This is a genomic window from Streptomyces actinomycinicus, assembly GCF_016741775.1.
GTDB classification, from domain to species: domain Bacteria; phylum Actinomycetota; class Actinomycetes; order Streptomycetales; family Streptomycetaceae; genus Streptomyces; species Streptomyces actinomycinicus.
In genome coordinates, this window is the sequence record NZ_JAERRK010000033.1 from 1 (window position 1) to 54,061 (window position 54,061).

General features: G+C 69.0%; 51 protein-coding genes and 7 pseudogenes. 30 read left to right on the forward strand and 28 right to left on the reverse strand.

Annotated features, from left to right (window positions below; all coding sequences use genetic code 11):
* Positions 1-700 precede the first annotated feature (700 nt).
* Complete coding sequence (locus JK359_RS36695; protein ID WP_201843974.1) at positions 701-1,306, forward strand: O-methyltransferase; 606 nt, start codon at positions 701-703, stop codon at positions 1,304-1,306.
* On the opposite strand, the gene JK359_RS36700 is transcribed toward JK359_RS36695, so the two are convergent.
* The 3 genes from JK359_RS36700 to JK359_RS36710 form a co-directional block, all read right to left on the reverse strand.
* Positions 1,269-1,985: an acyl carrier protein gene (locus JK359_RS36700; RefSeq protein WP_201843975.1), complete on the reverse strand. Its 717-nt coding sequence runs from the start codon at positions 1,983-1,985 to the stop codon at positions 1,269-1,271. The two genes, JK359_RS36695 and JK359_RS36700, sit on opposite strands and share 38 nt — an antisense overlap.
* A 32-nt stretch (positions 1,986-2,017) precedes the next feature.
* On the reverse strand, positions 2,018-2,323 hold the full coding sequence (locus JK359_RS36705; protein ID WP_201843976.1) for an acyl carrier protein: 306 nt from the start codon (positions 2,321-2,323) through the stop codon (positions 2,018-2,020).
* A 131-nt stretch (positions 2,324-2,454) separates the two neighbouring features.
* Positions 2,455-2,721 carry a hypothetical protein gene (locus JK359_RS36710; protein ID WP_201843977.1) on the reverse strand — a complete coding sequence of 89 codons (267 nt, stop codon included), beginning with the start codon at positions 2,719-2,721 and terminating at the stop codon, positions 2,455-2,457.
* Between the two features lie 177 nt (positions 2,722-2,898).
* On the opposite strand from JK359_RS36710, the gene JK359_RS36715 reads away from it, so the two are divergent.
* Complete coding sequence (locus tag JK359_RS36715; RefSeq protein WP_201844017.1) at positions 2,899-4,020, forward strand: hypothetical protein; 1,122 nt, start codon at positions 2,899-2,901, stop codon at positions 4,018-4,020.
* A 1,117-nt stretch (positions 4,021-5,137) separates the two neighbouring features.
* Here the strand turns inward: JK359_RS36715 and JK359_RS36720 are convergent.
* On the reverse strand, positions 5,138-5,284 hold the full coding sequence (locus JK359_RS36720; RefSeq protein ID WP_201843978.1) for a hypothetical protein: 147 nt from the start codon (positions 5,282-5,284) through the stop codon (positions 5,138-5,140).
* A 429-nt stretch (positions 5,285-5,713) separates the two neighbouring features.
* Here JK359_RS36720 and JK359_RS36725 point away from each other — a divergent pair, with 429 nt between their 5' ends.
* From JK359_RS36725 to JK359_RS40510, 4 genes and pseudogenes are all read left to right on the forward strand, one after another.
* A complete protein-coding gene (locus JK359_RS36725; protein WP_201843979.1) occupies positions 5,714-6,541 on the forward strand; it encodes an SDR family oxidoreductase in 828 nt (275 codons plus the stop codon).
* A 372-nt stretch (positions 6,542-6,913) separates the two neighbouring features.
* Positions 6,914-8,050 carry a hypothetical protein gene (locus JK359_RS36730; RefSeq protein WP_307788442.1) on the forward strand — a complete coding sequence of 379 codons (1,137 nt, stop codon included), beginning with the start codon at positions 6,914-6,916 and terminating at the stop codon, positions 8,048-8,050.
* 668 nt (positions 8,051-8,718) lie between these two features.
* Positions 8,719-8,988, forward strand: coding sequence for a hypothetical protein (locus JK359_RS36735; protein ID WP_201843981.1), 270 nt, complete (start codon positions 8,719-8,721; stop codon positions 8,986-8,988).
* A gap of 14 nt (positions 8,989-9,002) precedes the next feature.
* Positions 9,003-9,248 (forward strand): annotated as a pseudogene (locus JK359_RS40510) (helix-turn-helix domain-containing protein); the annotation flags it as partial.
* 605 nt (positions 9,249-9,853) lie between these two features.
* Here JK359_RS40510 and JK359_RS39615 read toward each other — a convergent pair.
* Positions 9,854-10,282, reverse strand: coding sequence for a DUF732 domain-containing protein (locus JK359_RS39615; RefSeq protein ID WP_236679028.1), 429 nt, complete (start codon positions 10,280-10,282; stop codon positions 9,854-9,856).
* A gap of 359 nt (positions 10,283-10,641) precedes the next feature.
* On the opposite strand from JK359_RS39615, the gene JK359_RS36745 reads away from it, so the two are divergent.
* Both JK359_RS36745 and JK359_RS36750 read left to right on the forward strand, forming a co-directional pair.
* The gene (locus JK359_RS36745) at positions 10,642-10,917 is read left to right on the forward strand and encodes a hypothetical protein (protein WP_201843983.1); all 276 of its coding nucleotides are present in this window, start codon (positions 10,642-10,644) and stop codon (positions 10,915-10,917) included.
* Entirely contained in the window at positions 10,917-11,315 is a 399-nt protein-coding gene (locus JK359_RS36750) for a PIN domain-containing protein (RefSeq protein ID WP_201843984.1), read from the forward strand. The genes JK359_RS36745 and JK359_RS36750 overlap by 1 nt, the downstream gene beginning before the upstream one ends.
* A gap of 435 nt (positions 11,316-11,750) precedes the next feature.
* Here JK359_RS36750 and JK359_RS36755 read toward each other — a convergent pair whose 3' ends face one another.
* Both JK359_RS36755 and JK359_RS36760 read right to left on the reverse strand, forming a co-directional pair.
* Entirely contained in the window at positions 11,751-13,409 is a 1,659-nt protein-coding gene (locus tag JK359_RS36755; RefSeq protein ID WP_201843985.1) for a hypothetical protein, read from the reverse strand.
* Between the two features lies 1 nt (position 13,410).
* Complete coding sequence (locus JK359_RS36760) at positions 13,411-14,274, reverse strand: hypothetical protein (protein WP_201843986.1); 864 nt, start codon at positions 14,272-14,274, stop codon at positions 13,411-13,413.
* Positions 14,275-14,443: 169 nt separating this feature from the next.
* Here JK359_RS36760 and JK359_RS36765 point away from each other — a divergent pair, with 169 nt between their 5' ends.
* The gene (locus JK359_RS36765; RefSeq protein ID WP_236679029.1) at positions 14,444-14,767 is read left to right on the forward strand and encodes a hypothetical protein; all 324 of its coding nucleotides are present in this window, start codon (positions 14,444-14,446) and stop codon (positions 14,765-14,767) included.
* Between the two features lie 224 nt (positions 14,768-14,991).
* Here JK359_RS36765 and JK359_RS36770 read toward each other — a convergent pair whose 3' ends face one another.
* A complete protein-coding gene (locus JK359_RS36770) occupies positions 14,992-16,248 on the reverse strand; it encodes a competence protein CoiA family protein (protein ID WP_201843987.1) in 1,257 nt (418 codons plus the stop codon).
* Between the two features lie 554 nt (positions 16,249-16,802).
* Positions 16,803-18,158 (reverse strand): FG-GAP and VCBS repeat-containing protein, encoded by a 1,356-nt coding sequence (locus JK359_RS36775; protein WP_201843988.1) that lies wholly within the window; start codon positions 18,156-18,158, stop codon positions 16,803-16,805.
* A 345-nt stretch (positions 18,159-18,503) separates the two neighbouring features.
* On the opposite strand from JK359_RS36775, the gene JK359_RS39620 reads away from it, so the two are divergent.
* The 6 genes and pseudogenes from JK359_RS39620 to JK359_RS39630 all read left to right on the forward strand — a co-directional run bounded on the left by JK359_RS39620 (position 18,504) and on the right by JK359_RS39630 (position 21,168).
* On the forward strand, positions 18,504-18,644 hold the full coding sequence (locus tag JK359_RS39620; RefSeq protein WP_236679031.1) for a hypothetical protein: 141 nt from the start codon (positions 18,504-18,506) through the stop codon (positions 18,642-18,644).
* Positions 18,645-18,737: 93 nt separating this feature from the next.
* A complete protein-coding gene (locus JK359_RS36785; protein ID WP_307788443.1) occupies positions 18,738-19,274 on the forward strand; it encodes a hypothetical protein in 537 nt (178 codons plus the stop codon).
* A pseudogene (locus tag JK359_RS39625) lies at positions 19,271-19,477 on the forward strand (IS21-like element helper ATPase IstB); the annotation flags it as partial. The gene JK359_RS36785 and the pseudogene JK359_RS39625, both read left to right, overlap by 4 nt.
* A 2-nt stretch (positions 19,478-19,479) precedes the next feature.
* A pseudogene (locus tag JK359_RS36790) lies at positions 19,480-19,839 on the forward strand (transposase); the annotation flags it as partial.
* A gap of 484 nt (positions 19,840-20,323) precedes the next feature.
* Positions 20,324-20,689, forward strand: coding sequence for a hypothetical protein (locus JK359_RS36795; protein ID WP_201843990.1), 366 nt, complete (start codon positions 20,324-20,326; stop codon positions 20,687-20,689).
* Complete coding sequence (locus tag JK359_RS39630) at positions 20,677-21,168, forward strand: hypothetical protein (RefSeq protein WP_236679032.1); 492 nt, start codon at positions 20,677-20,679, stop codon at positions 21,166-21,168. Before JK359_RS36795 ends, JK359_RS39630 begins: the two co-directional genes overlap by 13 nt.
* A gap of 760 nt (positions 21,169-21,928) precedes the next feature.
* On the opposite strand, the gene JK359_RS36805 is transcribed toward JK359_RS39630, so the two are convergent.
* The 3 genes from JK359_RS36805 to JK359_RS36815 form a co-directional block, all read right to left on the reverse strand.
* On the reverse strand, positions 21,929-22,360 hold the full coding sequence (locus JK359_RS36805) for a hypothetical protein (RefSeq protein WP_201843991.1): 432 nt from the start codon (positions 22,358-22,360) through the stop codon (positions 21,929-21,931).
* Positions 22,361-22,800: 440 nt separating this feature from the next.
* On the reverse strand, positions 22,801-24,213 hold the full coding sequence (locus JK359_RS36810; RefSeq protein ID WP_307788444.1) for a sensor histidine kinase: 1,413 nt from the start codon (positions 24,211-24,213) through the stop codon (positions 22,801-22,803).
* Positions 24,214-25,027: 814 nt separating this feature from the next.
* Positions 25,028-25,744, reverse strand: a complete 717-nt coding sequence (locus tag JK359_RS36815) for an XRE family transcriptional regulator (protein ID WP_236679033.1) — start codon at positions 25,742-25,744, stop codon at positions 25,028-25,030.
* A gap of 181 nt (positions 25,745-25,925) precedes the next feature.
* Between JK359_RS36815 and JK359_RS36820 the strand changes: the two genes are divergently transcribed.
* The 6 genes and pseudogenes from JK359_RS36820 to JK359_RS36845 all read left to right on the forward strand — a co-directional run.
* Positions 25,926-26,903 (forward strand): DUF4129 domain-containing protein, encoded by a 978-nt coding sequence (locus JK359_RS36820; RefSeq protein ID WP_201843993.1) that lies wholly within the window; start codon positions 25,926-25,928, stop codon positions 26,901-26,903.
* Entirely contained in the window at positions 26,900-27,436 is a 537-nt protein-coding gene (locus tag JK359_RS36825) for a hypothetical protein (RefSeq protein WP_201843994.1), read from the forward strand. The genes JK359_RS36820 and JK359_RS36825 overlap by 4 nt, the downstream gene beginning before the upstream one ends.
* A 64-nt stretch (positions 27,437-27,500) precedes the next feature.
* Complete coding sequence (locus tag JK359_RS36830; RefSeq protein WP_201843995.1) at positions 27,501-28,508, forward strand: AAA family ATPase; 1,008 nt, start codon at positions 27,501-27,503, stop codon at positions 28,506-28,508.
* Positions 28,505-29,851, forward strand: a complete 1,347-nt coding sequence (locus JK359_RS36835; protein WP_201843996.1) for a DUF58 domain-containing protein — start codon at positions 28,505-28,507, stop codon at positions 29,849-29,851. The genes JK359_RS36830 and JK359_RS36835 overlap by 4 nt, the downstream gene beginning before the upstream one ends.
* The gene (locus JK359_RS36840; protein ID WP_201843997.1) at positions 29,848-30,450 is read left to right on the forward strand and encodes a hypothetical protein; all 603 of its coding nucleotides are present in this window, start codon (positions 29,848-29,850) and stop codon (positions 30,448-30,450) included. The genes JK359_RS36835 and JK359_RS36840 overlap by 4 nt, the downstream gene beginning before the upstream one ends.
* 27 nt (positions 30,451-30,477) lie before the next feature.
* Positions 30,478-30,800 (forward strand): annotated as a pseudogene (locus JK359_RS36845) (transposase); the annotation flags it as partial.
* A gap of 111 nt (positions 30,801-30,911) precedes the next feature.
* On the opposite strand, the pseudogene JK359_RS36850 reads toward JK359_RS36845, so the two are convergent.
* The 8 genes and pseudogenes from JK359_RS36850 to JK359_RS36885 all read right to left on the reverse strand — a co-directional run.
* Positions 30,912-31,297, reverse strand: a pseudogene (locus tag JK359_RS36850) (transposase family protein); the annotation flags it as partial.
* A 469-nt stretch (positions 31,298-31,766) separates the two neighbouring features.
* Positions 31,767-32,678 (reverse strand): hypothetical protein, encoded by a 912-nt coding sequence (locus tag JK359_RS36855; protein WP_201843998.1) that lies wholly within the window; start codon positions 32,676-32,678, stop codon positions 31,767-31,769.
* A 188-nt stretch (positions 32,679-32,866) separates the two neighbouring features.
* Positions 32,867-33,916 (reverse strand): S1 family peptidase, encoded by a 1,050-nt coding sequence (locus JK359_RS36860; RefSeq protein ID WP_201843999.1) that lies wholly within the window; start codon positions 33,914-33,916, stop codon positions 32,867-32,869.
* A gap of 198 nt (positions 33,917-34,114) precedes the next feature.
* Entirely contained in the window at positions 34,115-34,606 is a 492-nt protein-coding gene (gene tpg / locus JK359_RS36865; protein ID WP_236679034.1) for a telomere-protecting terminal protein Tpg, read from the reverse strand.
* A gap of 158 nt (positions 34,607-34,764) precedes the next feature.
* Positions 34,765-36,974 (reverse strand): annotated as a pseudogene (tap, locus tag JK359_RS36870) (telomere-associated protein Tap).
* A 283-nt stretch (positions 36,975-37,257) separates the two neighbouring features.
* Positions 37,258-37,626: a PIN domain-containing protein gene (locus JK359_RS36875; protein WP_201844014.1), complete on the reverse strand. Its 369-nt coding sequence runs from the start codon at positions 37,624-37,626 to the stop codon at positions 37,258-37,260.
* An 8-nt stretch (positions 37,627-37,634) separates the two neighbouring features.
* Entirely contained in the window at positions 37,635-37,892 is a 258-nt protein-coding gene (locus JK359_RS36880) for a hypothetical protein (protein WP_201844000.1), read from the reverse strand.
* A 279-nt stretch (positions 37,893-38,171) separates the two neighbouring features.
* Complete coding sequence (locus JK359_RS36885) at positions 38,172-38,672, reverse strand: hypothetical protein (protein ID WP_201844001.1); 501 nt, start codon at positions 38,670-38,672, stop codon at positions 38,172-38,174.
* A gap of 592 nt (positions 38,673-39,264) precedes the next feature.
* Between JK359_RS36885 and JK359_RS36890 the strand changes: the two genes are divergently transcribed.
* The 3 genes from JK359_RS36890 (at position 39,265) to JK359_RS36900 (ending at position 41,932) form a co-directional block, all read left to right on the forward strand.
* The gene (locus JK359_RS36890) at positions 39,265-39,657 is read left to right on the forward strand and encodes a helix-turn-helix domain-containing protein (protein ID WP_201844002.1); all 393 of its coding nucleotides are present in this window, start codon (positions 39,265-39,267) and stop codon (positions 39,655-39,657) included.
* 644 nt (positions 39,658-40,301) lie between these two features.
* A complete protein-coding gene (locus JK359_RS39635; protein ID WP_236679035.1) occupies positions 40,302-41,120 on the forward strand; it encodes a TnsB C-terminal domain-containing protein in 819 nt (272 codons plus the stop codon).
* On the forward strand, positions 41,117-41,932 hold the full coding sequence (locus tag JK359_RS36900) for an ExeA family protein (RefSeq protein WP_201844003.1): 816 nt from the start codon (positions 41,117-41,119) through the stop codon (positions 41,930-41,932). Before JK359_RS39635 ends, JK359_RS36900 begins: the two co-directional genes overlap by 4 nt.
* Positions 41,933-41,949: 17 nt before the next feature.
* On the opposite strand, the gene pyrE is transcribed toward JK359_RS36900, so the two are convergent.
* Both pyrE and JK359_RS36910 read right to left on the reverse strand, forming a co-directional pair.
* Positions 41,950-42,495 carry an orotate phosphoribosyltransferase gene (pyrE, locus tag JK359_RS36905; RefSeq protein WP_236679036.1) on the reverse strand — a complete coding sequence of 182 codons (546 nt, stop codon included), beginning with the start codon at positions 42,493-42,495 and terminating at the stop codon, positions 41,950-41,952.
* Positions 42,496-42,816: 321 nt separating this feature from the next.
* Positions 42,817-43,641 carry a helix-turn-helix transcriptional regulator gene (locus JK359_RS36910; RefSeq protein ID WP_201844004.1) on the reverse strand — a complete coding sequence of 275 codons (825 nt, stop codon included), beginning with the start codon at positions 43,639-43,641 and terminating at the stop codon, positions 42,817-42,819.
* 217 nt (positions 43,642-43,858) lie between these two features.
* Between JK359_RS36910 and JK359_RS36915 the strand changes: the two genes are divergently transcribed.
* Positions 43,859-44,596: an SDR family oxidoreductase gene (locus JK359_RS36915; protein ID WP_201844005.1), complete on the forward strand. Its 738-nt coding sequence runs from the start codon at positions 43,859-43,861 to the stop codon at positions 44,594-44,596.
* Positions 44,597-45,494: 898 nt separating this feature from the next.
* Positions 45,495-45,833, forward strand: coding sequence for an STAS domain-containing protein (locus tag JK359_RS36920; protein WP_201844006.1), 339 nt, complete (start codon positions 45,495-45,497; stop codon positions 45,831-45,833).
* A 621-nt stretch (positions 45,834-46,454) separates the two neighbouring features.
* Here the strand turns inward: JK359_RS36920 and JK359_RS36930 are convergent.
* Positions 46,455-46,568, reverse strand: a complete 114-nt coding sequence (locus JK359_RS36930; RefSeq protein WP_307788445.1) for an ATP-binding protein — start codon at positions 46,566-46,568, stop codon at positions 46,455-46,457.
* A gap of 23 nt (positions 46,569-46,591) precedes the next feature.
* Positions 46,592-47,070, reverse strand: a pseudogene (locus JK359_RS36935) (helix-turn-helix domain-containing protein); the annotation flags it as partial.
* A 338-nt stretch (positions 47,071-47,408) separates the two neighbouring features.
* Here JK359_RS36935 and JK359_RS36940 point away from each other — a divergent pair.
* The 4 genes from JK359_RS36940 to JK359_RS36955 all read left to right on the forward strand — a co-directional run bounded on the left by JK359_RS36940 (position 47,409) and on the right by JK359_RS36955 (position 50,298).
* Positions 47,409-47,792, forward strand: coding sequence for an ANTAR domain-containing protein (locus JK359_RS36940; protein WP_201844007.1), 384 nt, complete (start codon positions 47,409-47,411; stop codon positions 47,790-47,792).
* A gap of 133 nt (positions 47,793-47,925) precedes the next feature.
* Positions 47,926-48,390 carry a hypothetical protein gene (locus JK359_RS36945; protein ID WP_236679044.1) on the forward strand — a complete coding sequence of 155 codons (465 nt, stop codon included), beginning with the start codon at positions 47,926-47,928 and terminating at the stop codon, positions 48,388-48,390.
* The gene (locus JK359_RS36950) at positions 48,387-48,902 is read left to right on the forward strand and encodes a DUF6233 domain-containing protein (RefSeq protein ID WP_307788446.1); all 516 of its coding nucleotides are present in this window, start codon (positions 48,387-48,389) and stop codon (positions 48,900-48,902) included. The genes JK359_RS36945 and JK359_RS36950 overlap by 4 nt, the downstream gene beginning before the upstream one ends.
* A gap of 16 nt (positions 48,903-48,918) precedes the next feature.
* Positions 48,919-50,298: a hypothetical protein gene (locus tag JK359_RS36955; RefSeq protein WP_201844009.1), complete on the forward strand. Its 1,380-nt coding sequence runs from the start codon at positions 48,919-48,921 to the stop codon at positions 50,296-50,298.
* Here the strand turns inward: JK359_RS36955 and JK359_RS36960 are convergent.
* From JK359_RS36960 to tap (JK359_RS36975), 4 genes are all read right to left on the reverse strand, one after another.
* Complete coding sequence (locus tag JK359_RS36960; protein ID WP_236679037.1) at positions 50,295-50,813, reverse strand: TIGR02391 family protein; 519 nt, start codon at positions 50,811-50,813, stop codon at positions 50,295-50,297. The genes JK359_RS36955 and JK359_RS36960 overlap by 4 nt on opposite strands.
* A gap of 552 nt (positions 50,814-51,365) precedes the next feature.
* Positions 51,366-52,037: a DUF8453 domain-containing protein gene (locus tag JK359_RS36965; RefSeq protein WP_201844010.1), complete on the reverse strand. Its 672-nt coding sequence runs from the start codon at positions 52,035-52,037 to the stop codon at positions 51,366-51,368.
* Positions 52,038-52,204: 167 nt separating this feature from the next.
* The gene (gene tpg / locus JK359_RS36970) at positions 52,205-52,762 is read right to left on the reverse strand and encodes a telomere-protecting terminal protein Tpg (protein ID WP_201844011.1); all 558 of its coding nucleotides are present in this window, start codon (positions 52,760-52,762) and stop codon (positions 52,205-52,207) included.
* Between the two features lie 9 nt (positions 52,763-52,771).
* The coding region (gene tap, locus JK359_RS36975) for a telomere-associated protein Tap (RefSeq protein ID WP_443729098.1) at positions 52,772-54,061 on the reverse strand (1,290 nt) is incomplete at its 5' end.

Genomic DNA, 54,061 nt, shown 5'->3' on the forward strand with positions numbered 1-54,061 from the left:
CGCGCGGGGGTTGCGCTCCCGCTCCGCGTGAGCGCTGGTGGCTCGCTTCGCTCCCCACTCAATGAGCCTGCTTCGCAGGCTCATTGACGCTCCCTTCGCTGCGCTTCGGGAGCGGGCGTCCCGCGTTGCGGGACGCGGCCGGCCTTCGGCTGTCCTGGTGGCCTCCGCTGCGCTCCAGCCACCGTGACGCTTCGCGCCATCAGGCGTGCCGCGCTCCGCGCGGCCCGGGCGACGGCAGGGCGGGTGGTGGGGTGCTCTCTTCGATTGGCTTCTGCGGGTTTGATGGCTTGATGCCGCGTCGGCGAGATGACAGGCCCTCAGGTGGATGAGGGGCATGGACGCGGGGAAGGCAACTCGGCCTGCTTCAAAATTAATCCTGGATCTAAACTGGATCTAGGGCTCCTCGCCCCCACCGATGACATCCGCGCCGCGTCACTGGAACGTCATCACGATCGCGTCATCTACGACAGTGCACGGTTCGCCATGGCCGGTCGTATGCGTGGCGCCCCGCCGCAGGCGGCGCGGAGGGAACGCCACGAACACGTCGCCAGGCTACCCCGGCAGCCGGACGAGGAACCGCAGAACAGGCGTACGGGGCACGGTGGTCGGCCAACGCTCGCCAGCCGAACTGCGGATGACATCGCCGCGAAGCCAGGCGGATCCGGCCCCGGCGGTTCCCGGTCGGCTCATACTGAGGCGTATGTCGATCGACGGAACCGCGGCCCACCGCACCCGTGCCGGAACACTTCCTCCGCTCGTCGAGCGCGCTGTCTCGGCCGCGCGAGGGCACGGCTTCGCCCACTCCTGCCGACCCGAGCAAGGCCGACTGCTGCAGTTGCTGGCAGGCGGAGCCCGCCGGCGCATCGCCGAAACCGGCACAGAATGCGGGGTGGGCCTCGCCTGGCTGGCCGACGGGGCAGGACCCGGCGTCGAACTCCTCAGCGTGGAGCAGGATCCCGCGCGGGCGAAGGTGGCGGCCGACGTCTTCGCCGATGTGCCGCAGGTGCGGGTGCTGTGCGCGGACTGGACCGAGATCTACGCCCACGCGCCCTACGATCTACTCGTCCTCGACGGCGGCGGTCAGGCCAAGGGGAACGGCGCGGCCGACCCCGAACGGCTGCTGGAGCCCGGCGGCGTCCTCGTCGTCGACGACTTCACACCCTCTCGCACGTGGCCGCCCTCATACGCCGGACGCACCGACACCGCCCGGTTGCACTGGCTGGCACATCCGGCCCTGCACACCGTAGACCTGCCGCTGGCGGCCGACCTCAGCGCGGTGGTCGCCGTCCGGCGCACCAACCTGTGAAACGTCGAATCGCCCTACTCATCGCCGAGTTGGTCACTATCGTGGTTCCCGCTCCGAGTACCGCCACGGCACCGGTCCGCTGAGCAGAGGCAAGCATGGCGTGCACCATCTGAGACCTCGTGCACGAACAGGCCGACCGGACTCCGCGGGTGCTGCCGCCATCGGTGAACGCGTCTGCTCCGACCAGCAGTTCGCCGAGCCGGCCGCCGTACTGTCGGAGTCGATCAGCGGGCACGCACCCCCGGGTTCCCTGGTCGCCGTCGACACGGACGACCCGTTGAGCGCCCATGGTGCCGTCGTGGTGCCCGGAGCCGAACTGCTCGGCGAGCCAGAGCCGCTCCTGCGCGTGGGACAGCGGTGCCGATCCCCTTGCGGACGGCGAGAACTCCACTGCGGCGGCGCGCTGGGGCGTCTGTGCGGCGGACGCTCCGTGCAGCGCGAGCAGCCCGGCCACGGTCGGGTGCTCGGCCAGCTCGCACATCGGGAACCGGACGCCGAATTCCCTCGCCAGTTCCCGCTGCAATACCACGAGCAGGATGAAGTTGCGGCCCGCCTCGAAAAAGCTCTCCTTGTCGGAGGACGGACCGATCTCCGGCACCGCCCGCACTGCCCGCCACGCCTGTACGATCCCGTACCCGCCGGCCGCGGAGGCGCTGTCCGCCCGGCTGCTCATCGTCATGGTCCTTCTCCCCGCCCGGTCCCCGGCCCTGCTCACCCCTGGCCCGGGGGCGCCGTCGCCGGCCAGGGCGCCAGCAGCCCCCGGGCGAGCCCGGTCGGCGGTGCGCCGTCCCGCCGTTCCGTCGCCGCGCGTACGGCGGCGCGTGCCGCAGCTTCCACGCCGGGCAGTGCCGCCAGCCGGCCCGCCAGCTCACGGACGCTGGGCGCGGCCACGAAGTCGGACATGTCCACGGGGACGTCGAGCGCCTTCCGCAGCAGCGCCAGTACACGGGCCGCGCCGAGGGAGTCGCCGCCCTGGTCGTAGAAGGAGGTTCCGGGTGCCACCGGCCGCCGCAGCACCGCGGTGTCCTTGAAGCAGCGGGCCTGCCGCCGCTCCCGGGTCGAGGCGGGGGTAGGACCTGCCCGGCCTCTGGCCAGGAGCGGGGCCCTGGCGCCAGGAGTCGCCGATCTGCGCAGACAGCGCTCAAGTGTCAGCTCTTCGGGGTGTACCAGGGCACCAGGCGCAGCAGGAGGTCGAGGGTAGTGCGGGCGGCCGTGCGGGTGGTGGCGGTGGGGGCGAAGACCGCGGCAAGGGCGAGCGTGGCGGTGAGAGCGCCCAGTACGGCCGCGAGGATGACCAGGAGGCGCACCAGGTGGCCGGGGTGGTGCAGGCCGGCCGTGATGGCGCCGGTCAGGAGCACGGTGGTGAGGGCGGTGGCCGCTTGGGTGCGGACGCGGGAAGGGTGACGTGAGGTCATTGTCGGTTTGGTTCCTCGGAGTTGACGTGCTGCCGGTGCTGTCGCAGACCAGTGAGCCAGAGACGGAACCCCGCAAAAAAGGCACTTCTCGGGGTTCTAATGGCGGGCATGACACGAGGAACTGCGAGCCCTGCGGATCAACGGGTGATCCGTGCACTTGCCGCGCGGGATCTGACGGTGACGGCAAGCCAGCTGGAGAGCTGGCGGCGGACGGGGCTGCTGCCCCGGCACCGGCGCCGGGGGCTCGGGCGGGGCCGGGGATCGGTCGTCGACGCGGTCGATCCGCTGGTGGTCGAGAGCGCGGCGGCGCTGGCCCGGCATCTACGGCAGGGACGTGACCGGCGGCTGGCCGTGCTGGAGTGGTTCGCCGAGGCCGGCACACCGCAGACGGCGCCGGGGACGGTCCCGATGCCGGAGCCGCCGGTGGCAGCCGTGCGCGAGGCCCTGGTGTGGGTGCTACAACGCTCGGCGTCGCAGCGGCTGGTGGAGTTCGTGCGCAGCGCGGCCGGAGCGGGCGAGGAAGGACAGGACGCACTGTACGCGGCCGCCGGCCGGCTCATGGGGCCATACCGCGGGCGGGCAAACCCCGCCCTGGTGCGCGCAGCACTCGAAGCCGGCGGGGACGTGCCGGCCGAGGCCGAGGGGCCGGATGGCAGGAGCATGTTGCATGTAGCCGCCGCGATCGGCCTGGGAGCGCAGGAGGTCGGGGCGGACGCCCTGGCCGAAGCGTTCGCCGCGTTCGGCATGTTCGGGCTGACAGCTGACGACTGGGCGCAGATGCTGGGTGCCGCGGAGCGCGGCGAGGGACCCGAGGTGGACTGGGGCCTGCTCCAGCAGAACGCGGACATGGTGGCTCAGGTGCAGCGGGCGAGTGACGAGGAGCTGGTGCGCGCACGAGAGGTGCTGGTCGGCCTGCGTGTGTTCTACGCGCTGTACGTGCTGCACGGACTGCTCCTGCCGGACACCCCGGCCCAGGCCGCGCTGCGGCAGCGGATCGACGAGTGGGGCATGTTCCCGTTCCTGGACCACGTCATCGTCATCAACCCCTCCCCCAGGCAGTTCGCCGAGTCCCTCACGGTCTTCCTCGAGCCGTTCTTCGACAACCTGTACGAGACGCTGATGGACCAGTTCGCGCGGGACCCGGACATCTTCAGCATCCCCGGCGACGACACGGGGGCCGTCGGCTTCGGGGAGAGGTGGATGCGCTCCATGGAGGAGCTGACCAACGGTCGCCGGCAGGCGGCGAGCGGCGGCGCAGACCACGACCCTGTTGAAGGGGCGTGGGTGCAGACCGGATGACCTGACCCTGCCGCAGCCTCTGTGATAGCGGCTGCGTGCCTTCTCGTGGATGGGTGCAGCACGACTGGTGGGCGCGATCCGGGCGGGTGATTCCTCCCGCCGGGGAGGGTCCGCAACGCGGCGGCCGGCTTCGGGTGCCGGGTGCCGGGCGCCGGGATGGAGACCACGAGGTGCTGCCGTGATCACCTGCGTGGCTACCGCCGCATGTACGTGAAGTCAGCTGGCGTCGGCTTCAGAGTGGTGGCGCGGTGCTCGGGTACCGGCGGCGAGACGGCCGTTCGGGCGCTGGGCGTTGCCCACGGGCTGCCTCCCTCATCCCTGCCGGCGCGTTCGTCCTCCGTCTGTCACCGTGCCGGCAACGCGCTGCGACTTGTGTACCGCCGCTCCACTCTAGGGCAACGGGTGTTGCGCGTCTGTGCAGGTCAGAGGGGGTTTAACGCATTTTCGGGCAGCACGAAATCATGGGAACCAGTGGCCGTTGCTGCCTCGGAGAACGACTCGGGAGGCGTTTTCGGGTCCGCCGACACATGGTCCCGACGGACGCTCAGGAGCGTGGTTCACACGACGGGGGCGCTTCACCGCCAGTCAGACATGGGCAGTTGACGGTCATCTCATGGAGGTGCTTGGCGCGCCTGCGACAGGCATCCCGTCGAGGCGGGTGTCCCCATGGCTTGCGGTACCCGTCCCGCGACCTGCCTGCGTCTGAGCAGGCGATACGTCGGGCACCACCGGCTGCAGCGAAGTGGCCGGCAGCGCGCGCAATGGTTGCGGGGCGACAGCTGTCGTAAAGCTGTCTGCCTAATGATGATTGCCCGGTAATGATTTCGCGGCGGCAGGCGCGCGGCAAATCGCCGACTAATGCTGATTTGGATTGCCGAGTCAACATGCAGCCGGATCGGTTTTGCATCATTGGGTAAATCAATGACTGCGGGCCGCAAAGTCGGGGAGTCAGCTTTGGTCGCCAATTCGTTTTGGAGACGTGCTAACGTATCGGTTAGCAGTCCACACATGGGTGTGGGCCTCGCACCTTGGAATCCGTCGAGGCCCACAATGGCACGACGTGGACTGAGGGCCCCTCCCGTTGCCGCGGGATGGGCCCTCCCCACTTCTCCGCAGCTCAGTCCGTCAGTTCGTCCACCACGCGCAGCGCGTAGTAGACGACCCGCAGGACAGTGGCCACGGGCCGCATGCGGGCGATGACCCGCCGGATGCGGCGAAGCAGCTTGGTCCTCGCCGGCCTGCCCTGGGGAGCAGGCTCGGACATGCGTCATTACCTCCCTTCTGGTATCCGGACCGCCAATCGGCGGTGATCCGTCAGGGAAGGATCACGTTACCGCAGTCCCGCAGTCGAGTTGTTCGCTCGGTGACAGCGCGGGCGGTCTCACTCCAACAATCCTTCGTAATTTTCCAGGGGCCCCGGGTCGTGGAGCGCCTATTCGAGGTCCTCATTCTCTAGAGGGTTATCTATAGAGTTGCTGGTCAGCGGGTCGGGGTAATCGGCGGCCCCAGGGTGATCCGGAAGCCGTCCGCGATCGCGAGTGATGTGGGTCACAGTTCTTCCGGTGCTGCTGCGGAGCGGTCCGGTCCGCGCGGACGCGGTGCTCCGAAGGGCGCCAGCGCTCCGACGCGGGTTGCCCTCCCCCTGTGTGGTGCCGTGTCCGACATCAGCCGAGACGGTCTACCGTGTCACGCCATGACGGTCTTGATCATCGGCGGAAGCGGCTTCTTGGGCACCGAGTTGATCCGCAAGGCAGCCATGGCCGGGCGCGCAACGGCCGCGACCTACGCGACCAGGCCGGGCACCGCTTCCAACGCCGCCTGGTACCCACTCGACCTGCGGGATCCTGGCGGCGTGGACGCCGTCATGGCAGAAGTCGGCGCGGATCTCGTCATCAACGCATCGAGCGGCGACGCCGACTGGGCGGTGACGGCGCAGGGGCCTGTCCGGCTGGCGATGGCGGCGGCGAGGTACGGGAGCCGCCTGGTCCACGTGTCCAGCGACGCGGTGTTCTCCGGCGCCCGAGTTCATTACGACGAGTCGTGCCTGCCTGACCCCGTCACCCCGTACGGTGCGGCAAAGGCGGCAGCGGAGACCGGAATCCTCCTCGTGCATCCGCAGGCCGTCGTCGCCCGCACGTCGCTGATCGTCGGCGACGGCGGTTCCGTGCACGAGCGCCTCGTGCACGAACTGGCCGCCGGCACCCGCGAGGGCGTCCTGTTCACCGACGACATCCGCTGCCCGGTGCACGTCGCCGACCTGGCCGCCGCCCTCCTGGAACTGGCGTCCGGCGACGCGGCCGGCGTCCACCACCTCGCAGGGCCCGACCCTGTGAGCCGTCACGAACTCGGCATCCTCATCGCCAGACGAGACGGCCTGGACGCCTCCCGGCTGCCCACGGGCCTGCGCTCCCACAGCACCCTTCCCGGCGCCCTCGACGTACGCCTCGACAGCCGAGCCACCCAGCGGAACCTCCGCACCACACTGCGCGGCGCCCACCAGTTCTGCACCACAACAACTTGACCGCCCAGCCTGACACCGAGTTGCGGGCCCGGGCCGGGGCGCAGGTGGAGGTAGCCGGGCAAGGTGGCCGCGTGGACAGGGGGATCCGCCAGGCCTCGGCCTGCGCGCCGGTGAGCTGCGGCCCGAGTTGGGCGCAGGAGGAGCGGTCCGCGGCTGACTCCGCCGGCCGTGGCTGAGATGCCCGTCGAGGGGCGCGACGAGACACCCGCCACGTGCCAGATCTCCCGGCGCCCGGCGTAGCCGGGTTGAGCACGGCGCAGCGCTGAGCCGGTATCCGCGCTACGCCTGGAGGCACGGCGCCGGTACGCCATCTGGTGGCCGTGCGGGCTGCGGTCGACGATGTCTGGGAGGAACCACAGACGGGGGTGGAGCGTGGAACTCGGGGCGTTCTTCAGCAGCGGTGACGGTTGGGCCGAGTCGTGGGTGCTCGACGTCGGGCTGATGGAGTCGCTGCGGTTCGGGCCTCCGGACGGTCACACCGACCTGGACGTCGCGATCGCGCTGACCCGGCTGCTGTACAACGACTTCGTCTCCTACGGGACCGACGGCCGGGACAGGCGTTTGAACAACGACACCGTGCCTGTCGTCATCAAGGCCCACCGCGCCGTGATCGAGCGTCTCGCTCTCAGGCCGCCAGCGTGGCCGTTCAGGACATTCGACGGCCCGCGCGGTTTCGGTTCGTACTGGCGCGACCACGATATGAGCGGCAGCTGGAAAGCCCGCCGGGACTGCGTGGAGGAGATCCTCGGCCCGACCAGGGACGCGCTGGAGGAACTGCAGGAGGTGGAGTACGAGAGCCGGTTCCGCAACGGTCCGGCGGGCAGCTTCAAGAACCTGATCTTCGCCGCCGACGGTGAGAAGCCCGAGATGGTGCTGCGGGACGCGGTGAACAACGACGTGGAGATCGTCCGCAACGCGCACACGTGCCTGGTGTTCACCGATCCGCTGCCCCCGCAGGGCCTTACCTGGCGGCAGATGGTCGCCTGGTGGAAGAAGAACCACCAGCCGGACACCGATGATAAGACCGCCGCGAGCGGTCTGTATCGGCGTCTGTACCGGTCGCTGGACTCCGTGCCCGAACAGCTGGTGATGCGCACGTACTGCGCCCGCTACGCCGAGGACGGCGGCTTCGACCTGCCCGCGCTGATCCCGCAGGTCTACCTCCACTACGACCCCTACACCCGCCGCAGCGGCAAGCAGTCCGGCGCGCTGCCCCGCCAGCGCATGGACTTCCTGCTCCTGGCCCCGGACCGGGCCCGCGTCGTCATCGAGGTCGACGGCGTCCAGCACTACGGCCGCCCCAACCCGCCCGACGACAAGGGGCGGATCACGCACACCGCCGCACCGCGGCTGTACGCGGAGATGGTCGCCGAAGACCGCCGGCTGCGGCTGGCCGGATACGAGATCTACCGCTTCGGCGGCTGGGAACTCACCAAGCCCCACGCCGGACAGCTGGTGCAGGACTTCTTCACCGAACTCCTCGCCCGGCACCAGAAACCGGCCTTGTAGATCGGTGTCATCTCGCTGTGGGGCTGTGCCGTGGAGGCGAAGCTCATTCACCCGCTGAGCGGGACCACTGCTGTTCACGGACAGCCGGTGAGAACCGTCGTGCCAGCAGCCCAGGCGCCGGGAGAGGGTATGCGGCGGGACCGGTCCGCTGGGGACCGGTCCCGACCGGTACAGGCCCGGTGTCAACGGGTCTGGGGTGTCCCTGCGTTGCTTCGGTTTGCGGCCAGTAGCGTGTCAGGGAGGCCCGAGGGCCGGGGCGGTGTGGGGGGGGAACCAAGCGGCACGCTTGGTTCCCCCCACACCGCCCCGACGCTCGGGGCTGGTTGTTGGCCAGCTTTCCCTCTTTGACTACGCCCTGGCAAGGCAACCTTGAACACCCGTGAGCCGGGGCCCCGCCGTCTGGCTCCATGGCGCGGGCAACAAGCATGGCCGGCGGCGTAGGACTGCTCGAAGCAGACTGTTCTTGGTCCCTCAGCGGTTCCTGGAACGCGGGTGAGCCGAGGGCCCGCACGGGGGGTGTGGACCGTGGCATGCTGCTCGTCACCGGGCACGGAAGCCGTCAACTTCCGTGCACCCACCGGTTTTTGCGGCCAGTAGCACATCACCGTGCGGGCTGCCGGCGTCTCCGTGGCCGGCGGTCCGCCCGTATGCCAGGGAGGTACTTCGTCATGTCCAGCATCCGTGAGGGCGCGCTGGCGCCCGTCCCCGACCGCGCCCGGCCCGGCCGGGCACCGGTCAGCGCCGCGCAGGCATGCGGCGTCAGTGTCTTCCCGCTGCTCGGCGCGGGGCTCGCCCTCGCCGGTATGCCGGTGCGCGAGGTGCTCGTCCTCCTCGCCGGGTGCGGAGCGATCGGTGCCGCCGTGTACGCGGTCGGCGGGGGTGGCCGGCGGCTGCTGGAGGCCTTCGCGGCCGCCGTGACCGCCGCCGCCCGCAAGTGAGAGGGGCTGGTGAGATGCGTCCGGTGAAGACCGCCCCCGCTGGCCCGCACCACGCCGCGCTGGCGCACCGCCTTCACGAGTTCCGGCAGCGGGCCGGGCTCACCTTTGCCGAACTCGCCGAGCGCACCACGGCGCTCGGCGACCCGGCCTTGGCCGTCTCGGCCGCGACGCTCAAGCGTGCGGCCGGCTGCCGCACCCTGCCGAAGCAGACCACCGTCGTGGCCTACGCACGCGGCTGCGGCGCCACGCCGGAGGAGGAGCGCAGGGCATTGCGTCTGTGGGCGCGAGCGAGGGCCAAGGACCGCGGGATCCTGCGCCAGCTCCACCCGCCCGCGGTACACAACATCCGCTCCCGCCGGGAGTTCACCGCCGCGCTCGCGGCCGTCTACGAGAGCGCCGGTGCCCCGCCGCTGCGCACCGTCCAGCAGCGCGCCGGGACTGTCCCGCAGCCCGCGGGGGTTGCCTATGAGAGCGAGGTGTTCCTGCTTCCCCTCGGGACCTGCTGGCGCATCGCCAACCGGCGGATCAAACTGCCCGCCTGGAAGCACTGCCAAGCTCGCCGACCTGCACAAGAACCTGTTCGGCTCCGCACGGCGCAACGGTCTCGCCCCCGACACCGGGCTCGACGGGATCCTCGTGTCCGGCGACGGCTCCGTACAGCTCGTGCAGATGACGTTTGCCTACCCCGAGCCGTCTTCCCGGTCCCTGAAGGTCCGCGGGTCCCGGCGCAGCAAACGACGCGGGCGCGGCTGAACCGTCGTGGCGAGCGGAATCGACATTGCCCACGCCCTCCTCAATCCGGCTACGGGCCCAAGGTCCTGACGCCCCGCCGCGCGGGAGCGTGGCGGGGCGTTGACGGTGGACGCTATGCGGTCTTGCAGTACGCGCCGATGGCGGCGTTGATCTGCTTGGCCTCGGCCGGGCTCACAGTGTGCGCGCTGTTGCTGAACCGGGCCTGCGCGACGTCGTCAACCTTCGGCGACTTGCCGTTGAGGGCGGAGCACTGGTTACGGGTGTTATCGATGGCCTTGTCGGGGTCAGCGACCAGGGCGGGGTTCACCTTGCGCAGTGCGGCCAGCAGGTCGGTACGGGCCTGGCCGGTGGGCGCGGCCGGAATGCCGGCGACGGCGACCGGGTCGGACGCCTTGGACGCGGTGGGCGAGGCCTTGGACGCGGTGGCCGAAGGGGTCGGCGTCTTGGCGGGCTTGGTGCTGCCGTCGTCGCTGCTGCCGCACGCGGTGAGCGTGGCGGCCAGGGCGAGGGCGGCGAGCGTGGTCATGGTGGCGCGGTTCATGTGGTCCCCAGGTGGTGCTGATAGTTCGCGTGATGCGACTCGCGAGGGGCCCAAATGGTTGCACGGTACATGCGCATGCCGTCGAAGGTGTGCCTCGGTTTTCCGTCAGGGAAGGCCCTCGGACTTGCCAACCTCGCCGACGGGACTGGTTTCGTGCCCTTCCGCCCCGGCCAGGGCCCGCGACCCCGACCGCGGCTTCCGCCACTCCACGTTGAGGCGCACATTTCGCGTACCGATTGCAAGCAGGCGGCGTGCCCTCGCCTGGCATGGGCGTGCGCGCACGCGGGGCGCGCCTAACGGGAACATGCCGCCAGCTCAGATCCTCTACCCCCGGTAGAGGGGGGCGGTAGAGTGGGGGTATGGCAGCAGACGAGACGAGCATCAAGGTGAGCACGGCAGCTCGGGACCGGCTCGCCCAGCTGGCGGCCGAGCACGGCACCACGATCCGCAGCCTGGTGGAAGACCTCGCGCAGAGCACGCCGACGCAGGCCGAGTACGCCGAGCGTGCCGAGCTGGCCCGCGCCGAGCTCGCCTCCGCCCTCGGCAGCGCGCCGAGCCCTGAGGCGGAGGAGAAGGCTCGGGCGCTGCTGGAGCGCCTGGGCGGCGCCGCGCACGGCCCGCGGGCGGCCGCGTAGTGGCGGGCATCGCCGTCGTCCTGGACCACACGACCGCGGGGGCGCTGTACGACCCGAAGGACCCGTTCAACGAGGCCGTCGCCGCCTTCTACGTTCAGGCCTCCGGCGGACTCGGTGACCTGTACGCACCGGTGCTGTCGTTGACGGCCGGCGACACGGAGCGGCCCGGGCTGCTCGGCTACATCAAGGGGCTGCGGTTCATCCGGATCGAGGCCTTCGACACCGACGCCGCGGTCACCGCCACCGAACTCCTGCGCTTCGGGCACTCGTGGGCCGCCGTCCACGCCATCCACGCCGCCCGCCCCTCCCCCGCCCACCCCACCGGCCGGTACCTCCTCACCCTCACACCCAAGGCCTACGCCGGCACCGGCGTCGAAGTCGTCCACCCCGACCAGTAACCGCCAGCCGCCCCGGCGGCAAATCGATCGTCGCGTTGCTCCGGCGGCGGTACCCGCTCCTGACTGTCCCGGGGGGCGGCTGGTGCTTCGCCGTGCACCCGGCGTCCCCCCGTGAACGAGCCGAGCTCTACCGGCGGCGGTCACGCCACCAGGCGAGCCGGTGAGCGGACTCCTGGGGAAAGACTGACTGAAGCGCGACGACGAGCAGGCCCAGCCCGAGGCAGCCGAAGGCCGCAACGGCCAACCACCACGGTGCACCGGTCAGCGCTACCGCTGTGCCGGTGACGCCGGTGGCCAGGCACGAGATCAGCGGTCGGTGCATTGCGAGGTCTCCCCCATTCAGACGGGCGCGCCGTGGCGGTGCGCGAATGCCGTGCCCGGATTGTGTGCCGAGCGTGCATCCACTCATAGGAGAGAGGGGCCTTCTGTGTATCGTCACATGCGGAATCCGTACTGATCGAAGGCGCGGTGCCAGGCCTGCTCCATCGCCTGCTCAAGGATCAGGGAGCTTCGGCTGTGGGCCGCAGTGGCTAGCCACTGGACGAGGTCGGGCGGGGTGCCGGCGGCGAGTTCGGCGGCCACCGATCCCCCGGGCCATGTCCACGTGGCCCGGGCCACGTGGAACTTGGGCCTCTTGTGCCGGGGGTAGTTCCGGGTGAGGCGGTGGAACTCAGGGGCGTTGCCACGCGCGTCCTTCAGCTTCAGCAGGTGAAGCGGACTGGCCTCCTTCCCTGCGGCCCAGGCGATGACGTCGTCCATGACCTTCAGAGTCGTGGCGCGCGCTTCGGCCATGGCCCGATGCTGTTCCTCGGCGGTGATGAAGCCGAAGCGGCGTGCCCGGTCAGCGGGGAGGTCCAGAGCGACCCGCACGGAGGGCTCCTCGGCGAAAGTGTGGTTCCAGTCGATGAGGACGGCCTCGATGAAGCCGGTGACCTTGTCGGGGTGCAGCCCGGCGGCTGCGGCGGCCACGGGTTCGAAGCCGGGAACGGGTTCGAACCCGGACGTGCCCTGCTGGCGCTGGAGCGGCCAGAAGGCCTGCCGGCTTCGGTAGGGGAAGGCCAGCAGGCTGCCGTCTGCGACCCACGAGGCATACAGTTCACAGGCGTGCCGGGAGGCGCTGCGGGGGGCGCGAGCACACCAGGCGGCCGGTGTGCGCAGCAGCCACAGGGGAGTCCCTGACTCTTCCATCACGCCGGCGGCTGGGTCGCCTTTCGTACGCCCGACCAGCCAGTCCTCGAAGTATTCGAGGTTCACTCGGCGCTCGGCGCGCCAGACCGCTGCCCCGCCCCGGCCGGTCCAGTCGTAACTCGTGATCCCGTGCCGCCGCCGGAACGGTCTGCCTTCCCAGTCGGTCTTGAGCCATTCCTTGTACACCGTGTTCCAGGCGTCGCCCTGCTCGTACAGGGCCTGCTCGACGTCCTCGGCGCCGGGGCCGGTGAGAAAGCGGCGGGCTGCGGCAGTTGCCATCCGGAACCGCTTCGTCGCATGCCATGCCTCGTTGAGTTCCAGGGCTTCCGCGACACGCAGGAGGTGCTGGTCGTCGGGATCTTGGGGGGTGCTGGACAGCCGGTGGCCGGCTCGCACCACTTCTGCCTCCTTCAGCCAGGCCTTCTCCGGGGCGGTGGAGCTTGCGGCCACCGCCAGTCGCCACAGGCCGAGTGCGGCGCCATGGCGCAGCAGGGGGAGCAGGCCGGTGAGGAAGGGGTCGGTGAAGGGTTCGGCCTGGGCGATGGCGGTCGTCACCGCATCCGTGAGCAGGCGGCTCTGGTAGTCCCGGTGGGCGCGCGGGTGCTGTCCGGGTAGCTGCAGGGAGACGGCGCGGGCCCGCACCAGCAGGCTGGCGGGCGCGCGCACCCGCAAAGGGACGTCGTGTCTGGGGTCGCCTCGCCAACGCGGGGGCGGCGGGTAGCGCAGCACGGTGGAGATGTGGGTCATCCGGTCCTCGGGATGTCTCTGTTCCTGCAAGGCGACGTGCTCGGTGAGCAGCCGGCGGATCGTCGCGTCCCGTGACGTCCCGTGCCGGGCCATGATCTGTGTCAATGCCTCAAGGGCGCTGGGCGCGATACGTACGTTGGTCTCTGCGTTGCCGGACACCTCACCCCTCCTCTGCTCTCCCGTCGATGTGCAGCACCCGGTGGTGGCCCAGCGGCCCGAGGGTCTTCTTTCGGCGGCCGGGCCAGTCGGATCGCTGTCCGTGGGCCTGGGCGCGCGCGGCGTAGTGCTCCTGCAGCCGGCTCAGCATGGTGTGGCAGTACTCCGCCAGCGGCCGGTGCTGGTCCTCGTCTATGACGAAGGCGATGGTGTGGACGCCGCCGGTTTCCGCCATGGCCGCGCGGGGCTGGGACGCGCGCAGGTTGGGCCAGTAGCGGCCGTGCGCGAACCCGGAGGCTGCCCGCCAGACGGCGCACACCTTCACCGCGGGCAGGCCTGCGGCCGGTGCGGCGGTGAGCAGGATCTGGTGGGTCCTGGGCGCGGTCAGCGGGGCCAGGCCGAGCTGGTCGGCGATGGCGCGGATCTCGGCCCGGCGCTGCGCACCGCTCATGCCGCCGCCGGACGGGAGGTATCCGGTGTCCGTCTCGTGCTGATGCCGGTTGCGCATGTCCTCGTCCCACAGCGACAGGGCGCGGCGCCGGCGCTCGCTGCGTCCGGTGCCGTCGAGGAGCCACAGGGCGGTGGCGAAATTCTCCAGGGCGCCGCGCAGCAGCGTCCAGGGGCTGGTCGGATCGACCTCGCCGGCCGCCGTCAGGCGGCGCAGCGCGTCGGCGTGGGCCAGGCCGGCGGTGTAGGAGCTGCGGATCAGGTGCGCGGCGCAGTACACGCCCAGCGGGGCATCGTCGGCGGCCAGGCTGCTGGCCGGTGCTGGTGCGGGCAGCTGCTGGTAGGCGTCCTCACCGCGGGCCTGCTCGATCGCGTGGAACAGCGGCAGAAGGTAGGCGCCCTGGAAGGCCTGCGTGCTCATGCCCGGCAACGGTAGAACGCAACGCCCGCGCGAGGTAGCCGTTTTGACGCCCCCGGGGCCGGGCGTGCGGGCGAGAGCTGGGCTGGTGCCAGCCGCTCGTCCGGGTGGGCGAGGCGCGCTTTCTGGCCAGTACTCGCAGTAGCGGTACGTGAGGCCGTCTGGTGGGGGCATGATCGCGGTTGTGTTACGCGACGACGTGCCCGCTTGCGTGCGGTGGGAGATCCTGATGCACGAACGGTTCAGCGACGTGTGGACCTGCAAAGACCTCGGCCGCACGACCACTGCTGCGGACCTTGCCGAGCTGGGCCGGGCCGTCCTGGCCGCCTACCTCGCCGGCCGGGACAGCCGGGGCGAAACGTTCCGCGTCGTCGTCCGCACCGACCACGGCAACCATGTCGTCATCACGGCCGACCAACTCACCGACCCCGGCTGGGAAGCCGACCCGGCCGTCTGCCAGGCGCTGCCCGCTTACCTCCGCAACGCCCTCACCTGACGCCGGGGCCGTAAGGCTGCCGCACCGACCGGGGCGTTCCGCCGTCCTCCCCACCAGCGGCGCACGTTCACCGACCGCGCCCTCGCCGAGCGGTGGTGCAGCCACCACGCTGGACACGCCGTGCTCGGCCTGCTGTCGCCGCAGGAATTTTGCGCCGGCTGCGGGGATGACGGTCGCGCGCCTCCCCGGCCACCCGGCTGCGCCGGACGGGCATGGCAGGCTGTCTACCCGGGCCTGCCCGTGGCGTCGCTGGAGAGGCAGAGGTTCGTGATCCGGGCTCGTGGCGACATCACGCCGGCCAGCTGACGGGCTTCCTGCTCATCACGCACCACAATGTGCTGGAACTCCAGCTGCGGTGACAGACAAACCAGTTCGGGGCAGGGACGCACGATCCCGTACAGGACGCGCAGCTGCCCCGTCGTGAAGAGCGGGATGCCGTATGCGAAGCTCTCGGACACCTGCGGCCTCTCGGGGATCTCCACCCGTACCTCTTCGTCGTGCCAGGCCCGTTCGGCGACCGCAGCGAACAGCTCGGCCCGCTGCCGTGGTTGCACGTCCTGCCACCACGCCCGCGCCACCTCCCCCGCCCGACCGGCCAGCTCCTGTAGCTTCGCGGCCTCCTGCTCGCGCTGCCGCCGCCATGCCTGCTCCAAGCGCCGCCGCTCCTGTGCCTGGGCGCGGCGGGTCTCTTCATCTTCGGGAGCCGGCACGGGCTGACTCTTGCGGCGCCGCTGGAGTTGCTGCCTGCGCTGGAGCTCTTGCTGCCAGCGTGCGGCGCGGCGGTCTGCGGCTTCCCGACGGACTCTGTCGGCCCGTTCGGCCCGTTCGGCCTGCTCCTGGCGTCTGCGGTCGTGCTCGTTCTGCGCGCGCTCGGACTGGGCGGAGGTCCACCACAGGCGACGCTGCACGTAGCGGCCGAGGCCGGAGCCGCGTGGTACGGACGTGTAGTGCGGCAGGCTGGCAACGGGGGTGACGCTGCCGGACAGCACCCATCTCACGAACCGCCCCAGGTCCTGCGGTTTGAACTCCCACGTCCCGGCGGCGGCGTCGAATCCTCCCAGTCCGTCGACCACCCTCCAACACTGCCCGTGCTGGTCGGGGGCGCTGACCAGTACGGCCGGGACCACGTCGATCCACGGGGGTGCCTGGGGACCCGGGGACACCCAGCACACGCCGATGCCCTCGGCTGCGTAGCGGGCGGTGCGGGCCAGGATGTCCCGGTCGGTGATCGGTGAGAGCTGCGCTTCCCAGGCGATGCGCCTGCTGCCGTCGGGTGAGGACGCCATCACATCCGCGCGCCATGCGCCGTCACCTCCCGCCACCTCGAGGGCGGCATGCCATCCGGCGCTGCGGACCGCCGAGGCCAGCTCGAGCTTGAGCATGTGGTGTTCCCACGATTCGCCGCCCAGTTCGCAGGTGCCTTCGCGGCCCGGATCGTGGCAGAAGAACCGCACCCCTTGCGGGGAGTGCTTGGCATGCACGGCCCACCCGCATCCGGGGCAGGCCAGGGGAACGCGGGGCCGCACCTTGTAGACCTGAGCCCAGCCCATCGCGCACCCGAGATCAGGCTGGGTGGCATCCAATCGGCCGGCCTCTGGGTGCAGCGCGGTGAACGGCACGGCCTCGTGACCCCCGGGAATCTAGCGCGCAGCGCGGTGAATCCGTCGCAACAGCAGATAACACACGCCACTGACACACCGGGCTGAACTGCAGATATCCGATCCCCCGGATATCCGAAGCCCCCGGAGCCATCGGCCACATCCCCGCTCAGCCCGCTGCACGACTTCACGGAGCGCTGGTGCGCGCCCGCCGCCGCGAGCCCGGGCCGCCGGGATAGGGCGATCAGTGGCGGCTGACGCGGGAGCAGCAGCCCGCCATGCTGGCCGGCCAGTTGCGCGTCACGGCGGCCGAGCAGCAGACGGGCGGCTCGGGCACCCGGTGGCGAGCCACGCTGGACGCTCCGCTCCCGGATCGAGCAGTTGATCAGCGAGACCCGGGAGCAGCTGGTGCAGCCACAGGAGTCAGCTGCGCCACATCACTGCAGGAAGCTGTCGATGGGTGCGGCGTGGTATTCCGTCGCGCCCGCGGTGGTGATGCCGCTGGCTGAGCCGGGCAGCCGCAGAGCGTCGGCACCGCTCACGTACAGGTCGGCCGTTCCGTCACCGTCCGTGTCGCGCAGCCGTACCAGGCCGCCGAACTGCTCGTCGGCCGTCAACGCACCGGGAACGTTTGGGGTGTTGCGGGCGAACCACTGTGAGCCGGCACCGGACAGGCCGCCCGCCCGCCCCTTGAAGATGTGCACGCCACCCGCGTAGTCGTGGTCATCGATCTCCTCGCCCGGCACGCCGACTGCGAGATCCGCGTAGCCGTCGCCGTTGACGTCACCCGCCGAAATCGATGAGCCGAATTCGTCCCGGTTCTCCGGAGATCCGGTGACGCCACTGGTCGACTGGGTGAGGCGGGTACTCCGGGACGGGCCGGCGGACGAGCCGTACCAGACGCTGACTCGGCCTTTGTGCTTCGAGTACAGGGGTGTGCCGACGGCGATGTCGCCGTAACCGTCCTTGTTGAAGTCGGCGATGACACCGTCGCCGCCGCGTTCGGAGCTGCCACCGTTGCCGGATTCCGACTCCAGGCGGAGGCTCTTGCCCGGGGTGAGTGACCTCGCACCACCCTTGATGAACCAGACGTCGGACGCGATGTATTCGCGGCTGACCACGTCACCGATGATCGCGAGGTCGGTTTTCTTGTCGCCGTTGACCTTGCCGGAGATCAGCGCGGTGGCGTAGAACGACGACGTCTTGTCGAGCTTGGTCACGGTACCGGTGGTACCGGTGCGCTTGAAGGGGCCGCGGTAGACGTAGGTCATGGACTCATTGATGACGGCCAGGTCCTGCTTGCCGTCCCCGTTGAAGTCGCCGGTCGCCAGGTCCTTGCCCATGTAGTTGTTGCGACCCGGGTTCTTGTTCGGCAGTGCCGTACCCGTGGACAGGCCGGAGGGGGACCCCCACAGGATCGTCACGGCGCCCTGAAAATGGTTCTCGCCGGTCGCTGCCACCGCGAGGTCGCCGTAACCGTCGCCGTCGAAATCCGCGGCGGCCCGCACCTCGCCGAACATGTCGTCGGCCTCGTCGGATCCGGGCACGCCAGGGCTCGCCTGAGTGATGCGCTGCTGCTTGGGGCCGGGCCCGGTGGCAGTGCCGAAGACCACGGTGACCCCGCCGCCCCCTCTTGCGCTGAAGCTCGAGTACGCGTAGTCGCGGTACCCGTCGCCGTTGAAGTCGTCGCCGTGCCGCGCGGGCGCGGCGCTCGCTGCCGCAGTGGGCAGAGTGAGGGGGATGAGGCCCGCTACCACGAAGGTGGCGAGCGTAGCCGTTGTGCGGACGGGCATGAGTGTCGGGGCTCCTTGTGATCGGGCAGGCCGGGGGGCTCAATCGGCGGGCGCACGGGGTGCGTGGCCGCTGGTTCGCGGGCCCCACGTCGTTCACTGAAAGTCTCCCGAGTGACGCGTGGGGTCCGCCAACAGGAGACCAGTAGTGGGGCCGAAAGGTTGCACGTTGACGCAGACGAAAGCCTCGTAAGTGCTCGTTCGGGAGGGCCGGTTGGCTGCGGGGATGCGAGAACGGGGACTTTCGTGGTGTCCGTGCGCGCCCATAGATCAGCGCAGCCTTCTCGGAGCACTGGCCGGCGCGCACGCGATCGTGTCCCGGAGAGCGCAGGACTCCCGGATCACTCGGTGAACGTGTCCCTCGACGGCAGGAGCGTCAAGGAGCGCCTGCAGGGCGGCGAGCCCGCCTTCTCGGTCTTGGCCCGTGCGACGGCTTGTGGGCGCTCGCTGACGTACGGCAGCGGCACGGCGAGCGGTATGGCGGTGTAGTGGTCAGGCGAGGCAAGCCACGCACCCGGACCATCGGGCGGGCAGCGGAACACCGGCCCATCGCGCTCCTGCGGCGCCCTGAACAACGTGGAAGTGGCACGGCATGAGCGGCTGATCGCCAAGGGCGGCTGCCGCCTGGATCTGGACCACTACCTGGAGGCCCTGATCCGCAAGCCGGGCGCTTTCCCCGGCGCCACCGCTCTCGAACAGGCCCGCTCTGCGGGCAGGTTCACCCCGGTCCATTACGCTTGGTGGACCCAGGCCCAGAAGGTCCACGGCGAGCGGGACGGCACCCGGGCCCTGATCGAGGTGCTGTTGCTGGGCCGGCATATCCCACACGAGTACCTGGTCGCCGGGCTGGCCACCGCCCTGCGGGCCGGGACTCTGACCGCGGACGCGGTCGCCCTGGAGGCCCGCAAGGCCGCCCAGGCCGAGGACGAACCTGCTGGCCTTGGCCCGTCGGGCATCGGAGCGGGACAGCCGTCGGGGACCGTGACGTTTCTGCACGAGTGGAAGCTGTCCCACCTTCCGCCGGACACCAGGCCGCTGCCCTCGGTGACCCCCTATGACCAGCTGCTCCGCCGCCGTCGCGCCGACGACGGCGCCCACCGAGAGGAAGAAGCCCAGTGACCCTGCCCCGCCAGCGAGGATTGACCGAGCAGGCCGCTACCACCGCCATCGACACCGCTTGCCGTCTGCTGCGGCTGCCGTCGATCCGCAAGGAGTTCGCCGACATCGCCGACCGGGCGGTGAAGGACCAGCTGACCTATCGCGGCTTCCTCGCCGAGCTGCTGATGGCCGAGTGCGACGACCGGGCCCGCCGCCGTTCGGAAGGGACTTCCCGCCCTGGCGCACGTGCTACGGGTTCCTGGCCCGCTGGGCGGCTGTCGGCGTCGTCGGACAGATCCGTGACCAGCTCCGCAATGATCCGACGGGAGATGGGCAAGGCACCCGGCGCGGTCGCGACCGTCATCGACTCCAGTCGATCAAGGCCGCCGAGACCGTCGGCAAGGACTCCCGCGGCTACGACGCCGGGAAGAAGATCAACGGCCGCAAGCGGCACCTGGTCGTGGACACCAAGGGCCTGCCGCTGTTGGTCATGGTCACCCCGGCCGACATGACCGACCGCAACGCGGCCAAGGAGGTCCTCTTCCGGCTGCGGCTGATGCACCCCGAAATCACCATCGTCTGGGCCCTGCTCAGTGACCGCCGCGCCCATCAGGCGGCGGAACCTCAGCTCTTCCTCAGAAGATCCACGGAACCTTCGAATCAGACATGGCCCTGACATACGGTCAGCGTAACCGGCCGCTTACGGAGCGGCCCCATTGGTTAGGTGGCCCGTGAGAATCTCAGCACGCCGCACCATACTTGTTCCTGCGGCAGCGTTCCTGCTGTCCGCAGCCGTAGCCGGACCCGCCTTAGCCGACGACGAGACACCGCCGCCCGCATCTTCGTCGGTATCGACACCCGCCGATGACGACGTCCTCAACACCTCTCCGCCGGAGCAGCCTGAGGAAGACCTCACCGAGGTCCCTGCTGATGAGGTGGACAAGCAGCCGGAAGAGCCCGCGTCCGAGGCCAAGCCCCCGCTTCCCGGGGATCTGCCGGCGGCTGTCGACTGCGCTCCGGCTCACGGTGTTTACATTCCTACCAAGCAGGGTCGCAAGTACCACCGGGCGGTGGGCCCGACCAACTCGAACTACAACAACACGTCCAGGACCGCCAAGTCGACGTTCACGTCGGAGGTCACAGGCGAGGTCGGTGTCGCCGTCACCGGCAAGCTGGAGACATCCGTGGGTACGCTGCTCGCCAAGGTCAAGGCCAAGTACGAGGTAAGTGTGTCGGCCAAGCTGACGGCCAAGCTGGGGAACTCCATCTCAGTGGACACGCCGTCCCACAAGACCACCCACGCGACGTACGGCGTCTGGCGGCTCAAGCACACCGGCAAGAGCTACTGGCTTCACGCCAACTGCACCACCACACCCGAGCACACCGTGACCAGCTACTCGCCCTTCCGCGTAGGCTGGTACCTGTGGGAAAGCTGACCCCTCTCGCATCCGCGACCGCCTTGACCGCCGTAGCAATTCTCGCTGCCGGCTGCAGCAGCGATGACGGCCACGCATCCGGCACCAGCCACAAGACCTCACCTCGCCCCTCGTCCTCGTCGGCGCACGCGCCGACCAATGGCCGCGCCGAACACATCCCCGGTGAAACGGTGACCAAGGCACCGGTGCTGCCGGACGGCGAAGTCGTCGCTCAAGCCGTGAACGCCAGTGGCAACCGGGAGATGGACGTCAAAGGCGGTCTCAAGAGCGGCCCGCTTGCAATTCTTGTGAACTGCAAGGGCCACGGTAAGTTGACCGTTGAGGTCAAACCGGTTGGAATGAGCTTCCCGCTTGAATGCGCTGCCGGAGAAGTCAGCAGTACATACAACCAGCTGGACCTGAAGAAACCACGGGAACAGGGGACGGTAAGCGTGACCGCACCATCCACCGTCCGATGGGCAATCACGGTCGGCCGCTAACCGGCTAGCCGCACGGGCTCGGAGGCCCCGCACGGGAGCGCCCGTGAACGCCTCTGAGCCCGCGCAGGCGCTCGGAATCTCCGAGCGCATGGTAAACGGTAAGTGGTGGGGAGCTGAAGCGGCCCCGCCGGCGAGACGTGCGAGCGGCACAGGCATAGTCAAAAGGCGCTGGCAGCCGCAGGCGCGGGAAGACGAAAGCGAGGCAGAAGGCTGCCTCCACCATCGGCCTGGCCGTCTCTACCCCCGCCCGGTTCGAGTTCCCTCTGCTCCGGGCACGACCAACGACGCCGGCATCCGCGGCATCACCCAGGCCGGACCGTCCAAGTACACCGACCAGCTGTTCACCGCCTGGGAACAGGTGCCACCAAGCAGCACTCCAGCAGATCGCGGCCGACGACGACACGAAGGTACTTTCGCGCGAACTAGCCGCGCACACGGCCTGGGCGTGGAGTTCACCGGCTGCAGCCCATCGAGATCGAACTGTAGGCTCGGCCAGCACAAACGCCTCGTCCCCGGCATTCCATCTGCCGGGGACGAGGCGCTTCGCAACCCACGGAAGGTTTCCTCGTCAGTCGGTCGGCTCGCCCCTTAGCCCAGCCGGTCCCTCCAGGCCCCTCGTTCTCATGCCCTCGGTCAATCACTGCGCCTCCGATACGGCCCGGGCGAGCGCGGCGATCAACGAAGACGCGGCGTGTTACAGGAAGGAATTGATCAATAGAGCGACACGTGCTCGGGCAAGTCGCCGGCATAGGGGGTTTACTTACGCAGAAGCCCACGTCCGCCCGATGTACTTTTTGCTGTCACCCTTCACGGCATAGAAGTCAAGGTAGACCTGTGTCCCCTCAGCCAGGTTATGCGTGGACCAGGGCGAGCAGTAGGGCGCGCCATGTCCTCGGGTCGTTGCTCCCGGACCGAAGGGGTCCAACGGTGAGCCGTCCGAGAGGTATTCATAGACTTCGATGCCCCAACCGTCGGCCTTGTTGTCGCAGATGAGGACGGAGTCGCCGGGGGAGCAGGAACCCGGATCCTGGTTCCAGTAGCCGTATCCGTAGGAGCCGATGTTGAACATGTCACCGGAAGGAGGGCACGTAACACTCGGCGTACCGGCATCGGCATGCGCAGCGAGGGGGATGGCAGTGGTCGCTATCGCCATGATGCCCGTGGCGATGATTCTTGCCAGTTGACGCTTCAAGTTATCCTCCGCAGCCCGAAAAGGAGATCATCAGCGAGATGATCTTCTTGCCTCAGACTGCGGTGCACTAGCGTGAATTCGGCCATACTATGACCCGAATTGTCACCTAATCACACTTGCTGGTTTCTGGGTGGGGCCGAGAGGAGGGAGCGGCTTATTGTCGCGTCGCGTGAGAGGCGAAGCAGCCCACGGCCCCGCTGAGTGCCCGACCCCGAAGCGGTCTGCGCGAACCCTGACCACGTGGCCGTCGAAGAGTCACCGGCCAAGCCCCGCCACTATCCCAAGGGCTGGGACGCGGCCGGCGAGGCGCGCGTCGAGCAGGTGCCGCTACGGGCCTATAGCGGTGCGTACGCTGTCGAGGGGGCCTGGTGGTCGGGCTCGTTTGTTGTGAGCGGTACGAGACATCTGGAGAGCCGCCTGCTGCCACCTGCCCCGCTCGGTCACACAGTTCCTGCTTCAGTCGCCGCATCAGGGTACTTTGCCGTCGGAGGGGTTCGAGTGCCCGGGATGCGCATGACTGCCTCGGTCCCCTGGCCCTCGGCGGCCTGCAGTGTTACCGTGCCGCCGGCTTGTTGAACAGCCTTCGCCACAATGGCCAGGCCGAGGCCGCTACCGGGCAGGCTGCGGGCCGTCGGTGAGCGCCAGAAGCGGTCGAACACATGCGGCAGTTCGTCGGCGGGAATTCCCGGCCCTTGATCGCGTACAGTGAGTCGACCGTCGCGGATCTGAAGACTAACCGTGGCCCCTGAGGGCGAGAACTTTACAGCGTTGTCCAACAGGTTTACCACGGCTCGCTCGAGAGCAGCGGGATCGGATGAGACGTACCATTCCTCGAGCTCGCTGATGATCTCAAGCCCGCCCCCTCGCAGTTTCGCCCGCTCTAGGGCACGTTGGGCCACCTCGTGCAGGGCGACAACAGGAAGGGGCGCCTCACTGGGTTTGGTGTCAGGCCGAGAAAGTTCCTGCAGATCAGCAATCAGGGCGGCAAGTTCTCCCACTTGAGAGTCAACGGAGCGAAGCAGGTCATTCATCGCTCCTTCAGGAATCTTCCGGCCTGAAGTGTGGCTCCGGATCAGAAGTTGGACGTTCGCTCGCAGGGAGGTAAGGGGGGTACGCAACTCGTGCCCGGCGTCAGCGATGAGCTGCTGTTGGCGCTCTCGCGAGATAGCCAGCGCTTCGGTCATCTCGTTGAAACTCTTGGAAAGCCGGGCGATCTCGTCTCGCGCTTGAACAGGAATCCGTACGGTGAGGTCCTGGGTACGTGCGATGTGTTCGGCGACACTAGTAAGATCTTGCACTGGACGCAGTCCAGCCCGGCTGATCCAGAACCCTGCCGTGGCAGCGCCGACGACCCCAACCCCAGCAACAACGAGAAGAAATAGCGCGAGGTTGTTCAAAGGTTCTTCGACGGCGCTCAATGATTGTGCGATGGAAATCGAATATTGCCCCGACACACCTGAAGGCATATCGGGGTGTGTCGTCCAAACCCGCATCTTCTGACCGTCTGAACTGCTGGCATCATGCAATGCTGACTCAAGTACGCCGCGGGCAACAGCAATGTCACTTTCGGCGACACCGAACTTTTGGCTGCCAGGAGCGACGCAGACCGTTCCATCGGCAGTGACGACCTGGACAATGTATGACGTAGGTGTCTCATTACGCTGTCCCGTCTCAGGTAGATCCCTACCGCACAGACTCAAAAGCTGTTGAACGTAACGCGGCGAAGCCTCAACGTTCTGCAGGCTGCTATCCAGTTGGTCGGTCAGCTGCTGCCTGGTGATCAACCACGAGGCGACGGCGACAGCACTAATAGCCACTGCCACGGATATGCCAGCAGCCAGGCCAAGCCTCAACCGGAGACTCAAACGCCGAAACACATTTCTCATTTCAGTCGGTCCCCCTGGTTCTCAGTCCTTGCCAGTCAGAGACGGCCGCTACATCATGTCAGCCGTCCGGTCTCAGCGACCTGCGAGCCTACGAGGCCGCACCGTTCAGGTTCCGCGTGGCATGGCAGCAGTGTGCGGGACCAAGATGAAAACGTCCTGAAAAAAGCTCGGTCGATGCATCGGAGACTGAACGCACGCGGGATCGAGCAGGCTGCCGCGACCGGGACGACGAACGCCTTGAAGCCCGCTTTCTACGCCATGCTGCAGGAACCTGCCGCCGCAGCCGCACCGACCCGACAGGGGGCAACGCCCTGTTGCCATCGGCCAGCATCTGGCCGAGGCAGGTCGACGAGTTTGCGTTCGTCCTGACACGAGCCCTCAGTGGGGCCGATCTGGGCTGCTCGTTGAGTCTGCCAACCCGGCGCTGGATATTCGCGATCGACGCTCGACCTTCTCTGCACCAACGCGGTGTCTGAAGGTGCCCGATGAGGGATCCACACGCTCGGCATGGAGAAGGTAACCGGCGACCTGGCGTCCTGACCGAAGCCACGACACTCACCGGCTGCCACACTACTGCCCGAAGATCCCCGACCACGTCCGGGCTGCCATGCCCCGCTGCAGAAGGCGTCGTCGCGTGCCAGGGCCCGGTAGGTACAGGGCGCGATTACGGGCGAACTGGTCGCAGTGCAGCAGCACCGCCCGTTCCGCCCCGGCTGCGGCCCACTCGTGCTGGGCGAGATCCTCAGCGCCTTGTCCCGACCAGTCCAGATGGGTACGTCTGTCAGGCGACCAAGGCGCCGGTGCGGTCCGCGAACTCGCGCAGACCTTCGATGCGGGTCGGCCCGTACAGCAGACCAGCGGTCAGCGTCCGCAGAGCGGGCCGCCTCACCTCCTGCGGCGCCTCCTGCTCGACCCTGCGCAGCGCAGCGAACGTCTGTTTGCTGTCGCCGAGTGCGTTCCACATCCGGGCGACGTCAGTCCACGCCCGCGCCCGCCGCTCCGCCGTCGGCATCCGGTCCACATTCAGCCGGGCGGCGACCTCGACCGCCCTGTCCGGAGTCCCGAGTGCGTTCAGCAGGCTGATCCGGTAGGCGTCGACCTGCGTACGGGTGGCCTCCATCGTGAACAGGCCCGGCACCGCTGGATGCCTGCTCGTCTCCTGCTCGGCTTCCTCCAGCAGTGACAGAGCCGTTGTCCGGTCCCGGCTGGTCGCCGCCGAGTACGCACCGGTCAGCAGCAGCGTCGTACGCACGGCACCGGTGTGGTCACGGGCAGCGTCCAGGTCCGCGGCCTCCTTGGTCAGCAGGTGCACTGCGGCCGTGGACCGGCCCGAGCGGCGCATGGCGATATCCAGCTGCCGGGACGCCTCCCCGACGGCCACAGGGATGCCGCTGCAGCGAGCGGCCGCCAGCGCCCGGTCGGCCGCCACCCACGCCGCGTCCGAGTGCTGCTTGATGGCGAGTTCGGCTGCCAGCACGTACGAGCGGGCCAGTGCCATGTCCGCCTTCTCACGAGCCCGCCCAATCACCGCAGCACCTCGACGATCTCCCGCAGGGCACAGCCGGCCATCTCCGGGTCATGGACGAGCGTCTCGGGCCAGCACGGACGCAACGTGACCCCCTGCTGACACGCCGTCGACCGGTGTGCGAAGCTGCTGATCACAAGGGAGGGGTGCGGCAGTGGGGCGGGAGCGTACGGCGGGCGGGCGACGGCGGCACAGCACGATCGGCGCCACCCAGGCCGCGTTGACGGTGTTGGTGGTGGGCGGAGTGGCCCTGGGAGCGCTGCTGCTGCACCCCGACACGGGTCTGTTAGCCAAGGGCCGCGGGCCGCTCGGCGGCAATCCCGTCCTCGTGGTCGGCCTCGCCCTGCTGTCGCTCCTTGGCGGCTTGGGGCTGCGCGAGAAGTACCGGGAGCAGGTCGGCGCTGCCCGGGAACTCAACCCGGTGGAACAGCGGTTGGTTGACGGCGTGAGCCGCGTCCTGCTGGGCGCGCCGCTGGTCGTCCCGTTGCTCGTCCTGGTCCTGCACCACTTCGGTTCGTCCGGCAGCAGCCACGGGAGCGGGCACGAGTCGTTACCGCTTCCCAGCCCGCGGCTAGACCCGGTACCCACCCTGCCACCTGCACAGCATTCCGGGCACGCTGGCGACAGTACGCACTTCGGGCTGACGCGCATCCTGCCCGGTCTCGGCATCGCCCTCCTTGTCGTGGTCGTCGTGATCGCCGGGCTGCATCTGTGGCGGCATCTGGCCCGGCCGCCGGCGCCCGAGGCCCCGGCGAAGTACGCGACGCTCGACGACGAGCAGGAACGCCTGGCCCAGGCCGTAAACATTGGGCGCCGTGCCCTGCTGGACGGAACCGACGCCCGCGCAGCCGTCATCGCCTGCTATGCCGCCATGGAGGAGTCGCTCGCCGCCTCCGGCGTAACCCGGCGCGCCTCGGACAGCCCGCGGGAGTTGCTGGAGCGGGCCGTCGCCGGCGGCCTGCCCACGGAGGCGGCCGCCGCCGCGCTCACCGCCCTGTTCCGCGAGGCCCGTTACTCCACGCACCCGATGGACGGCAGCCACCGCGGCCGGGCCGCGGCCGCGCTCGCCGAGATAGCCGACGGCCTGCGCTCGCGGACGTCTGGACCCGAAGCCGTGACCGGTACCTCGTGAAGACGCCTACCCGGATCCGCGCCATCGTCAACTCCGTGCTCAAGACGCCCGGTTCGGTACGCCACTCGCTGGCCGTTCTGGGCACCGTCGTGGTCGCGGCCGAAGTGCTGCTCGCCCTGGCCGACGGTGCCGCCGCGGCCGCCACCGGCCTCGCCCTCATCACCGCAGTCGGTCTGGCCCTGGGGCGCTACGCCGCGGGCGGCGCCGCCCAGGACAGCGGCTATCGCAGGCCGGTGCGCCTGCTGGACAGCCGGGCCCCGGCGCTCGGCGGGTGGCAGCGCATCGTGGCCAAGACCCTCGCGGACGACGGCGAAGCGCACTTCGACACCGTCATGCGGCCGCAGTTGCAGCGGCTGTTCGCCGCCCGGCTGGCCGAACGGCACGGCGTGGCGATGTACCGGAACCCGCAGCGGGCCCGGGCGTTGGTCGGAGTCGACCTGTGGCCGTGGATCGATCCCGAGGCGACAGCTCCGCAGCCCACTCTCGGCGAGCCCGTCCTACGCTCCCTGCTCGACCGCTTGGAAGCCCTGTGACCGGTGGCGCTGCGGCCGACCCCGCAGCCCGCGCATCCCGACCCCATCCTGTGAGGAATCGACCGTGACCAGCCCGCAACCCGCTCCGGACCACGACACCCTGACTCCCCGACAGGCGGGCGAAAGGGCCGCGGCCGTGCTCGACGAGATCCGTACGGCCGTGGTCGGCAAGGCGGAACCGCTGGCGCTGGTGATGCTCGGCATCCTCGCCGGCGGCCACGTCCTCATCGAGGACCTGCCGGGACTCGGGAAGACACTGCTGGCACGCTCCTTCGCCACCACTCTCGGCCTGGACTTCCGCCGCATCCAGTTCACCCCGGACCTGTTGCCCTCCGACGTCACCGGAGCTCCGTTCTACGACCAACGGACCGCCGACATGGTCTTCCGGCCCGGACCGGTCTTCACCCACCTGCTGCTCGCTGACGAGATCAACCGTACCCCGCCCAAGACCCAGGCCGCGCTGCTGGAGGCGATGGCCGAGTCCCAGGTGTCCATCGACGGAAGTACCCGGTCGCTGCCGAAGCCCTTCGTGGTCGTCGCCACCGCCAACCCCATCGAGTACGAGGGCACGTACACCCTGCCCGAGGCCCAGCTCGACCGGTTCCTGCTGCGGGTTCGTATGGGCTATCTGGAGGCATCCGAGGAGGCAGGCATGCTACGCGCGCGTGTCGATCGGGTGGCGCCCGAGGCTGTGCTGCGCACGCTCAGCGGTCCGGGCGAGGTGCTGGCCATGCGGGCCGCCGTCGAACGCGTCGAGGTGGACGACGACCTGCTGGAGTACGTCGTCGCGCTGGTCCGCGCCACCCGAGCCCACCCGCATATTCAGGTCGGCGCCTCTCCGCGCGGCGGACTGGCCCTGGTGCAGCTCGCCCGTGCCCGTGCTGTCCTGGACCTGCGGGACTACGTGACCCCGGAGGACGTCAAGTCCGTGGCGGTGCCTGCCCTCGCGCACCGCGTCACCCTCAAGCCAGAGCTGTGGGTCCGGCAGATCGACGGCGACGACGTGATGCGCGAGATCGTGCAATCCGTGCGCGCCCCGCAGACTTTGCCGCGCACGCCGATCGCGTCATGAGGGAGCCTGTGCCGGCCCGCAGAGCGGCCGCCGCCGTTCAACGGGCCCTGGACGGCCGCCAAGACGTGACCGCCGAACCCCCGCCGCCATCTCCGCCCGGCTGGCGCGCGGGTGAACGTGCATTGCGGCTGGGCACGTTGGCCGTCGTCGCGCTGGTCGCCGCGCTGGTCACCGGGCGACCCTGGGTGTTTGCTCTCGGCACCGCGCCCCTGGTGCTGCTCGCCCTCGCCCTGCGAAGCGGGCCGCGCCCGGAGGTGGTGACGGCCGAGGCCGAGGTGGAGCCGCGGCGCTGTTTCGAGGGCGAGCAGGTGACGGTGCGGATTGCGGTGGCTTACGACGGTGAGCCCGGCCGCCTGGACCCCGGCGTCACCCTCGGTCACGGGGTTCGGCTCGACCACCTCGCGGTCGGCCCGCACCGCGTCGATCTCGTCCTGACCGTGCAGCGCTGGGGCCGCTGGACGCTCGGCACGGTCGACGTCGACGTCTACGACCGCGGCGGGCTGGCCCGGCGCACCGTGCGGGCCGATCTCGGTGAGATCGCCGTCTTTCCGCTGCCCGGACACGCCGGCCTCACGCCGATCCCGGTCCGGCTGCCGCAACGGCTGGGCGAGCACACCACCGTGCAGCGCGGCGAGGGCGTCGAGGTCACCGGCGTGCACCCCTATGTGCGCGGCGAACGGCAGCGGCGGATTCACTGGCCGGCCACCACCCGCCGCGGCACCCTGCAGGTCCACCAGTTCGCCACGGAGCGCACCGCCGACACCGTGGTGCTGCTGGACGCACTCGCCGACGTGGTCGATCCGGTGACCGGCGCGTCCTCGCTCGACGAGACCTTCCGGGCCGCTGCCGGGCTGGTCCGCGCCTACCTGCGTACCCACGACCGGGTCGGCGTCGTGTCGGTCGGTGGAGCGACTCGCTGGCTGCAACCGGCCAGCGGCCAGGGGTACTTCTACCGCATCGCCGAGAGTGTGCTGGAGGTCCGCAAGGACCGCGCGTACCGTACGGAGGGACTCAGCCTGCTTCCACCGCCCGCGTTGCCCGAAGGCGCGCTGGTGTACGTCATCACGCCGCTGACCGACCAGCGGATTTTCGACATCCTGCACCAGGTGCGCGGACGGGCCAACCCGATGGTCGTGGTCGAGATCCCCACCGGCGAGCCGGTCCTGGAACCCGGCGACATCGAAGGTGAACTCGCGCTGCGGCTGTGGCGGGCTGACCGCAACGCCATGCGCTTCGCCCTGATGGAACGCGGCATCGCGGTCGTCGCCCACCGGCCCGGCGAGACCCTCGACCTCGCCCTTGCGCCGCTGCTGCGCACCCGCATCCACGGAGGGACCCGATGACCACCACCCCCGCCCGGATCGCCCGGCCAGGCCCGCGCCCCGCCGGGAGCCGAGCCGCCCGGCTCATCGCACGTCTCACCTCCCGCATCACCGACCGCCTGCTCGGAACGGCCCTGGCCCTCGCCGCCTGCAACCCGCCGGCCGCCCTGCACGCACCACTGCTGGTCAGGGTGCTGGTCCTGGGGGCGGCGACAGCAGCGTGGTGGGCCGCTCCGATGGTCGACGCGCGCCCCGTCTTGACCTCCATGCGCTGGCGGACCCTCGCGGCCCGCCGCAGGACGACCGTGCTGCCAGCCGCGGCGATCGGGGTCGCCGCGGCCACCGACCCCGCGGTCTGGCTGGTCGTCTGCATCGCCACCCTGCTGCTTGCCTACCTGCTCGTAACCGACGCCTGGACAACTGGTGTCACCGCCCCACCCGGCCCCCCGCAGGCGACACCCGCACTGGCGGCCGCCGCCGCGACCGCAGTGGTACTGCTCACCGCCCAAGCGCCGGTCGCAAGCACCTCATGGGCACGTCTGCCCGCCTCACTCGCCATCGCCGCGACCACGGTCTGCCTGGTACTGACGCTGCGCACCCGCCGCAGCCCGCCCGGCTGACCGCCGAGACCACTGACGGGTTTGGCGCTTATCTCGGCGACACCCCAAAGAATCCGCTCCCGCCGCGGACCGCGCCGCCGGCGTCCGGCCAAGCTCCATGCAGACAAGGGGTACGACTACGACCACCTGCGGAAATGGCTTCGCGAGCGTCGCATCCGCCACCGCATCGCCCGCAAGGGCATCGAGTCGTCCACGCGGCTCGGCCGACACCGCTGGGTTGTCGAGAGAACGGTCTCCTGGCTGACCGGATGCCGAAGCTGCACCGTCGCTACGAGCGAAAGGCGGAGCACTCCCTGGCCTTCGTCGGCATCGCCGCAGCCCTCATCAGGCACCGCCGAATCACCAACTGAAACGGCGTCTGAGTGGGTGAGGACGCAGGGCTCCAGACGGAGAATGAGCCTTTTCCACCCTCACTCTGAGCTGGTCAGATGAAGGGTGAGGACGGCTTGGACGAGGCTGGTGATGACCTGCGCGTTCATCCCGTGCTTCTTGTGCTTGCCGGAGTAGAACGGCCGGTCCGCGGCAATGCGGTCGATCGGCAGGAGCGTGCCGTCCAGGGTCAGGTACGCCTTCACCGATGCGGTCCGCACCGTCTCGGTGAGGCTGGGGGCGAGAGCGGCCAGGAGCTCGACCCCCCGGTGACATAGCGGTAGGCCGTCGTGGTGCCGACGTCGAACCCGGCGGCGAGCTGGGCATACGTGTGTCCGGCGAGGGTGAGCAGGGCCTGGCGGCCGGCGGTCAGGCGCCGCCACCGGGAGCCGATCGTGCGGCGGTGCCGCCGCAACTGCTGCGTGAGGAAGCGGAGGGCAGAGCTGGACACGTCGATGCCCGACGGGTAGACAAGCACGGAAGCCTCTGGTGGAGACGGTTCTCTTGGTCGAAAACCCATCTACCAGGGGCTTCACCACGTTCTCAGCCCAACTGCCGTCCTCCAAACGCAGGTTGGAAAAGCCTCACTGCCGCATCCTGGCCGCCCAGTCGTGCCGGTCCCATACGCCCTACGGCACTCGTGCGCTCCGTGGCGGGTGTCCTATTTCTCGCCGGCATTCCGAACGCCGGTGATCGTGGAACGTTCCCGGAAGCCGCAAACAACCGTTCTTGGAGATGACCTCCGCAGCCACTATGTGTCTCTTCACAGCGGCGGCCCCGGCCGGGGACGCCCCTCGCACCACTCGGCACAGGGCTTCTCGCGCTGGACGCGATCCGGCAGCTCAGGCGTGATGGTGCGTAGCCCGATGGACGACCTGCACGAGAATTGCCCGTGGCCTCCTCCGACAGCCCCGACGACTACAGACCGCGCATCCACCCAGGTGTGCTCATGTCCAGCTCGGGGACAGTCCGTTAGGGTCTCCGTACGGCACTGGCCGGCCAGTGAAGGCGTCCAGGAGGAGGCGGCCAGCGAGCGGCTTCCGCAGCTCCACCTTCATGCTCTGTTCGATCATTTCGGCGGTGCACGGGCCGCTTCGGGCGCCGGCGACGGATGCATACAGCACTACGCTCTGGTCAGTCTCCAGCGCCTTGACGACGGGGCCGTCGTCGCAGGATCCGTGTGTGGCCTTCACGGTGATGGATCGGCCGTCTGCCGCCGTCCCGGCCAGCCGGGCGACGCTCCTGAGGCCGTCGGCAGAGCCTTGCCGAGTCTCTCCGATCGGCGGCCTGGGAAGCTTTGACGGGGTGACGGCGACCCGTTTGAGCGGGGTGTCGTAGCTCTCCAGCGTGAACAGCCATGCGGGCACCGTTGCCTTGCCTCGACTCGTCACGATCGTTGTTGTGCCGAGCCGTGCCCCCGTCACGGTCAGCCGGGGACCATCACTGCGATTGAGGGCGAACGACTGGTACGCCTTCTTGGCATCGACCAGTGGGCGGGTGAGAGGCCTTCCGGTTCCCCAGTCCACCTTCCCGTGGGCGGCGGCGGTGCTGGGCAGGTTGCCGCGTAGGACGAAGTTCTTCGTCTCGTAGGCGTGCTCGTCTGGCTTGCTGTGCCAGCCGGATTCCGGCTTCTGCATCACGTCGGCCATCGGGTAGTAACCCTGGTTCCAGGCAGCGGCGGCCGCAGATGCGCGCCATGCGTCGGCTACTTGTCGGGCGCGTTCCTCCTGCTTGCGCAGCGATTGATCGTTCACATGACCATCGTCGGTGCGCTGGTCGTTGCCGCAGCCGGCAAGGAGGCAGGTGCTCAGGAGCGGTGCCAGCAGCAGGCCGGCGAGGCGCTTCGCGTGCGTGTGCATGGAGTCCTCTTTAGTGCGGTCGACGGCGGATTCCGATGGGGAGTGTGGCGCGGGGATTCTTCAGCGCCCAGCACTGATCCCGCTCCACACCTTCGACGCGGAGGGGCGCCGCCGGGTTCACTCACGGTCTTCCTCGCCGCCTGCTGCATCCCTGTCCCTGCCGCAGGCGGCGAGAAATGGTGCGTGGCCTAGTAGATCTTCAGGCCTTCCCAGGAGAGCACCTTGTATACCGGCTCGTAAAAGCTGGAACGGTCCGCTTGGCTGTCGGTATCCCCGCAGGGCCGGTCGGCATAGCTGCCGCCGGACAGGATGCCCAGAGCCGTCTCATCGCTGAAGAGAGGTCCTCCGCTGTCACCATGCACCGAGCAGTTACTCGCCTCGATCATGTGGTGAAGCGTGATGCCGTCGGTGTAGGTGACCGTCGCGTCGGTTGCCAACACCATGCCCACCAGGTCCTGGCTCATGGTCCCCACGCGCTTCACCTTCTCCCCCTCGAACGCACCGGCGGCGCGCGAGATCTGCCCTTCCGAGCCGTCCTTGTACTGGATCGTCCCGTACGGCGTGACGTTGCTGTTGGTGTACTCCACCACCCCGTAGTCGGACTGGTTCGTGTCATTCCCGTAGACCCAGTCGGCGGCCCTTCCGAGGGGAATGTCTCCGCTGCGGCGGTGCCAGGTGACAGCGCCGTCTCCCATGCAGTGGCCGGCGGTGAGCATGTACTTCTTGCCGCTGGCATTCTGCACGTTGAACCCTGCGGTGCAGGTGGTGATCCAGTCCGTCCCGCCCGAGGTGTATTCCGATGTGATACCCACGCCGCCGCGCATGGTGTAGGCGGTCGATTCGATCTTGCCAGCGTGTTCGGTTATGTCGACCGCGTCTCCGTATCCGGAAACGGCCTTCTCAATTCGAGACCTGTCGGCGTCGGAAACCCCGGCGTAGATCTTTACTTCCACCCGGTTGCTGCTTGGGTCGATACTCCAGGCAGTGTCGGGTATCCGCGTCAGTTGATCCAGTTTCGCCTTGGCAGAGCTGAGCTCGGCCGTGCTGTGCGGGACGACCTCCGCTACCGCCCCAGCGCTTCGCACGGTTTCTGCCGCGGCCTGATCGGTAACGGCGACAACGAGTCGGTCGTTCCGGTAGTAAATGCCGGCTGTGCGCTTGCTACCCAACTGATTCGCGATCGCCGCCGCCTTGGCGGGATCGGTCAGCGGTGCCGGGACTGCTTGGGCGGCGGTCATGGTGGTCAGGATGAGAACCCCGCCGACCGCCCCCGCGACTAACCCCCGGTACGCATGACGTCTTCGCACGTGTACTCCTTTTCGAAATTGAACTGCCTTCCCGGTGATCGACGGGTTCGAGCGAGACTCACGACAACAGATGACCAATGAGTGAATTGGACATGACAATTCCGCTTATTGGTGCATGTTGGCTTGAATTCACGCGCTGCGGCCGGAACAGTCTCCGCGAAAAGCGTCTTGGCCCCGCCATCCGTATGTGACTGATGGCGAGGCCAAGACGTTCCCAGAAGCCACAGTTCGATGCCGATGTCCTCGATGTCGGTGAACTCCCACGCCCAGCCGTGGGCGGGCGTTGTTGGCGCGGAAGTACATCTGCGCGAGGCCCTCGGCCGCGATCTGCTGGAGCTGCTTCTCGGTGGCGCCCTGCCCCCGGGCGGTGAACGAGCGGTCCGCTAACTCAAGCGGCAGGGCCTGAGTGATGTCGCGGATCCGGGCGTCGTTGGTGGTACCCGGCGTGGCCGTGAACCCGAACCGCGCGCGGGTGTAGACGACCAGGCCGCCCGTGGACGCGGCCCGCTTCTTCGCCTTCGCGCGGTTCTGCGGCTGCCACCACCACTTGACCTCACGCTTCATACGCTCGCGCAGGTCGCGTCGGGGCCGCTTGAACTTGCCCGCGACGTACCGCTCCACGGTGCGCCGGGACACCCCGAGGGCATCCGCGGCGGCCTTGGTGCCCTTGAGCTACTTGACCAGGTACTTCATCTGCGCCTGAGCGCTCTGCGGGATAGGGTGAACGACCCCTCCAGCGCGGCATCAAGGCTGTCCCCGATCGAGTCGGCCATGACCTGCTACTCCCCTTCTCCGGCGCTCTGGTCGGTCTTGATGAGGTTGGCGATGTTGAAGACCTCGCCGCGCTCCTCGAACATCTGCTCCGCCCACAGGACGGTCTGGGTGCCCTGGTGCTTGACCATGCCGGGCGAGACCCCGAGCCGGAATGTGCCGGGCACGGGCTTGCCCCCGGGCGAGTGCGGCAGGACGTCCAACGGGGACGGTCCGGGCGAGGGGTAGACGATGGCGTCGGTGCCGATCGCGACCGGGTACAGGTCGGCGGCGGCCGCCGTCTTCATCAGCTTGCGGTGCAGACCGACGCGTTGGGTCGCGAGCACGGCGGCCCGGATGTCGGGGCGCCACGTCTCCCGCTTCAGCGCCGGGTAGGGCTCGTAGTACGGCACCTGGCCCCGGCTGCGCTGGCGCAACTTCCCGATGGCACCCTTCGCCGTCGCCTTGATCGCGGTCTCTAGCAGCGCCATCGTCGGGTCGACCTGCTTGCGCCGCGCCATCGCCTCGAGGAACTCCTGGCCGGCGAGGTCGGTGGTGACGCCCATGTCCGCCATCGTCTCCACGTACGCGTCGCGCAGCCGCTTGTACCAGGGGTCCAGGTAGCGGCCGGCCTGGCTGCGCACGTACGCCTCGATCGGAGCGACGTCGAAGCCGAGCTCCACCGCGTAGGCGACGGTGGGCGTGGCGTACCAGGCCGGGCCCTCGGGCCTCTCGCCCTTCGGCGTGAACGGGCTCGGGAGCCGGTCTGCGTCGACGGTGCGGCCGTTGATCTGGACCCGGGACAGGTCAACGTGGGACAGGTCGACCAGCCACGAGCCGGGCAGCGCCGCGTCGAACTGCGGGGTGCCCGTCAGGTGGGTGGGTCCGTTCAGTCCGACGGTGAGTCCGTTCGGGCGGCGGCGAAGCTCATGTTGAGGTCGACGACGACCAGGTACGGGTTCGCGCACTCCTCATCGGTCAGCGGCCGGCACCAGTCGTAGGGCTCCTCCATCAGCATCTCGGCCGGGGTGCGCAGGTGGTGCCGGGCGAACTTGCCCTTGAGGATCGGGTGTTCGTCGGGGACCTCGCACTCCACCATGGGGTAGAGCTGGGTGAGCGCGTCGTCGTTGAAGGTTCGCTTGAACTCGCCGGTGTCCGGGTCCTTCTCAGCGCGGGTCGGCGGGCGCAGCGCGGTCATCAGCTCCAGGCCGGTCGTCGCGGTGCTGCCCCGCGGCGTCGTCACCCTGGCCGCGTACAGGCCGAGATACCGGGCGAGGTCGGCCGGGTGCATCGTCGGCAGCTGCGGGTCGTCCTTCTTGTCCCACTCGCGGGCGTCCAGCGCGTTCCAGGGCAGGATGCACAGCTGGACGCAGCGCCGCCTCGAGCCCTCCGGGTCGCGGTAGACCCGGGCCCACGGTCCGAAGCCGCGCTGGGTGAGCTGGAGTCCGGCCCGCTCGATCTGCTTGACCACCTTGTGGCCGGCCGCCAGTCGGCCCGCGCGCTGCTCCTCCTGCGACAGAGCGGCGGGCAGGCCGTAGCGCTCCAGCGCAGACGCGGTGAGGACGAGGATCGGGTCGGCGTCGCGGCCGTTGCGGTGCAACCGGGCCTGCCCGAGGCGGGCCTCGGCCAGCGTCCAGTCGACCAGCGCCGGGATGCTCTTGGCGGGCACGTCCAAGATCAGGCCGCCGACGCAATACGCCGACACCTGCCCGCCCTCGCAATCGATCACCGCGAGCGGCCCATTCTCGAAGCGCGGGTCGGCGGCGGCCGCCACCGTGGTCTTCTTCGCCGCCGCCTTCTTCGCTCCCAGATGCCGCAACGACGCATCGGGCCGGGTGGTGCTGCTCGCCGCCTTCGGGCGGGACGGCGGGGCTGCGGCGCTAGCGGGAGCCGGGACAGGCTCCGGGGCCGGGCCGGTGAACACCTCCGGGACCGCTGGCGCCGGGGCCGCGGGCGCGTCGGCAGTCGGAGCAGGGAAGCGGGCAGCGAGGCCCTCGAGGAGCCGGGCGTACGCGGCGCGCTTTGGCGGCCGCGGCTCGGTCACGCCCGACTCCCAGTTCCCGATGGTCTCCCGTCGGCTCCTCAGGGCCTTCGCGACCTGTTCCTGGCTCAGTCCGGCAGCTTCGCGCAGGCGCTTGCGTTCCGCGGGCGAGGGGAGATCGTCCTGGGCGACCTCTGTCAACAGCGCATCGACGGCGCTGAACAGCTCGTCCTCAGTTGGCACAGAACTCACCTCCATGCCACACACTACCCTCAATCGCACACTGGATTTAGCACTGAATTTCACATGGATTGCTCATTGCGGCTGTCGTCTGCCAAGCGAGCGTGGAAGCGGATGAGGCTGGAAGCCCCGTGGAAGACCTGGCCCCCTGCACCGTGCTCCCGGCCCGCGAGAGCGAGGACGCCCTGGGGCGCGTAATCCTGCCTGCGGCCACCAGCGAGCGCCGTGCCCCAGGACCGTCCGGTCTTGGTGTGTCAACGCTCTTTGAAATTTGGCTCCCGCGGGTAGCCGGACGTCAGTGTCAGGGCGTCAGGTCGAGGACCCGGACCGGCTCACCGATCCACCGTTCGGGGGCGGTGGTGGCGATGATCGCCCCATCGGGGCGGTCCGGAGTCGGCTGGGCTGCGTACTGGCAGTGCGCCGCCGCCCAGGTGTCGTGCCGGGCCACGGCCAAGGCGGCCGGGAGGTCCAGGTCGAGCACCGTGATGCCCGGCAGCGCGGCGAGGTGTTCCGCCGCGCCCGGCCGGGCACGGTCGGCTTCGACCAGCGCGCACGCGGGGCCGAACAGGTACCAGCCGGCCTGGGCGTGGGCGCGGTGGATGAGGCGCGAGGCGAGAACGTTGCCCTGGCCGGCCGCGGCCATAGCGGTCTCGTCCAGGACGATGTGCATGGCGTCGCTCACCGGGCGGCCGCCTGGGCCAGGCGGCGGTCCAGCTCACTGTCGAGGTCCTGCTCCTCAGCGGAGGTCGGCGCGTAGCCGTTCCACTCCTTCAACGCGGCCCGGGCCTGCTCCGCCCGCGCGGCACGCTCGTCCGGGGTGAGCAGGGTCTCGGCGAGCCGAGCCAGGTAGGCGCGCAGCGACATGCCCTCCGCCGCCGCTATGGCCGCGAGCCGGTCACGCGCTTCCTCGGGAATGCGCACATTGGCGTCAGGCATCATCGGCTCCCATCCACACGCTCAGGGTACGGGTACGTACCCGTACCCATACTAGGTGCGGCGTCGAATCCAGTCAGGAGCCTGTTGCGTGGCTGGAACCAGTGCAATGCTGCCGCCAGCGGTGATCCTCGATCCTCGGGGGGCGCCGCCCTGGCTCACCCAGGTCACCCCGGCGCGGGCCGCGCCGTCCCTCCCGGCCTCCCCACGGGAGGGCCGACGGCTGCACAGGCCAGTAAGGCGAGGGGCTCCGGTACCTGCACCCGCCGGCCCGCCCGTTGATCACTTAGGCAGATTGGCTTCGGTTGCACGGCGGAGGACGTCCGCACACGTAGGACACGGGAGCAGCGGGTGTTCGGCGAGAACGATCAACGAGTGACGTACTTCTCTGCTCAGCTGGAAGAGCCGGCGGCTGGCCTGCCCGCCTTCATAGGCGGACAGGCGGAAGAGCTGGACGGCCTGTTCGTCGCGGACATCGGCGAAGCTGTCCGGGAGCCCAGCGAGCAGCTCGAAGTCCCGTTTGCTGGTCGCCGCCTCAGCCACCGTCCTCACAGGCAGAGCGTCGAATTGCGCGGTCGGCACCGAGGAGTCGATGACGACGGCATGGGCGGCCAGGGCTGCGAAAATCTCCATCAGCCGCTCGCCCACCACGGTGTCGATGCCCCAGGTCCGCAGGTTCTCGTGCCGGTCAGCCTTCCGCCCTGGCTCCTGGTCCACCAGCGGCAGCAGGACACGGCCCAGGTGAGCGCAGCGACGCCATAGCGTGTCGGGATCCGAGGTCACAGTGGTTCCTCTCTCCGGCGAGTGGAACACCCGCGGCCGAGCGCCGACAGACCTACGCAGCCTTCCAAGGCTCCCCTACGCGCAGGGCACGTACAAGACGTCACTGTGCGCTGTGCCCGAGCCGTGGGACCCGCCCGAACTCACCAGGGTTCCCACTGTGCTGGTGCGCCAGGCCACCTTCGGGTCGCCGGGGCGGTTGACACAGGTTGCTGCTGCGGTCGACGACCGCAGCGGCGGCGCACACTTGGACTGCCGCGCGGTCCCAGCTGTTGGACGACTCTCTGTATGAGCACGAAGGCGGGGGCCAGCGACAGTCGCGGTGGACATGAGTGGTGATCTTGGTGGGCAGTCTGATCCTGCTTCGTGCACGACGACACGGTGTGCACGAGCTGGAGGTGCAGGGTGCTCATCGTCGACGCCGATGTCGTGCTCGTGGAACGCCAACTGCGGGCGGGCGAACTGACGTGCCCGTCGTGCGGGGCCGCGCTCGCACCGTGGGGACACGGCCGGCCACGAAGTCCGCGGTGATCTCGGGTCCCGACTGTTCGTACGTCCTCGCCGCTCTCGCTGTACCGATTGCGGTGTCACGCACGTGCTGCTGCCAGAGATGCTGTGGCCGCGGCGGATGGATGCGGCCGAGGTCATCGGGGTCGGACTGGAGTTAGCCGCCCTGGGCATGGGGCACCGCCGGGTCGCCGCTCATCTGGGGCTGGCGGAGGACACCGTCCGCGGCTGGATCCGTCGCTTTCGCCGGAGGTCGGAGGCCGTGCGCCGGTACTTCACCATCGCCCTGGTCGCCCTCGCGGACGATCCGCTGATGCCCGAGCCGGCCGCCTGTCCGCTGGCGGACGCGGTCTCGGTCATCGCGGCCGCCCATCGGGCGGCCGTGATCAAGTGGCCTCAGATGAACACCGTGTCGCGGTGGGCCTTCGCCGGCCGCGTCATAGACGGCCGGGTCCTGACCTGCACTGCTTCAGCTAGTTGATCAACACGGGCCGCCCCTGGGCGGTGAAGGGAGGCGCCGGAAGTCTTGATCGTGTCCGTCCGCGACAGGGGCGGACACTGATCGAGATGCGAGGAGAGTCCGCGCGTGGCATCAAGCGAGGACGAGGACCGCCGCCGGGCGGAGAAGGCCCGGCAGGTCGGTCTGTTCCGCTATTCCCTGATCCAGGACCTGCTGGACGTGAGTCTGACGTCCCGGGAACCCGGCCGTCTGGCACGGGAGTTGGCGCAGAAGGAGCACACCGATCCGTTCGGCCGGCGGGTGAAGGTGTCCAGGGGCACGATCGACCGCTGGACCCGCGACTACCGCGACGGCGGGTTCCCGGCGCTGGTTCCCGAGCCGCGCAAGGCGGTCCCCAGGACGCCGCCGGAGGTGCTGGAACTGGCGGTTGTGTTGAAGCGGGAGAACCCCGGCCGCACGGCCGCACAGATCCAGCGGATCCTGCGGACTACGCAGGGCTGGTCACCGACCGAGCGGACGCTGCAGCGGCACTTCGTCGCGGCCGGACTGACCGGGGCAGGCTGCGAGGAGAAAAGCGTGTTCGGCCGGTTCGAGGCCACCCGGGGCAATGAGTTGTGGACCGGGGACGCCTGCACGGACCGAAGATCGGCGGCAGGAAATCGTACTTGTTCGCCTTCATCGACGACCACTCCCGGGCGATCGTGGGGCACCGGTTCGGATTCGCCGAGGACACCGTCCGCCTGGCCGCCGCCCTGCGGCCGGCGCTGTCCGCCCGCGGTGTCCCGGAATCGATCTACGTCGATAACGGGAGTGCCTTCGTCGACACCTGGTTGCTGCGGGCCTGCGCGAGCCTCGCGATCCGGCTGACCCACTCCAAGCCCGGTCGCCCGCAGGGCCGGGGGAAAATCGAACGGTTCTTCCGCACTGTTCGCGATCAGTTCCTGGTCGAGCTCGACGAGGAACGTGTCGGTCAGATCGAGCATCTCAGCGAGCTGAACAGGCTGTTCACCGCCTGGGTGGAGACGGCCTATCACCGCACGGTGCACTCGGAGACGGGGCAGCCTCCGATCGAACGCTGGCTGGGTTCGATTCCCAAGCCGCTGCCGCTGCCCAGTCCCGCTGATCTTCGGGAGGCATTTCTGTGGTCGGAGTTCCGGACGGTGACGAAGACCGCGACGGTCAGCCTGCACGGCAACACCTACGAGGTCGACCCGATGCTGAGCGGGATGAGGGTGGAGCTGGCGTTCGACCCGTTCGACCTGACGGAGATCGAGGTCAGGGCGTCGGGGAAGACGGCGATGAAGGCGGTTCCGCACCGGGTGGGCCGTCACACGCACCCGAAGGCGAGCCCGGAGACGCCGGCGAAGCCGGCACCGTCGACCGGGATCGACTACCTGAAGATCCTGGACGAGACGCACGCGGCGAACACCGCGAAGGGCATCAACTACTCGTCCCTGCTGGACGACAGGCGGGGACAGCGATGATCGACCGCGTTCAGGGGTTCTTCGGTTTCACCCGCATCCCCTTCGGCCGGGACCTGGCCCCCTCGATGTTGCACCAGCACCACTCACACCGGGAGGCCGCGGCCCGCATCGCGTGGTGCATCAACAACCGGGCGATCGGCGTGGTCACCGGCGAGGTCGGCTCCGGCAAGACCGTCGCCCTCAAGGGCGCCGTCTCCTCGCTCGATCCGGCCCGGTTCACGGTGATCTACCAGCCCAACCCGGAGGTCGGCATGCGCGGTCTCTATGACCGCATCGTCACGAGCCTGGGCGGCACCCCCAAGTTCCACCTCGCCGCCTTGGCAGCTCAAGCGTCCTCGGCGCTGGCCGCCGAGGTCGACGAACGCGGTCGGACTCCGGCCGTCGTGATCGACGAGTCGCACCTGCTCGACCACCACGAACTCGATGCGATCCGCATGCTCACCAACTACGAGATGGACTCCACGACGCCTTTCGCGGTGTTGCTGATCGGCCAGCCCACGCTGCGGAAGCGGATGAAGCACGGCGTCCTGGCCGCCCTCGACCAGCGGATCGCGATCAGCTACCAGATGCCCACGATGACGAAGGAGGAGACCGCCAGCTACATCAAGCACCACATCACGATCGCCGGACGGGGGGACACATTGTTCTCCGACGACGCCGTCCAGCTGATCCATCTCACCAGCCGCGGCCTGCCCCGTTCGGTCAACAACATCGCCTGGCAGTCCCTCATCGCCGCCTTCACCGAGGAGAAGGGCATCGTCGACGAGTCCTCCACCCGCATCGCCATCACCGAGACGCACGCGCCAGAGTGACCGCCACTCCTCGCCGGTCAGGCGGCAGCGGCCCGCAGGTCCGCTGCCGTCAGCAGCGACAACAGTGCGATGCCCTCGGCCGCGAGGGCATCGGCACCGCCTTGCTCCCGGTCGATCACGCACAGAGCCTCATGCACCTCAGCCCCCAGACCACGCAGGTCCGCGGTCGACAGCACGATCTGTCCTCCGCTGGTGACCACATCCTCAACGACCAGCACACGGCGTCCCTGGATGTCGGCGCCTTCGGCGAGACGGCAGGTGCCATACGGCTTGGCCTGCTTGCGCACGAACGCGCAAGGCAGACCCGTGTGTCGGCCGAGCGCGGTCACCACCGGGATGCCGCCCATCTCCAGCCCGGCCAGGACCTCGGTGCCAGAGGGCACCAGCGGAGCCATCTGCCGTGCCATGTCATCCAGCAGGACCGGATCCCCCTCGAACCGGTACTTGTCGAAGTACTCCGTGGCAGTACGTCCGGACCGGAGCGTGAACTGCCCGGTCAGATGGGAGACGGCATGGATACGGCGAGCAAGATCGGAATGTGTCACAGGCGTCCAGTCTTCCATCTGCCCGCCTGGGCCAGGACACCGACTCCCTTCCGGACCTCAAGCCATCGGCCATCACTGTCGACAGCGACACCCTGAACAAGAAGCCGACACCGTGAGCACCAAGAACCCCTGCGGCCTGCGGCCGCAGGGGTTCTCTCACAACACCACGTCATCAACAACAGTGACGCCGTCATGCTCATCCAGCGCGTCGCGCAACAGGCTGGGCCCCCACGCGTCACCCGTGGTGAGACGGTCCCCTATCTTCAGCAGTTGCCGGCGCGTGGCCGCTGGCCTCCGCCGCCGTACCGTGATGCCTGGTACTGCCGTCGGCCTCCTCCGTCATTCGCCGGTCACCGTTACGCTCCCGTCGGGCCGTTCGCTGCTGTCGACATAGACGACCAGCGTCTGTTCCGGCTGTTCAGCCAGGTGAAAAGCGGTGTACGCATAATCGATCGCTCCCCGTTGTGGGTGTCGTAGCCGTTTGCGACCGCTGTGCCGGGCCTGTACCTCGTACTGCGGCCACCAGTTCCGCACCTCTGGGCTGTTCTCGTTCAGGTCCTGGATCAGTCGGGTGTACCGCGGGTCGCCGGAGTGGCGTGCCGCTAGCGTCCGAAGTCGGCCGAGCAGTCCGCGTGCTTCGGGTTCCCAGTCGACCAGGATGTCCCGGGCCACCGGCTCGAGGAACACCCAGCGGGCGAAGTTGGCGGGCCGGTCCGCCTCCGTGATGAGCCTCGGGAACAACTCGTGGGCTGCCTGGTTGTGACTGAGGACGTCATAGTTGCCGCCGATGATGTACGCCGGATTCGGCTGGAGCAACAGGGGGATCGCACCCGCCTCGGCCGGGAGCGGCTCGCGTCCCTCGGCTTCGGCCGCAGGCGCATGACCGGCAAGCTGGAGCAGATGATCGCGCTCGTGCCGGTCGAGCCGCAGCGCCGCGGCGAGGGCGTTGAGCACCTGTTCGGAGACACGGATCTTTCGCCCCTGCTCCAGGTAGGTGTACCAGGTGGCGCTGATCCCGGCCAGCAGTGCCAGTTCCTCTCGGCGAAGTCCCGGAGTCCGGCGGCGGCTTGTCTGGGGCAGGCCCACCTCGTCAGGGGTCAGGCGCTCTCTCCGGCTGCGGAGGAATTCACTGAGCTGACGGCGTTGGTCCGGCTGCGTGGGCATGGCGGATGGCACCTTCAGTTCCAGAATAAATACGGTCTGGATACCAGACTAAGCTCCTCGGAGACTGGTGTGGAGCACGGCCGCGGCATGACCGACGGCCTCACACGGTCACACCGGCATCCGGCCGTCCAGTGCGCAACGGCTTGGCGGACACTCCTCCAGGACTTGCTGCCGCTCGGTACTCCGGCCCCGGTGCCGAAGATGGAGAGGGCAACGTATGTCCGGAATCAAGGGCAAGGTGGTGGCGATCACGGGAGCCAGCAGCGGCATCGGCGAAGCGACCGCGCTGCTGCTCGCCGAACGCGGCGCGCGACTCGTCCTCGGCGCACGCCGATCCGAACGCCTGGCGGAACTGGTGGCCCGGATCGAGGAAGCAGGTGGCACGGCCGTGCAGATCCGCACCGACGTGACCCGGCGGGACGACGTGCAGGCCCTGGTCGCGCTGGCCAGTGAGTGCTTCGGCCGACTCGACGTACTCGTCAGCAATGCCGGAGTCGGCACCATCTCGCCTCTCGACGATCTGCGCGTCGAGGAGTGGGACCACATGGTCGACGTCAACGTGAAGGGCGTGCTGCACGGGATCGGCGCCGCGCTGCCCGTCTTCCGGGCGCAGGGAACCGGCCACTTCATCACCACCGCCTCCACGGCCGCGTTTCGCATCGTGCCGACCATGGCCGTTTACGCCGGCACCAAGTTCGCCGTCCGGGCCATCTGCGAAGGACTGCGCCAGGAAGCCGGCGACTCCTTGCGGGTGACCACCGTCTCACCTGGTGCGACTGCGACTGACTTCGCCGAGGCGTCAACCAACAGCCGGGTCAGAGCAGAGATCACGAAGATGCGGGACGACATCGCGATCCCGCCCGACGCAATCGCCCGGGCCATCGCTTTCGCGATCGAACAGCCTGCCGCGGTTGACGTGAACGACATCGTCGTCCGGCCCACCGCCCAGAGCTGACCTCTCCCACCCTTCCGGTGCGGACACGCGCACCCGCGGGACTGTCCCACGGGGTGCATGGCAGCAAAGACCCTCTGGCCCGTGGCGTGGGTGGCATACCCGAGTGGAAGCGACGGACGCGACGTCAGATGATCAAGGTCGCTGAGACCGAAGATCGATCTGGAGCCGTGTCCGCGTGCACTCTTCCCTGATCAGCGTCCTCTCGCGCCACTTCGAGGACGTAGCCGCGCCATGTCCACCCACGGGCCCCTCTGAACTGGCCACGCTGGCCGAGGTGTTCAGCCGTCTCCAGTGGACAGATGACGGCGAGCACACCCCCGCGTCGTACGGACGGCGCTGTCGGAGGGTCGAACTACTTGGGCCGTGACGACGTACGCCGATCCCGACGATCTCCTCAAGGCGCAGCGTCGACCAGGCTGTACCTCGAGCGGTCGGCGTCGCCGCTGCCCTCGTTATCACCTGGATCACCCCGCGCAAGGGCGGCCGCCGATAACCGCCCCGAAGATGCCGCTGGAGCAGGAAGCCCGTCCAGGCGGCCAAGCCCGACGACGGGTCCTGGCGGCCGTTGCCGACATCATCGTGTCGATGACCGACGTCGGCCACGAGGCCATCGACCGCTTCACCGAGCTGCTGGACGAGGCCCAGGGGCCACGTTTAAGGACCTCTCGTGTTGGTGCCCGTTCTGGTGGGGTCGGGTCGGGGTGTGCGAGGCTGGTCGGACGACCTGCCTGGTCTGGTAGGAGACCCCGCATCGCCCTTACAGGTCGCCACGGCGGCCGGGGCGCGGTGCGGGTGGTCTTGCTTGGCTGTGGGCGGCCCTCATGTAGCCGCGCACTTGATGCCCCCGCCGTGTAAAGGGGGTGTGATGGGCTCGACCCCCTGATGGGAGGGGCGAACCGTGAACGATCTCACCGTGACCACCCAGCAGTACACCGACCGCACGGTGATCACTGTTGCTGGAGAGATAGATCTCCACACCTGTCCGGCCCTGGCGAAGGCCGCCGGCGCCGTCCCGCGGGGCGGCACAGCGCTGCACCTGGAGATGTCGGGCGTGTCCTTCATGGATTCCAGCGGCCTGAATCTCCTGCTCCAGCTGCGCCAACGCCTCCTTGCCGAGGGCGGGCAGCTGGTCGTCGTCGGCCTGCAGGACCAGCCCGCCCAGGTACTGCGCCTGACCGGCGCCTATGACCTGCTGGTCGCCGGCCCTGCCGATACAGCCGACGTCGCTGCCGCTTGAGCGGCGTGGACGCGGGTCGCTGTGGTCGGGACCGCCCGCACGATGTGCTGTGTCAACGCTCTCCGAAATTTGACCCCCGACCAGTCTCGGAAATCTGACCCCCGGCGTGGTTGTCAGCAAGCGCCCTGCTTGTGCCAGCCAAGGCTGTCAGCCGTGGGTGCCAGAATCCTCGGCATGCCACTGTGCGATTACTTCTCTGCCGCTGACGATCAGGCTGCTGTCGCTGTCCTCCAGACTCCGGGAGGGCCGGGTCAGGCGGACCTCGACGTGGTCTTTCTCAAGAACATTGACCCGGTCGTCGCGATCGCCCAGCTCGAAGCGATCATGACGGGCTGCAGCTATGACGAGGCCAGCGGTCGTCCGCGGTCCGGGCAACTGCTGTCCGACCCGGAGGAAGGCGGGGCGTTCGTGGTCAGCCTGACGGACACCTTGACCGCTGCCCTCGCCTCGGCATCGCAGGACGACCTCGTCCGCTTTGCCGAACCGTGGTCGAAGACGGACGAACTCCGGCAGACGGTATCAGCGTCGAGTTCGCGGCTGGTGTCCTGGAAGCCCTGGCCGGTCTGGCTCAGCGCGCTCGCACCTCCGGCCAGCAGCTGTATTGCTGGTGGGCTCTGTAACTCACCGGCGTCCGGCGCCGTTGTCCTTGCCGAGCAGTTCGCGCCGCTGGCGGGTGCGGTAGGAGTCGCCAGTGAGGGTGAGGACCCCGGCATGGTGAACCAGGCGGTCGATCATCGCGGCCGCGACCACGTCGTCGGAGAAGGTCTCTTCCCAGCGCCCGAAGGGCGGGAGAAGCCCAGCGTCATGACCAGCACTGGAAGCACCCGCTGCTGACCGGCCCCGCCTGCACCTTCGTCTCCGGGAACCACAGATCACACTGGGCGACCTGCCCGGGTTCGTAGACGACGCGGTCGACCGGGTCGATGCCGACGTACTCGGACCGAATCAGCGCGAGGCGCTTGCGCAGCGGCGGCAGCGAGTAGGGCCAGCCGATCCGTTCGGCGATCACCGGGGCCGGCGTCCTCGGCCATTCCTGCAGCAGGGCCCGAATCTGGGGTTCGTGGGCGTCCGCGACCTGGCCTCGGGGCTCGCGTTCGTACTTCGGCGGCCGGTCCGAGTTCAACGCGCCCCGTACCGTGTTCCGGGCCACCCCCAGCCGCCGCGCGATCTCCTTGATCGGCACCCCCTCCGCCCGATGCAACCGGCGTATCTCTGCCCAGTCCTCCACTTTCAGCACCCTCCAAGAGTCGGGAGGGGGTCAAAATTCGCGGACTGCCTGGGGGTCAGTTTTCAGGAAGCGTCAACAGTGCTGAGTGCCGCTTCGAGAGGGTTGCGGGAAGCGCTGGAGGCGTGGGCGTTGCTTGCAGGTTTTTGGGAACTTCGTGGGCAAGCGGCCGGCTCTGTGGAACCGGCCGCGAGGTGCTGCGGTTCGGAGATGAGCCGTGGCACCGCCCCTTGATCCGAGGCCGGTGATCGCGCGTGACCTTCCACGGATGGAACGGTGGAAGGTCTGGGGGAACACTGAGCGGGCAAGCGGAACCACAGCGCCCTGCCCCCGCCGTTGTAGGACTGGCTATGACTTCCCATGATGCGCAGAGACCCACCCCGCAGTCGTGGCCGCCGGACGGCAGCCCCGCGGGACAGGTCGAGCGTCTGATGAGGGAGAACGCCCAGCTACGGGAGGCCATCGACTCGCACGCGGTCGTCGACCAGGCCATCGGTGTCTTGATCGCCCTGGACCGTATACCGCCCTCCGACGGCGGGGATGTACTGCGTGAGGTCTCCCAGCACACCAACATCAAATTGCGCGTCGTTGCCGAGGCCATCGTCGACTGGGCCCAGAGCCGCGAGCTGGTGCGGCCTGTGCGGGACGAACTGGACGCCGCGTTGAGGCGTCTGCGCCAACGCCGGTCGGTGACCGCGCCTGCGGACGGTGCTTCGCCGAACGCTGACAGGTGAGCGGCGGCGCTGGTCGGCTGTCGCTGGCCTGGTCGGCGGTTGCGGGCGTGTGAACCTCGAGGTGCATCTGTCCAGGTCAGGAGCCCGAACGAAGTGTGCCGGGCTGGCATGGGAGCTCATTAGAGTGAGCCGCATGGACATGCGGAGAGCCGTCGCGGTGCTGGCCGAGGAAGCCGAGCAGCAGATCCAAGACCAGACGTGGAAGCTGACGCCGAGCGATCGGGCACTCGCTGTGGAGGCTGAGGCCGGGCTGCGTGACGCTGTCGGACCTCCGGATGTCCAGGAGGCACTGCCGCAGATCAAGCGGCTCGAACACCTGCGGGAAACGCTCGCTGTCCTCGCGATCTCCCTCGCACGCACGCACGGACGCCTGGCCTGGTTTCTCTCCGGCACTGTCAACGCACTCGGACCGGTCCTGCGCTGGCGGGCCCTGTCCGCCGACCGTGGCGGCACCTTCGGCACCGTCCTTCCGAGTCCTGAGGAATACACAGAGGCGGAAGACGCCGTCCGCCAGCTCCGGGACGCCCTCGCGCGCATCACTGCCGAGCCGGATTCAAACGGTGCTGGTTGCGGGTCCTCGCCGGCGTCTGGTGCGTGAAGCCGCCGCCCATCACCGTGGTCCTTCCCGATGGCCAGGAGGTCACCGGCCGCCTCCAGGAGCGCCAGCAAGTCCTGGACGCCTGGCTGTACAAGGTGGCCGTCCCGGCCTGGCAGAACACGCCTGAAGGCCGGGTGGAGCCCGCCTGGTACGTGGTGTGGGTGAAGGCCCCCGACCACGTGAAGCCCGTGCCCGGCGTCTCCTACGACGACGTCCCCACCACCCGACTGCCTCCGCCGTCGGCGGAGCGCGAGATCCTCGGTCCGCGTCGGCCCTCGGGCTGGGTGCTGCAGAAGCTGGAGCGCGGCCGCGGCATCATCCATGCCGTCGACTGCGAGGAAGCACCCACCGGGACGCCGGTGCTGACCCTGGACAAGGCGCTGGACGCGGCGGAGCACCCCGGCACCCGGCTGTGCTCCTTGTGTAGTGCGGCGGCCGAACTCGACCCCGTGCTCAAGGGCTTCGAACATGGCTTCGGCGGTGCGGAAAACGGCAGTAGGGAACCGTCGTGATCGTCACACTGGCGGGATGAGCCTGTTCGACGCCGACGCCTACGATCCCGACGACATGATGGTGCACCCTCGCCATCAGGCGATGCAGCCGGTCTTGGCTCAGCTCATTCAGCAGCTCCGCGAATGCGAGACGGAGGAGGCCGGCGTCGAGTTCCAACGGGACCTGCTCGACCGCCTGCTGGAGGTGGAGAAGGACCGCGCCGGGTTCAAGCGTGCCGCCAAGCGAATGCGCAGCGGCAAGGGCCCGCAGCCGGAGGCGCCAGAGCCCCAGTCGGGCCGTGATCTCGCCGACGTGGCGACCTGGCGGTTCGAGCAGGACGTGTGCGACCGGCTGGCCCGCCAGCTGCGCTCGGTGGGTGATGCGCTGGCCTGGCGCGTCTTCGGCTTCCACCGCCCGTTCATCCTCGCTCTGTGCCGCAACGACTCGCCCGGCCTGATGTACGGCAAGGCAGGGCTGCAGGCGGAACGCGAACGTGTCGAGAGGGCCTTCAAGGAGGATGGTGCTTTCGCGCTCCTGCACGACCTGACCAACTGCCTGCGCATCGGCGACATCACGGTCTGGGACGGCGTACACCCGCCCCGCACGGAAGAGATCAAGACCAACCCGAACAACACCAAGAGCGCTCAGCTACGGCGCATCAACCAGGCCCGCGAGGCGGTGCTGAACGGCGGCCCGCTGCCGGGGGACAACGCCTCAGAGCTCCTCTACGACCTGAACCTGCCGCTGCGCACACACCTGGACGTGCTGCGCGAGGCCCTGGAGCGGGCCGCAAACGAGGGCGTATACGCCACCGACGTTCCTGGCAGCCGGGTCTTGTACGTCATCGACCAGTACGGATGTGTCCAGCAAGGACTGTCCTCGAAGGAGTTCAACGAGCGCCTTCGGCAGAGCGTCGACACGGCCTTGCAACGGGCAGGGATCGCAGCCGGCCGCGAGGACCACAACATCCAGGTCACCAGCCTCGACAGTACGGCCCGCGACCCGCTGCGGGTGCCCTGGGCGAACTACCCGCTGCATCCCGTGGCCTGCGCCCGCCTGATCGGCGACTACGCCGTGGCCACCGTGGAGACCTCCGGTCCTCTACTGGCCCGCCTGCTCCAGGTGGCCGGCCTGGACGCACGCTGGGTACGCCCGCCGGGGAAGGCGGACCTGCAGCAGGGCGAGGTCATCATGGAGATCCACCAGCAGGAGGAGCTGCGGGCCGTGGCACTGCCGGGGGGCCTGACGATGACGCCGAGCTGGACGCTGCAGATGCGCCGCTCCGAGCTGGACCGCTATCTGATTGAGCTGCTGCGGCCGGGCTCGTGGGTTGCGGGCATCAAGCACGTCCTCGCCGCCCGGCAGGCCGGGCGACCATGGCCGCACTACCGCAACGAACACGAGATCTGGGTCTAGGTGGCGCGCTCCACAGTGCACTGCTCGATCCAGCGGGCGAGGACGCTCAAGGTCGCCAGGTGCTCCAACGCCTCCTGTTCGGTCCAGGTCACCTCATCCTCGTGAGCGGCAACGTTCCGCAGGGCGAGGAAGGCGCCGGCCGCGAGGTACTTGGCGCCTTCTTGGCGGGCGCGCCACGTAGGTGTGTTGCGGTCGCCGTCGAACCGCAGGCGCGGTTTCCCTGCGACAGGTTCCTTCATGTCGAAGGCCTGCATGCACAAGTCCGTCTCACCGATGTCGTGGCGTCCCAGCTTCTGCTGGAGTCGGCGGTTCACGGTGCGGGCGGCAGCCAGGACGGCGTCCTGCCGGGCCTCTGCGCCCCACAGTGGGGCGGCCGGCTCCCACACCCAGGGGTGGAACTGGTCGGCGGGCAGGGTGGGAGCATCGGGTACGAGCCGGGCGGCCCATTCGTCCATGTCGGCCAGAATGCCCAGGCCTCGATGAACCTCGTTGCGGGCCATGTCTTCGCCTGCCATCTGATCGAGATTGATCTTTTCGGCAAGCTGCCTCCAGAAGCCGCAGGATCTGCTTGACCGTGGGCTCTGCGCGGTGCAGCTGCTCATACAACGCTGCATCGCCTATGTAGTCGCCGGGCCGTCTACTTCGTTCGTAGCGCAGGGCCAGGTCGTCGAACGCCTCAAGCCGCTGTCGCATCCAGTCTCGATCCACGGGCCGCATCCTAGGAGCGGAGTCTGACACTCCCCCGTCTCACAGGCTCGGCAAAGCCAGGAGCAGCAGCAAGGGCCCGAACCAGTGAGCCGAAGCGCGATAGTTGTCACCATCGGCTTCCACTGACCTGCGGCTTCAACCAGGCAAAGCACGATGCTTGTCACCAGGGCGGCGCGCCATCTGTCACCAGCAGCGCCCGGAACGACGGAGCGGGTTGGCGGCGGGCAACGGGTACTTACAGGTTGTGCGTCAGGTGCGCAACGAGCCCGCCCTCTGGAGGCCGGTGAGCAGGCAGTGTGCGCGGATGGACAAGACGCTGGCGCGGGCTGCAGCGCTTGACTGCTCGGCCTAGGCCCATCTCACTCTGTGTCGCCAGAGCCCAATCGCTGCTGCCGCACGGGCGCAGGTACTGTCCTTGGAGGGAACGACCGACGATTGCCCGGGCCCAGCGCGTGTACCGCTTTCTCAATCTTGACCAGCTTGTCTTCCAGATGCTTGGTGGGCCGGTCTTCGAGCATGACCCACTTCACCGCGTCGAGGTCGGCGGTGTACTGGGCCGTCTCCACCTTCCCTTCAGGACCGTTTGCGTCCACCGTGAAGGTGTAGACGCGGGGCAGGTGAGCGTTCTGGAACCGCTCCTGGTTGTCCAAGAGGAAGGTCAGGCGGCGGCGCGGCGGCAGGATAGGGATGGGCCGGGCCAGAATCTCCTGCATGACCTGGGTGAGATCCGGCTCACCTGGTCTGGGTTCCCACCCGGACTCGAGGGGCGGGTTGCAGGAGATGCGGACGTTGCGGGCTACGGTCGGACCGGTGTTCTCGATGACCAACAGAAGCGACCCGTGGTTGGTATCGGGCTGGATATCGACGATGACGTACGGCTCGTTCTGCTCCCGGTGAATGCGTTTTGACAGGGCCAGTTGCTCTCTGGCGGCCATGCGGGCGATAGATGCCTGCCAGGCGGCGATGAGGGCGGCGACGACGGCAACGATGATCGTCCACTGGTCGGCGGTTAGGGCTCTGAGGTGATCCATGACCTGACGCTACCGACAGGGTCCGACAGGCACGGCTGGCAGGCCCCTGCAAGAACCGCAAGACCACGCCCTGTCCTGCAGCCCTGGTGACGATACACCTGCCTTTGTGACAACTATCGCGCTTCGGCTCAACCAGAAGGCAGTTCGGACCCTTGCTGCTGGGAGAGCTACAAGTCGAACTCCAGGTGCTCGATGTCGGTGAAGCGGACCTCCTCGAGCTGGCCGGCCCGGCGGCCGCTGACCTGGAAGTAGACCTCCTTGAGCCCTTCGGCGGCGATCTCCCGCAGACGCTGCTCGGTGGCGCCCTGCTCCTGGGCCTCGAAGAGGCGGGCGGCGTACTGCGGAGGCAGCGCCACCGTGAGATGGCGGAGGCGGTCTTCGTCGGTGGAGCCGATCGGCGCGGTGTAGCCGATCCGGGCCCGGGTGTCGATGACGATGCCGCCGGTGGTCGCCGCCTGCTTCCGGGCCTTGGCGCGGATCTGCGGCTGCCACCGCTTCTTCACCTCGCGCTCCAGGCGCGCGGCGAGGTCCGGGCGCGGCTTCTTGATCTGGTCTTTCACGTACCGTTCGACGGTGCGCTGGGAGATGCGCAGCATCTGGGCGACCGGCTTGGTGCCCTTGAGTTGCTTGACCAGGTACCGCATCTGCGCGCCCGCGCTCTTGGGCGCCGGGCGGGTGAACGCCTTCTGCACCGCGGCGTCCAGGCCGTCCCCGAACAGGCTCATCGCCCTCTCCTACTCTCCGCTGTCGACGTCGGTGACGGTGCCGTCCTTGATGTAGCGGGCGAGGTTGAGCTCCGGCGCGTTGAACCGCTCGCGGACCTCTTCGCCCCACAGGACATCCTGGGTGCCCTCATGCTTGACCAGGCCCGGGTTGATGCCGAGCTTGAAGCCGCCGGGCAGCGGCTTGCCCTCCCGATAGGGCAGGAAGTCCAGCGGGCTCGGCCCGTTGAAGGCGTAGACGACGCAGTCGGACAGGATCGCGATCGGGTACTGCCCGGTGAACGACGCGTGCTTGACGATCTTGCGGTGCAGGTTGATCCGGGTGCGGGAAATGACCGCCGCCCGGATGTCCGGACGCCACGTCGGGCGGGACAGGGCGCGCCACGGCTCGCCCGGCCGCCAGCCCTTCCCGCGCGGGCGCTCGCGCAGCTTGCCCAGGCCGCCCTTGACCGTCGCCTTGATCGCCGAGACGACGATCGCCAGCTCGGGGTCACGCTCCTTGTAGCCGTCCATCGCCGCGAGGAAGTCGGCCGGAGCCAGGTCGGCGTCGACGCCGAGGTCGGCCATCGTGGCGAGGAAGGCGTCACGGAGCCGGTTGTACCAGCCGTCCAGGTAGCGGCCGTTCTCGTAGCGCACCCACGCCTCGATCGGCCGCACCTCGTAGCCGAGCTCCACCGCGTAGGCGACGGTAGGCGTCGCGTACCAATCCGGCCCCTCCGGGCAGTCACCCTTCGGCGTGAACGGGGAGGGCAACAGGCTGCCGTCCAGCTCCACCCACTCCTTGCCGACCTTCACCTTCGACTGGTCGACGTGGGAGAGGCCGACCAGCCACGAGCCGGGCAGCTTCGGGTCGAACGCCGGGTTCGTGACGTGCGTGGGCGCGCCGAGGCCGACGGTCAGGCCGCTGGCGCCGGCGGCGAAGGCCATGTTCACGTCGATGCCGACCAGGTGCCGCAGGGTGCACTCGGCATCCGTCATCGGCCGCGCCCAGTCGTACGCCTCCTCGAACAGCTTCTCTCCGGGGCCACGGACGTGGAACGCCGGTAGGTCCTTCAGCAGCGGGTGCCCGTCCGGGGCCTCGCACGGGGCGCAGTCCACCGGGTCCTTGCCCAGCGAGCCGGGGTTGTGCTCGGAGTGTCGGCGGCCGTTGGCGTCGGGCTCGGAGGCGCGGGTCGGCGGGTGCAGAGCGGTCATCAGCTCAAGGCCGGTGACGGCGGTGGAGCCGCGCGGCGTCATCACCCGGGAGGCGTACGCCCCGAGCACGCGGTCGAGTTCCGCCGGCGGGTCGCCCTGGCGGGACCC

What these genes read in the sequence shown, in the direction of transcription:
- JK359_RS36695 (WP_201843974.1), top strand. Translation starts at nt 701, where the DNA reads ATGTCGATCGACGGAACCGCGGCCCACCGCACCCGTGCCGGAACACTT.
- JK359_RS36700 (WP_201843975.1), bottom strand. Translation starts at nt 1,985, where the DNA reads ATGACGATGAGCAGCCGGGCGGACAGCGCCTCCGCGGCCGGCGGGTAC.
- JK359_RS36710 (WP_201843977.1), bottom strand. Translation starts at nt 2,721, where the DNA reads ATGACCTCACGTCACCCTTCCCGCGTCCGCACCCAAGCGGCCACCGCC.
- JK359_RS36720 (WP_201843978.1), bottom strand. Translation starts at nt 5,284, where the DNA reads ATGTCCGAGCCTGCTCCCCAGGGCAGGCCGGCGAGGACCAAGCTGCTT.
- JK359_RS36725 (WP_201843979.1), top strand. Translation starts at nt 5,714, where the DNA reads ATGACGGTCTTGATCATCGGCGGAAGCGGCTTCTTGGGCACCGAGTTG.
- JK359_RS36735 (WP_201843981.1), top strand. Translation starts at nt 8,719, where the DNA reads ATGTCCAGCATCCGTGAGGGCGCGCTGGCGCCCGTCCCCGACCGCGCC.
- JK359_RS39615 (WP_236679028.1), bottom strand. Translation starts at nt 10,282, where the DNA reads ATGAACCGCGCCACCATGACCACGCTCGCCGCCCTCGCCCTGGCCGCC.
- JK359_RS36745 (WP_201843983.1), top strand. Translation starts at nt 10,642, where the DNA reads ATGGCAGCAGACGAGACGAGCATCAAGGTGAGCACGGCAGCTCGGGAC.
- JK359_RS36760 (WP_201843986.1), bottom strand. Translation starts at nt 14,274, where the DNA reads ATGAGCACGCAGGCCTTCCAGGGCGCCTACCTTCTGCCGCTGTTCCAC.
- JK359_RS36765 (WP_236679029.1), top strand. Translation starts at nt 14,444, where the DNA reads ATGATCGCGGTTGTGTTACGCGACGACGTGCCCGCTTGCGTGCGGTGG.
- JK359_RS36775 (WP_201843988.1), bottom strand. Translation starts at nt 18,158, where the DNA reads ATGCCCGTCCGCACAACGGCTACGCTCGCCACCTTCGTGGTAGCGGGC.
- JK359_RS36815 (WP_236679033.1), bottom strand. Translation starts at nt 25,744, where the DNA reads ATGGCACTGGCCCGCTCGTACGTGCTGGCAGCCGAACTCGCCATCAAG.
- JK359_RS36835 (WP_201843996.1), top strand. Translation starts at nt 28,505, where the DNA reads ATGAGGGAGCCTGTGCCGGCCCGCAGAGCGGCCGCCGCCGTTCAACGG.
- JK359_RS36840 (WP_201843997.1), top strand. Translation starts at nt 29,848, where the DNA reads ATGACCACCACCCCCGCCCGGATCGCCCGGCCAGGCCCGCGCCCCGCC.
- JK359_RS36855 (WP_201843998.1), bottom strand. Translation starts at nt 32,678, where the DNA reads ATGCACACGCACGCGAAGCGCCTCGCCGGCCTGCTGCTGGCACCGCTC.
- JK359_RS36860 (WP_201843999.1), bottom strand. Translation starts at nt 33,916, where the DNA reads ATGACCGCCGCCCAAGCAGTCCCGGCACCGCTGACCGATCCCGCCAAG.
- JK359_RS36875 (WP_201844014.1), bottom strand. Translation starts at nt 37,626, where the DNA reads ATGCACATCGTCCTGGACGAGACCGCTATGGCCGCGGCCGGCCAGGGC.
- JK359_RS36880 (WP_201844000.1), bottom strand. Translation starts at nt 37,892, where the DNA reads ATGCCTGACGCCAATGTGCGCATTCCCGAGGAAGCGCGTGACCGGCTC.
- JK359_RS36900 (WP_201844003.1), top strand. Translation starts at nt 41,117, where the DNA reads ATGATCGACCGCGTTCAGGGGTTCTTCGGTTTCACCCGCATCCCCTTC.
- pyrE (WP_236679036.1), bottom strand. Translation starts at nt 42,495, where the DNA reads ATGGAAGACTGGACGCCTGTGACACATTCCGATCTTGCTCGCCGTATC.
- JK359_RS36910 (WP_201844004.1), bottom strand. Translation starts at nt 43,641, where the DNA reads ATGCCCACGCAGCCGGACCAACGCCGTCAGCTCAGTGAATTCCTCCGC.
- JK359_RS36915 (WP_201844005.1), top strand. Translation starts at nt 43,859, where the DNA reads ATGTCCGGAATCAAGGGCAAGGTGGTGGCGATCACGGGAGCCAGCAGC.
- JK359_RS36930 (WP_307788445.1), bottom strand. Translation starts at nt 46,568, where the DNA reads ATGATCGACCGCCTGGTTCACCATGCCGGGGTCCTCACCCTCACTGGC.
- JK359_RS36940 (WP_201844007.1), top strand. Translation starts at nt 47,409, where the DNA reads ATGACTTCCCATGATGCGCAGAGACCCACCCCGCAGTCGTGGCCGCCG.
- JK359_RS36945 (WP_236679044.1), top strand. Translation starts at nt 47,926, where the DNA reads ATGGACATGCGGAGAGCCGTCGCGGTGCTGGCCGAGGAAGCCGAGCAG.
- JK359_RS36955 (WP_201844009.1), top strand. Translation starts at nt 48,919, where the DNA reads ATGAGCCTGTTCGACGCCGACGCCTACGATCCCGACGACATGATGGTG.
- JK359_RS36960 (WP_236679037.1), bottom strand. Translation starts at nt 50,813, where the DNA reads ATGGCAGGCGAAGACATGGCCCGCAACGAGGTTCATCGAGGCCTGGGC.
- JK359_RS36965 (WP_201844010.1), bottom strand. Translation starts at nt 52,037, where the DNA reads ATGGATCACCTCAGAGCCCTAACCGCCGACCAGTGGACGATCATCGTT.
- tpg (WP_201844011.1), bottom strand. Translation starts at nt 52,762, where the DNA reads ATGAGCCTGTTCGGGGACGGCCTGGACGCCGCGGTGCAGAAGGCGTTC.